Annotated in this window: 51 protein-coding genes, 3 tRNA genes, 1 rRNA gene and 3 riboswitches (1 of these 58 running past the window's edge); of the genes, 23 read left to right on the top strand and 32 right to left on the bottom strand. The window is 54.6% G+C overall.

Annotated elements, in window-relative coordinates:
• From IEX04_RS04810 to IEX04_RS04795, 4 genes are all read right to left on the bottom strand, one after another.
• Positions 1 to 6 carry the 5' end (the start) of an aldehyde dehydrogenase family protein gene (locus tag IEX04_RS04810; protein ID WP_188684166.1) on the bottom strand. The gene continues 1,449 nt to the left of window position 1, outside the view, so only the first 6 of its 1,455 coding nucleotides appear in the window; its start codon is at positions 4 to 6; its stop codon lies off the left edge, out of view.
• Between the two features lie 30 nt (positions 7 to 36).
• Positions 37 to 1,221, bottom strand: a complete 1,185-nt coding sequence (locus IEX04_RS04805) for an acyl-CoA dehydrogenase family protein (RefSeq protein WP_188684164.1) — start codon at positions 1,219 to 1,221, stop codon at positions 37 to 39.
• 13 nt (positions 1,222 to 1,234) lie between these two features.
• Entirely contained in the window at positions 1,235 to 2,380 is a 1,146-nt protein-coding gene (locus tag IEX04_RS04800) for a CaiB/BaiF CoA transferase family protein (RefSeq protein ID WP_096253723.1), read from the bottom strand.
• A 99-nt stretch (positions 2,381 to 2,479) separates the two neighbouring features.
• Complete coding sequence (locus IEX04_RS04795) at positions 2,480 to 3,199, bottom strand: GntR family transcriptional regulator (RefSeq protein WP_096253724.1); 720 nt, start codon at positions 3,197 to 3,199, stop codon at positions 2,480 to 2,482.
• A 75-nt stretch (positions 3,200 to 3,274) separates the two neighbouring features.
• Here IEX04_RS04795 and IEX04_RS04790 point away from each other — a divergent pair, with 75 nt between their 5' ends.
• Positions 3,275 to 4,150, top strand: a complete 876-nt coding sequence (locus IEX04_RS04790; protein ID WP_188684155.1) for an inositol monophosphatase family protein — start codon at positions 3,275 to 3,277, stop codon at positions 4,148 to 4,150.
• A 61-nt stretch (positions 4,151 to 4,211) separates the two neighbouring features.
• Entirely contained in the window at positions 4,212 to 4,424 is a 213-nt protein-coding gene (locus tag IEX04_RS04785; RefSeq protein WP_194446433.1) for a hypothetical protein, read from the top strand.
• 46 nt (positions 4,425 to 4,470) lie between these two features.
• Here IEX04_RS04785 and IEX04_RS04780 read toward each other — a convergent pair whose 3' ends face one another.
• The 5 genes from IEX04_RS04780 to IEX04_RS04760 all read right to left on the bottom strand — a co-directional run bounded on the left by IEX04_RS04780 (position 4,471) and on the right by IEX04_RS04760 (position 9,594).
• Positions 4,471 to 6,144: a thiamine pyrophosphate-binding protein gene (locus tag IEX04_RS04780; protein WP_188684151.1), complete on the bottom strand. Its 1,674-nt coding sequence runs from the start codon at positions 6,142 to 6,144 to the stop codon at positions 4,471 to 4,473.
• Positions 6,144 to 7,130: an agmatinase gene (gene speB / locus IEX04_RS04775; RefSeq protein ID WP_096253728.1), complete on the bottom strand. Its 987-nt coding sequence runs from the start codon at positions 7,128 to 7,130 to the stop codon at positions 6,144 to 6,146. The genes IEX04_RS04780 and speB overlap by 1 nt, the downstream gene beginning before the upstream one ends.
• Before the next feature lie 359 nt (positions 7,131 to 7,489).
• Positions 7,490 to 8,446, bottom strand: a complete 957-nt coding sequence (locus IEX04_RS04770; protein ID WP_188684149.1) for an ROK family protein — start codon at positions 8,444 to 8,446, stop codon at positions 7,490 to 7,492.
• Positions 8,447 to 8,480: 34 nt separating this feature from the next.
• Positions 8,481 to 8,894 carry a hypothetical protein gene (locus IEX04_RS04765; protein WP_096253730.1) on the bottom strand — a complete coding sequence of 138 codons (414 nt, stop codon included), beginning with the start codon at positions 8,892 to 8,894 and terminating at the stop codon, positions 8,481 to 8,483.
• A gap of 136 nt (positions 8,895 to 9,030) precedes the next feature.
• Positions 9,031 to 9,594 carry a helix-turn-helix domain-containing protein gene (locus IEX04_RS04760; RefSeq protein ID WP_096253731.1) on the bottom strand — a complete coding sequence of 188 codons (564 nt, stop codon included), beginning with the start codon at positions 9,592 to 9,594 and terminating at the stop codon, positions 9,031 to 9,033.
• Positions 9,595 to 9,805: 211 nt separating this feature from the next.
• On the opposite strand from IEX04_RS04760, the gene IEX04_RS04755 reads away from it, so the two are divergent.
• From IEX04_RS04755 to IEX04_RS04745, 3 genes are all read left to right on the top strand, one after another.
• The gene (locus IEX04_RS04755) at positions 9,806 to 10,405 is read left to right on the top strand and encodes a DinB family protein (protein WP_096253732.1); all 600 of its coding nucleotides are present in this window, start codon (positions 9,806 to 9,808) and stop codon (positions 10,403 to 10,405) included.
• 101 nt (positions 10,406 to 10,506) lie between these two features.
• A riboswitch (SAM riboswitch) is annotated at positions 10,507 to 10,619 on the top strand.
• Between the two features lie 17 nt (positions 10,620 to 10,636).
• Positions 10,637 to 10,903, top strand: coding sequence for a hypothetical protein (locus IEX04_RS04750; RefSeq protein ID WP_096253733.1), 267 nt, complete (start codon positions 10,637 to 10,639; stop codon positions 10,901 to 10,903).
• 63 nt (positions 10,904 to 10,966) lie between these two features.
• On the top strand, positions 10,967 to 12,070 hold the full coding sequence (locus IEX04_RS04745) for a VIT1/CCC1 transporter family protein (protein WP_096253734.1): 1,104 nt from the start codon (positions 10,967 to 10,969) through the stop codon (positions 12,068 to 12,070).
• 52 nt (positions 12,071 to 12,122) lie between these two features.
• On the opposite strand, the gene IEX04_RS04740 is transcribed toward IEX04_RS04745, so the two are convergent.
• Positions 12,123 to 13,301, bottom strand: a complete 1,179-nt coding sequence (locus IEX04_RS04740; RefSeq protein WP_096253735.1) for an LOG family protein — start codon at positions 13,299 to 13,301, stop codon at positions 12,123 to 12,125.
• Positions 13,302 to 13,388: 87 nt separating this feature from the next.
• On the opposite strand from IEX04_RS04740, the gene IEX04_RS04735 reads away from it, so the two are divergent.
• The 3 genes from IEX04_RS04735 (at position 13,389) to IEX04_RS04725 (ending at position 19,456) form a co-directional block, all read left to right on the top strand.
• Positions 13,389 to 16,739 (top strand): DEAD/DEAH box helicase, encoded by a 3,351-nt coding sequence (locus tag IEX04_RS04735; protein ID WP_188684147.1) that lies wholly within the window; start codon positions 13,389 to 13,391, stop codon positions 16,737 to 16,739.
• A 162-nt stretch (positions 16,740 to 16,901) separates the two neighbouring features.
• The gene (locus IEX04_RS04730; protein ID WP_105678085.1) at positions 16,902 to 17,186 is read left to right on the top strand and encodes a hypothetical protein; all 285 of its coding nucleotides are present in this window, start codon (positions 16,902 to 16,904) and stop codon (positions 17,184 to 17,186) included.
• A gap of 782 nt (positions 17,187 to 17,968) precedes the next feature.
• Complete coding sequence (locus tag IEX04_RS04725; RefSeq protein ID WP_188684145.1) at positions 17,969 to 19,456, top strand: MFS transporter; 1,488 nt, start codon at positions 17,969 to 17,971, stop codon at positions 19,454 to 19,456.
• A gap of 189 nt (positions 19,457 to 19,645) precedes the next feature.
• Here the strand turns inward: IEX04_RS04725 and sucD are convergent, their stop codons facing one another.
• The 3 genes from sucD to pcrA form a co-directional block, all read right to left on the bottom strand.
• Positions 19,646 to 20,548, bottom strand: a complete 903-nt coding sequence (sucD, locus tag IEX04_RS04720) for a succinate--CoA ligase subunit alpha (RefSeq protein ID WP_096256099.1) — start codon at positions 20,546 to 20,548, stop codon at positions 19,646 to 19,648.
• Between the two features lie 16 nt (positions 20,549 to 20,564).
• The gene (gene sucC, locus IEX04_RS04715; protein WP_096256098.1) at positions 20,565 to 21,737 is read right to left on the bottom strand and encodes an ADP-forming succinate--CoA ligase subunit beta; all 1,173 of its coding nucleotides are present in this window, start codon (positions 21,735 to 21,737) and stop codon (positions 20,565 to 20,567) included.
• Positions 21,738 to 21,975: 238 nt separating this feature from the next.
• Positions 21,976 to 24,351 carry a DNA helicase PcrA gene (gene pcrA, locus IEX04_RS04710; RefSeq protein WP_096256097.1) on the bottom strand — a complete coding sequence of 792 codons (2,376 nt, stop codon included), beginning with the start codon at positions 24,349 to 24,351 and terminating at the stop codon, positions 21,976 to 21,978.
• 63 nt (positions 24,352 to 24,414) lie between these two features.
• On the opposite strand from pcrA, the gene IEX04_RS04705 reads away from it, so the two are divergent.
• Together IEX04_RS04705 and IEX04_RS04700 are read left to right on the top strand one after the other, a co-directional pair.
• The gene (locus IEX04_RS04705) at positions 24,415 to 25,056 is read left to right on the top strand and encodes a hypothetical protein (protein WP_188684142.1); all 642 of its coding nucleotides are present in this window, start codon (positions 24,415 to 24,417) and stop codon (positions 25,054 to 25,056) included.
• 56 nt (positions 25,057 to 25,112) lie between these two features.
• A tRNA-Arg gene (locus IEX04_RS04700) sits at positions 25,113 to 25,189 on the top strand.
• A 240-nt stretch (positions 25,190 to 25,429) separates the two neighbouring features.
• Here IEX04_RS04700 and IEX04_RS04695 read toward each other — a convergent pair.
• Positions 25,430 to 26,659: an ROK family transcriptional regulator gene (locus IEX04_RS04695; protein ID WP_096256095.1), complete on the bottom strand. Its 1,230-nt coding sequence runs from the start codon at positions 26,657 to 26,659 to the stop codon at positions 25,430 to 25,432.
• 185 nt (positions 26,660 to 26,844) lie between these two features.
• On the opposite strand from IEX04_RS04695, the gene IEX04_RS04690 reads away from it, so the two are divergent.
• On the top strand, positions 26,845 to 27,264 hold the full coding sequence (locus IEX04_RS04690; protein WP_096256094.1) for an NUDIX hydrolase: 420 nt from the start codon (positions 26,845 to 26,847) through the stop codon (positions 27,262 to 27,264).
• Between the two features lie 77 nt (positions 27,265 to 27,341).
• On the opposite strand, the gene IEX04_RS04685 is transcribed toward IEX04_RS04690, so the two are convergent.
• The 5 genes from IEX04_RS04685 to IEX04_RS04665 all read right to left on the bottom strand — a co-directional run bounded on the left by IEX04_RS04685 (position 27,342) and on the right by IEX04_RS04665 (position 33,152).
• On the bottom strand, positions 27,342 to 29,219 hold the full coding sequence (locus IEX04_RS04685; RefSeq protein WP_188684140.1) for an ABC transporter ATP-binding protein: 1,878 nt from the start codon (positions 29,217 to 29,219) through the stop codon (positions 27,342 to 27,344).
• A 66-nt stretch (positions 29,220 to 29,285) separates the two neighbouring features.
• Entirely contained in the window at positions 29,286 to 29,780 is a 495-nt protein-coding gene (locus IEX04_RS04680; RefSeq protein WP_096256092.1) for an HNH endonuclease, read from the bottom strand.
• 225 nt (positions 29,781 to 30,005) lie between these two features.
• Complete coding sequence (locus tag IEX04_RS04675) at positions 30,006 to 30,863, bottom strand: C40 family peptidase (protein WP_188684138.1); 858 nt, start codon at positions 30,861 to 30,863, stop codon at positions 30,006 to 30,008.
• Between the two features lie 3 nt (positions 30,864 to 30,866).
• A riboswitch (cyclic di-AMP (ydaO/yuaA leader) is annotated at positions 30,867 to 31,036 on the bottom strand.
• A gap of 124 nt (positions 31,037 to 31,160) precedes the next feature.
• Positions 31,161 to 32,192 (bottom strand): M23 family metallopeptidase, encoded by a 1,032-nt coding sequence (locus IEX04_RS04670; protein WP_188684137.1) that lies wholly within the window; start codon positions 32,190 to 32,192, stop codon positions 31,161 to 31,163.
• A gap of 4 nt (positions 32,193 to 32,196) precedes the next feature.
• A riboswitch (cyclic di-AMP (ydaO/yuaA leader) is annotated at positions 32,197 to 32,345 on the bottom strand.
• A gap of 108 nt (positions 32,346 to 32,453) precedes the next feature.
• A complete protein-coding gene (locus IEX04_RS04665) occupies positions 32,454 to 33,152 on the bottom strand; it encodes an iron-dependent transcriptional repressor DtxR (RefSeq protein WP_188684135.1) in 699 nt (232 codons plus the stop codon).
• Between the two features lie 261 nt (positions 33,153 to 33,413).
• Between IEX04_RS04665 and serC the strand changes: the two genes are divergently transcribed.
• Entirely contained in the window at positions 33,414 to 34,535 is a 1,122-nt protein-coding gene (gene serC / locus IEX04_RS04660) for a phosphoserine transaminase (RefSeq protein ID WP_096256087.1), read from the top strand.
• Between the two features lie 80 nt (positions 34,536 to 34,615).
• On the opposite strand, the gene IEX04_RS04655 is transcribed toward serC, so the two are convergent.
• Together IEX04_RS04655 and IEX04_RS04650 are read right to left on the bottom strand one after the other, a co-directional pair.
• Positions 34,616 to 35,236 (bottom strand): DUF3027 domain-containing protein, encoded by a 621-nt coding sequence (locus IEX04_RS04655; protein ID WP_188684133.1) that lies wholly within the window; start codon positions 35,234 to 35,236, stop codon positions 34,616 to 34,618.
• A 3-nt stretch (positions 35,237 to 35,239) separates the two neighbouring features.
• A complete protein-coding gene (locus tag IEX04_RS04650; RefSeq protein ID WP_188684130.1) occupies positions 35,240 to 35,623 on the bottom strand; it encodes a cold-shock protein in 384 nt (127 codons plus the stop codon).
• Positions 35,624 to 35,863: 240 nt separating this feature from the next.
• Between IEX04_RS04650 and IEX04_RS04645 the strand changes: the two genes are divergently transcribed.
• The 5 genes from IEX04_RS04645 (at position 35,864) to IEX04_RS04625 (ending at position 39,746) form a co-directional block, all read left to right on the top strand.
• On the top strand, positions 35,864 to 36,082 hold the full coding sequence (locus IEX04_RS04645) for a hypothetical protein (protein ID WP_096256080.1): 219 nt from the start codon (positions 35,864 to 35,866) through the stop codon (positions 36,080 to 36,082).
• Positions 36,083 to 36,140: 58 nt separating this feature from the next.
• Complete coding sequence (locus tag IEX04_RS04640; RefSeq protein WP_096256078.1) at positions 36,141 to 36,848, top strand: response regulator transcription factor; 708 nt, start codon at positions 36,141 to 36,143, stop codon at positions 36,846 to 36,848.
• A 43-nt stretch (positions 36,849 to 36,891) separates the two neighbouring features.
• Entirely contained in the window at positions 36,892 to 38,421 is a 1,530-nt protein-coding gene (locus IEX04_RS04635; RefSeq protein WP_188684128.1) for a sensor histidine kinase, read from the top strand.
• A gap of 110 nt (positions 38,422 to 38,531) precedes the next feature.
• On the top strand, positions 38,532 to 38,822 hold the full coding sequence (locus IEX04_RS04630) for a WXG100 family type VII secretion target (protein WP_188684126.1): 291 nt from the start codon (positions 38,532 to 38,534) through the stop codon (positions 38,820 to 38,822).
• Between the two features lie 33 nt (positions 38,823 to 38,855).
• Positions 38,856 to 39,746 carry a DUF4031 domain-containing protein gene (locus tag IEX04_RS04625; protein ID WP_188684124.1) on the top strand — a complete coding sequence of 297 codons (891 nt, stop codon included), beginning with the start codon at positions 38,856 to 38,858 and terminating at the stop codon, positions 39,744 to 39,746.
• 114 nt (positions 39,747 to 39,860) lie between these two features.
• Here IEX04_RS04625 and groL read toward each other — a convergent pair whose 3' ends face one another.
• The 3 genes from groL to IEX04_RS04610 form a co-directional block, all read right to left on the bottom strand.
• Positions 39,861 to 41,498 carry a chaperonin GroEL gene (groL, locus tag IEX04_RS04620; RefSeq protein ID WP_188684122.1) on the bottom strand — a complete coding sequence of 546 codons (1,638 nt, stop codon included), beginning with the start codon at positions 41,496 to 41,498 and terminating at the stop codon, positions 39,861 to 39,863.
• 289 nt (positions 41,499 to 41,787) lie between these two features.
• Positions 41,788 to 42,390: a LytR C-terminal domain-containing protein gene (locus tag IEX04_RS04615; protein ID WP_096256068.1), complete on the bottom strand. Its 603-nt coding sequence runs from the start codon at positions 42,388 to 42,390 to the stop codon at positions 41,788 to 41,790.
• Between the two features lie 45 nt (positions 42,391 to 42,435).
• Entirely contained in the window at positions 42,436 to 42,726 is a 291-nt protein-coding gene (locus IEX04_RS04610) for a DUF3263 domain-containing protein (protein ID WP_096256066.1), read from the bottom strand.
• Positions 42,727 to 42,880: 154 nt separating this feature from the next.
• Here IEX04_RS04610 and IEX04_RS04605 point away from each other — a divergent pair, with 154 nt between their 5' ends.
• Entirely contained in the window at positions 42,881 to 43,654 is a 774-nt protein-coding gene (locus tag IEX04_RS04605; RefSeq protein ID WP_188684120.1) for a uracil-DNA glycosylase, read from the top strand.
• On the opposite strand, the gene IEX04_RS04600 is transcribed toward IEX04_RS04605, so the two are convergent.
• The gene (locus IEX04_RS04600; protein ID WP_229677002.1) at positions 43,651 to 45,321 is read right to left on the bottom strand and encodes a threonine/serine exporter family protein; all 1,671 of its coding nucleotides are present in this window, start codon (positions 45,319 to 45,321) and stop codon (positions 43,651 to 43,653) included. The genes IEX04_RS04605 and IEX04_RS04600 overlap by 4 nt on opposite strands.
• A gap of 200 nt (positions 45,322 to 45,521) precedes the next feature.
• Between IEX04_RS04600 and IEX04_RS04595 the strand changes: the two genes are divergently transcribed.
• Positions 45,522 to 46,577: an LLM class flavin-dependent oxidoreductase gene (locus IEX04_RS04595; RefSeq protein WP_188684118.1), complete on the top strand. Its 1,056-nt coding sequence runs from the start codon at positions 45,522 to 45,524 to the stop codon at positions 46,575 to 46,577.
• 73 nt (positions 46,578 to 46,650) lie between these two features.
• Here IEX04_RS04595 and IEX04_RS04590 read toward each other — a convergent pair.
• Positions 46,651 to 46,727: transfer RNA gene (locus IEX04_RS04590), tRNA-Val, on the bottom strand.
• Between the two features lie 405 nt (positions 46,728 to 47,132).
• Between IEX04_RS04590 and IEX04_RS04585 the strand changes: the two genes are divergently transcribed.
• On the top strand, positions 47,133 to 47,705 hold the full coding sequence (locus tag IEX04_RS04585; RefSeq protein WP_096256060.1) for a GNAT family N-acetyltransferase: 573 nt from the start codon (positions 47,133 to 47,135) through the stop codon (positions 47,703 to 47,705).
• Here IEX04_RS04585 and IEX04_RS04580 read toward each other — a convergent pair.
• The 5 genes from IEX04_RS04580 to IEX04_RS04560 form a co-directional block, all read right to left on the bottom strand.
• The gene (locus IEX04_RS04580; RefSeq protein ID WP_096256058.1) at positions 47,702 to 48,628 is read right to left on the bottom strand and encodes a hypothetical protein; all 927 of its coding nucleotides are present in this window, start codon (positions 48,626 to 48,628) and stop codon (positions 47,702 to 47,704) included. The two genes, IEX04_RS04585 and IEX04_RS04580, sit on opposite strands and share 4 nt — an antisense overlap.
• 2 nt (positions 48,629 to 48,630) lie before the next feature.
• Positions 48,631 to 50,283 (bottom strand): HsdM family class I SAM-dependent methyltransferase, encoded by a 1,653-nt coding sequence (locus IEX04_RS04575; RefSeq protein ID WP_096256057.1) that lies wholly within the window; start codon positions 50,281 to 50,283, stop codon positions 48,631 to 48,633.
• Between the two features lie 153 nt (positions 50,284 to 50,436).
• Complete coding sequence (locus IEX04_RS04570) at positions 50,437 to 51,369, bottom strand: DUF808 domain-containing protein (RefSeq protein WP_096256055.1); 933 nt, start codon at positions 51,367 to 51,369, stop codon at positions 50,437 to 50,439.
• 219 nt (positions 51,370 to 51,588) lie between these two features.
• Positions 51,589 to 51,662 (bottom strand) — tRNA-Thr (locus IEX04_RS04565).
• 161 nt (positions 51,663 to 51,823) lie between these two features.
• Positions 51,824 to 52,690 carry a DsbA family protein gene (locus tag IEX04_RS04560; RefSeq protein ID WP_188684116.1) on the bottom strand — a complete coding sequence of 289 codons (867 nt, stop codon included), beginning with the start codon at positions 52,688 to 52,690 and terminating at the stop codon, positions 51,824 to 51,826.
• Between the two features lie 399 nt (positions 52,691 to 53,089).
• On the opposite strand from IEX04_RS04560, the gene IEX04_RS04555 reads away from it, so the two are divergent.
• The 3 genes from IEX04_RS04555 (at position 53,090) to IEX04_RS04545 (ending at position 56,501) form a co-directional block, all read left to right on the top strand.
• Positions 53,090 to 54,559: an alpha,alpha-trehalose-phosphate synthase (UDP-forming) gene (locus tag IEX04_RS04555; protein ID WP_229677001.1), complete on the top strand. Its 1,470-nt coding sequence runs from the start codon at positions 53,090 to 53,092 to the stop codon at positions 54,557 to 54,559.
• 29 nt (positions 54,560 to 54,588) lie between these two features.
• Entirely contained in the window at positions 54,589 to 55,371 is a 783-nt protein-coding gene (gene otsB, locus IEX04_RS04550) for a trehalose-phosphatase (RefSeq protein WP_170947831.1), read from the top strand.
• A gap of 65 nt (positions 55,372 to 55,436) precedes the next feature.
• Positions 55,437 to 56,501 (top strand): ABC transporter ATP-binding protein, encoded by a 1,065-nt coding sequence (locus tag IEX04_RS04545; RefSeq protein ID WP_188684112.1) that lies wholly within the window; start codon positions 55,437 to 55,439, stop codon positions 56,499 to 56,501.
• A 131-nt stretch (positions 56,502 to 56,632) separates the two neighbouring features.
• Here the strand turns inward: IEX04_RS04545 and rrf are convergent.
• Positions 56,633 to 56,749: ribosomal RNA gene (gene rrf, locus IEX04_RS04540) — 5S ribosomal RNA — on the bottom strand.
• Between the last annotated feature and the right edge of the window lie 922 nt (positions 56,750 to 57,671).

Here is a 57,671-nt window from a genome sequence, read left to right as displayed (position 1 = left end):
TGTCATATTTTTTGGCTTTTCTTGTACAGAAGATCTTTAGCGGAAGGCCGGAATGCCGGTAAGCTTATTACCCAGTATCAGCGTGTGCACTTCATCGGTTCCTTCGTAGGTACGCACGGATTCTAGGTTGTTGGCATGACGCAATGGCGAGTAGTCCAAGGTAATGCCGTTACCGCCCAAAATCGTTCGAGCTTCTCGACAGATTGCGATGGCCTCACGGCAGTTATTGAGTTTGCCCACGGAAATCTGATGCAGATCTAGAGCTCCGGCATCCTTCTGACGTCCAATATGAAGAGCCAGCAGGAAGCCCTTGTTAATCTCCAAAGCCATATCAACCAGCTTCTGCTGTGTCATTTGGTAGCCAGCCAGCGGCTTATCAAACTGCAATCGTTCTTGCGAATATTTCAACGCTACTTCAAAGGAGTCACGTGCAGCGCCCATAGCACCCCAGATAATTCCGTAGCGAGCTTCATTTAAACAAGAGAATGGGCCTTTAAGTCCGACCACGTTGGGAAGCACTGCGGTTGCTGGCAGACGAACGTCGGTCATTTCAATTTCACACTGGACAGAGGCACGCATTGAAAGTTTAGGTTCAATGGGCGTGGCCTTGAAACCAGCAGTCTTGGTAGGCACCACAAATCCGCGGATACCTTCGTCGGTCTGTGCCCAAATTACCGCCACCTGGGCAACATTGGCTAGGCCGATCCAACGCTTCAGGCCATTTAGTACCCAATCATCCCCATCCCGGCGGGCGAACGTTGTCATGCTAGAAGGGTCCGAACCCGCGGTCGGCTCGGTCAAACCAAAACAGCCAATCGCTTGGCCCGCTGCCATCTGTGGCAACCATTCTTGTTTTTGCTCCTCCGAACCGTGCTTGTAAATGGCGCTCATGGCCAGTGATCCTTGGACCGAGACGAAGGTGCGCAGTCCGGAATCTCCGGCTTCCAATTCGGCACCAGCTAGACCATATTCAACGGCTGAACGTCCTGCACAGCCGTAGCCGTCAAGATGCATTCCAAGCAGGCCTAGCTTCGCCATCTCCGGTACGATTTCCAAGGGGAAAATGGCATTTTCATACCAGTTGGCAATATTCGGCTTGATGCTTTCATTAACAAATGAGCGCACGTTGTTTCGTAAGGCGAGTTCTTCACCGCTGAGTAACGCATCAAAGTTGATCAGATCGGCTGGGTCTAGGGCAGCGGTCGATAGTGAATCATTCATGGAATTATCTCCTTTAGAGTTTGGCGGTGCCAAGAAAAGTCTGCTGGTGTTCGCCTAAGGCAGGGGGCACAAGACGGTATTCTGCTTTACTTCGCGAGAGGTTAATCGGGCTTGCCACCTGCGTTGAACGCCGTCCGGTAGCTGAGTCCTCGATACTCACCAAAGGTTCCAGCCCGAGCGTTACCGCGAGCTCTAAGGCTTCTGCGACAGAGTTGACCTTGCCTGCTGGAACTCCAGCCTGCATTAGGCGACTTGTCCAGCGGATGGCGCTGTCTTGAACCGTGATTTCTTCAATGAGCTCCTTGAGCTCTCGTCGATGTTTTACACGCTCCAGGTTTTCAACAAAACGTTTGTCACTGGCAAGCTCAGGCACCCCTAGTTCTGAAACCAGAGCCGAGAATTGGCGGTTATTTCCGACAGCGATCACCATCACTCCGTCCGCTGTTGCGAAGGTTTCATACGGCGCGATACTCGGATGTGCATTGCCCAAGCGTGGCGGCGACTCACCAGTCGCTACGGTACTGCTGGCTTGATTCGTGAGTCCTGCCAGCATGGATGTCATCAGCGAAATATCTACCTTTTGCCCTAGGCCGCTTTGCTCGCGTTCGCGCAGGGCAAGCAGGATTCCGGTTGTCGCATTCTGGGCGGCAAGCACATCAACCAAAGCCACACCTACTTTGCTCGGTGTCCCCTCGGGTTCCCCGGTGATGCTCATCAGTCCTCCGACAGCCTGAACCAGAAGATCAAACCCAGGAAGGCTGGCACCTGCCCGGTCACCGAATCCGGAAATCGAGCAATACACTAGGCGGGGGTTCGTTTCCTTGACAGATTCGTAGTCAAGTCCGAATTGGGTGAGCACACCGGGACGAAAGTTTTGTACGAGCACATCTGCGTCGTCAATAATCTTGCGTAGTTCGTGCAGTTCGTCGGAGTTCTTGAAGTCGACGATAATTGCCTGCTTATTACGATTCACCGCCGAGTAGTACGTGCTCACACCATCGCTGGTGACAGGCGGCAACCACCCGCGTGTTTCATCTCCCGCGCGACTTTCAATTTTCAGCACCTCGGCCCCGAAGTCGCCCAGCGTCATGGTAGATAACGGACCGGCAAGGATCCGTGACAGGTCTACGACCTTAACTCCTTGCATTGGTTGAGCCATGAGCCACCTACGATCTAATCCCAAAATGAACAGTTACATGTTGCATGCAACTGTATGGCAATTAGTTCCAGTGTTCAATAGCACGGGGAATAATCGAGGCTAAAAGATGAGCTCTTCCAACCGAGACAGGTACTGCTCATCATTCAGCCCTGGCGTGCGCGCGCACACCGCTCGCACGAGCATCTGCGCGGTGCGCAAAACGTGATTTTGCATGGCGATCTGCGCACCGGATGGATCGCGTTTCAGGATTGCGTTCATGAGCTCATCGCGGTCACCGGCTAGATCTTGGCTCGTTCGGGCCTGTGGAATCGTGACCTGCCCATGGGCCAACACCAAATTGCGCAGTTCCCCGACAATGCCGTCAAGTTTCGCGTTACGCGCCAGCCCGAGTAAGTAAAGATGGAACTTTTTATCCGCCTCTAAGGTGGCACGCCCGTCCCCGGTCTGCCCCACCAAGATCATTTCGTGGTGCAGTTCGCGTAAAATCTCAAGATCAGCCTCGCTGGCGTTGAGTACCGCACGGGCCGCGGCCGGGGGCTCCACAACCAAACGAAGTTGGAATACCTCGACAATGTCGTCCAAGGAAATCTGATTCACGCGCACACCACGATTTTTCGCGACGGTCACAATGCCTTCCTTTTCGAGCAACTGCAACGCTTCGCGTACCGGAGTACGCGAAACTCCGAGCTTCTCAGAAATAGCAATCGCCGAGTAATGATTGCCCGGCGTCATTTCACCGGACACAATCGCCGCGCGAATCTTCGTAGTGACTTGATCCGTCAATGACTCTTTGGGCAAAATCGGTTGCATGCTACTCATACTGGAAGTCTAACTGTTCGGTCTTCAATAACCCCACAAACAAACCGGTGACCGCGCACCGAGTAGGGTTAAACCGTGACTTCACACAAAATAGCTTCAATGCCGGAACTGGCTGAGACTCTTCGACTCACGGCGCTGAACGCCGCACTGCAGGCGGCGCCCGCAATACAAGGTGCATTTCGCAACAAAATCACCTTCGAAGAGAAAACTAACAGTCATGATCTAGTCACCGCCGTGGACAAGCAAAGCCAGGAGATCATCACCAACTCGCTGCGTACCGCTTTTCCGGGCTCTTGGGTTCTTGGTGAAGAAAATATCGACATGGATTCGGGAACACCGGCGGCCGCTCAAGTGCAGTGGATCGTTGATCCGATCGATGGGACCAGCAACTTCGTACACGGCATCGCGTTTTTCTGCGTCTCTATCGCTGCGGCCATCGACAATCAGTTGGTTGCCGCGGTGATTGTCGACCCGATCTCTGGCGATCAATTTAGCGCTAACTCCGAGGCTGCGTATCTCAACAACCAGCGCCTTACCCCGAGCCAACGTCCCGAGCAGGCACGCGCAAATCTGATGACTGACTACCCCGGCGCAGAATCCCTGATTAAGGATGGACCGCTGGCTTTGGAAGTATTCGGAGCATGGATTCAAGACTTTGCCACGGTACGTCGCAAAGTGTCGGCCGCGCTGGGGCTCGCGCATGTGGCGGCTGGATGGTGTGACGCTAGTATCGGTTTTGATACCAAACCGTGGGACATCGCAGCCGGAGCACACCTAATTCGGATGGCTGGAGGGACTTATCAAGGTTTGGCTTTCGGTAAACAGGTAGCTGCCGATCACTTCTGCGATGGGTTCATCGCCCAAGGCCCCGGAGCTAATTACGAATCATTAAACAATGCGGCGTTGCGAGTACATCAGCTGCGCACTCAGACGCGTTCCAATCAAATCTGACAATATCGAATTATTTGCCAAAGCAGGGTAATTCCGCTGGCTTCGGTCGTACCATGAGGGCATGACACCACATATCCAAAGGACTGCACATTCCGCCGTGCAGCATCATGGTGGCGGAGGGGTGATCTTCGGAGGTATTGGGGCAATATTGCTCTTCACGGCCTTCGCAGTGATGTTGGCGATTCAGTCTCTGGACTGGGTGCCACTGCTCATCGGTATAAGCATGGGCGTCTCTACATTGCTATTCGGAGTCGTTTACCACTTCACGCATTAGCTCAGACACCTTCGGCGCCCCCTTTCGAGGGCGCCGAAACTATGTGCTATTCCCCTAGGTGGGTCGGCGCGAACATGCGCAGAAGCGTCTGTACAACGATCACGTTGGGCCCTTCGCCCGCAAATGATTCACGTAGCGCCTCACCAATCTGATCCGCTTCCACCAGCCGCGCTGGAACTCCGAAGGATTGAGCCAGCGCGACAAAATCGGGCCGGGTTAGCTCGGTAGCTGTTGCCTTGCCAAAGGCACCTTCCATATATTCGCGTAGAATTCCGTACCCGCCATCGTCAACGATTAGCCATGTCACAGGCACGTTGTGTTGCTTCGCGGTGGCAAGTTCAGCAATTGAATACATAGATGAGCCATCACCCGATACCGCAAGAACTCGCGCTTGCTCGGCCGAGGCGCCCTTGATTTGCAGGCCAATGGAACCGCCAATGGCCGAAGGGAAGCCAAACCCTAATCCACCGGCACCCTGCGCTGAGTGGAATTCACCATCGCGAGAATCCCAGCAGCTCCAGCCCCAATAGGCCGCAATCGTCATATCCCAGAAGGTCTGCATATCCGCTGGCACCGCTTCGCGGATATCGGCCATGAACTTCTGCTCGAGATCCAGCCCTTGGCCTCGCAGTCGGTTCTGCACCTTGCCCAGGGTTTGAGTGACCAGCTGCGCTGGACTTTGTCCGTGCCAGTCAGGGCTACTAGACAGTTGAGTCGTGTTGAGTTTCGAGACCAAGAATTCCAAAGCAGTCTTGGCATCAGCGCGGATTCCCAGGGCCGGGGTGTTTGACTCAAGCACCCGCGGCTCGGCATCGATTTGAATCATGTGTCCACGAGGAGCCAGGGTGAAGTAGTTACTGGACACTTCGCCCAGCGATGAGCCGACAACTACCAAGACGTCTGCGTCTTCCAAGACCTCGGTGACGTATCGGTCTTCTACCCAAGACTGCAAAGAAAGCTCGTGTTCCCATGGGAACGCACCGTTACCTCCAGGAGTACACAGCACTGGGGCATTAAGCTTCTCGGCGACCTGGAGCAGTTCGCTTTCCGCTCCGGCCCGTCGCACTCCACCACCGGCGACGATGACTGGTCGTTTAGCATCTGAGAGCCAGCGAACTGCCTCGTCAATCAGTTCGACCCGGGGTGGGTGCTCATAAGCCTCGGCCAAGGCATCATGCACGGGTGGAACAAAGACCGGTGCCAGTAAGACGTCCTGCGGCACTTCAACCCACACCGGCCCCATTGGCACGGTTACCGCCTGCGCCCAAGCGTCTTGGATCGCCGAAGGTATGCCGGAGGCGTGATGCACCGTTTGCTGGAACTTGGTGACGTTCGCAGCCGAGGCCTTCTGGTCATCAAGTTGGTGCAACATGCCTTTACGTCGTGCACCTAAGCCATCCAGTGGGATCTGGCTTGCAATAACCACCATTGGCACACCGGTGGCATAGGCTTCCTGCAACCCTGCCAGAGAGGTCAGTGCTCCGGGGCCTGTGGAAAGGAAAAGTACTCCTACCTCACCGGTGGCGCGGCTATAACCATCCGCGGCGAATGCAGAGTTGTTTTCCACCCGCGAAGAAATGAACTGCAGATTGGAACGAGACAACGCGTCAAAAAGACCCAACGCATGTTGCCCGGGAATCCCGAAGACCGTTTTAGCTCCGAGAGCACTGAGCGTTTCAACAACGAGGTCACCACCGTTACGCTGCACTTCGTTGCTCATTAGTTGTTCTGTCCATTCAGCTGACGGTATTCACTGATCAGGCTGATCAGGTCATAGGTGACGTGCGAGGCAGCAACGCCTGTGAGCTCTGCATGATCATAGGCAGGTGCCACCTCAACAATATCGGCGCCCACAATTTTCAGTCCACGCAAGCCGCGCAAGATTTCCAACAGTTCGCGGCTAGTAATACCGCCGGCTTCTGGAGTGCCGGTGCCAGGCGCATGTGCTGGGTCAAGAACGTCGATATCTACTGAGATATAGAGCGGACGATTGCCGATACGATCACGCAGTTTAGCAACAATTTCTTTAACGCCCTGATAGTAGACATCTGAGCTTGTAACGATGCCAAAACCGAAACGCTTGTCATCTTCGAGGTCTTTCTTACCGTAGAGAGGACCGCGGGTTCCCACATGGCAGATCGCCTCAGTATCGAGGATGCCCTCCTCGACAGCGCGACGGAATGGTGTGCCGTGGGTATATTCGGCGCCGAAGTAGGTATCCCAGGTGTCCAAGTGCGCATCGAAGTGCAACATTGCTACCGGTGCCCCAGCGCGCTGCGAAGCGGCACGCAGTAAAGGCAGCGCAATGGTGTGGTCACCACCTATAGTCACCAACGTCGCACCATCCTCGGTCAGTTCTAGTGCGTTGTGTTCGATTGTTTCAATGGCTTCATTGATATTGAACGGGTTGACTGCCATATCTCCAGCGTCGGAGACCTGGCTCAAGGCGAAAGGCGAAACGTCGACGGCTGGGTTATAGGGACGGATCAATCGCGACGATTCACGCACGTGGTTTGCGCCGAAGCGGGCCCCAGGGCGGTAAGAAACACCGGTGTCAAAGGGAACGCCAACAATTTTAATATCGGACTTTGATACCTGATCTAGGCGTGGCAACCGTGCGTAGGTTCCACCGCCTGCGTAACGGGGAATGACGGCGGCATTGATGGGGCCGATGTTCCCATTTTCTTCGATCCGTACTTCTTTCATGAACGCTTCCTCCCGGCACACCCAATCAAGAGTTGCCTAATATGAAACATGAGTTTCCTCCCATGCTATTTATTGGCACGCCTACCGTCAAGGTGTATTCGTCCATAATGAGGCACGTTTGTGAAGAATGAGAGCCCCACCCTCCCGTTCTAACGGAAAGTGAGACTCTCAAACACTCAACTAGGTAAATTTTTAGCCACGTTCATAATTTCCTGCTTTGGAAAATTCAGCTCGTCACGCAGTCGACGCCACGACCACACCTTTCGGGAAAACGAGGTGGATCACCCTGCGAAAAGACTGAGATTCTATCTTGGATAACACATCTGAACTACTGGCCGTTTTGCCCAGCTGTAAGCTATTTAGCGGTCATGTCGTGCTAAATCCGCGGCACCGATCAACCCTGCATCCGCGCCGAGTTGCGCACGGACAATGCGGGCGTAGGGGCGGTATCCACGTCCCGGAAGGAGTTTGCGGTACGTCGCCTCGGCCGTTGCAATCAGGGAAGTAGAAGCGGATCCCAGTCCCCCTCCAATCACCACGACACCAGGATCCAGAACTGCTGCAAGGTTTGAGATTCCCAATCCCAACCAATGTCCCATCTCTTCAATGAGTTCCATACAGGCGAGGTCGCCATTAGCGGCCAAAGATGTCACCATCGCGCCCGTGACCAGCGCTGGGTCCGCGGAGCAGGCCTCACGAAGATTATGCGCTCGGGGAGAATTGAGCCGGACAAGCTCTGCGGCTTCGCGTCCCAGCGCGTTACCTGAGACATATTGCTCCCAACACCCACGGTTGCCACAGGGGCAACGATGCCCCTCGACTACTAAGGTTTGATGACCGAACTCGCCGGCAACACCAAAGCTGCCCCGTAAAATTCGATTATCAAAAATAATTGCGCCGCCAATGCCGGTGCCGAGCGTTAGGCAAACGCTGAGCTCTTCGCCGCGCGCGGCACCAAAACGGTGTTCCGCCCATCCAGCGGCATCCGCGTCATTGTTTAAGGTGATCTTGCGGTTCATTTTTGCTTCGAGACGTTCTAGCACCGGCTCATCGCGCCAGGCAAGATGAGGCGAGAAAAGAACGTGAGAGCCACTGCGATTGATCCACCCGGCGGCTCCGATACCTACTGGTAGCTGCTGGTTACCATCGCTCAGCTCGTTAACTACGGCGGCGATAGCATCTTCGGTCAAGGCTGCATTCTGCCCCGGAGTGGGACGGAAACTTCGGCGCAGGATCTGGCCATTACCATCTACTATGCCCCCGGCAATTTTAGTTCCCCCGATGTCGATTCCGATCGCGAGGTTCTCGGCGGACATCGCATCCTCCCTATGAGTGAGCACTGCCTAGCGTTTAAGCTTTGAAGGACTTCTTACTGCTATCAACTATGGCCCGGTCCACTTCATGGAACCCCAGGGTGAAACCCACCGAGAGAACTAACGACTTGATGGCAATTTCGTCGAGTTCGTCCGCCACGTATATGAGCTGTACCGGGCCAGCAAGCACCAGCAACAACACGGCCCAAAGCCCATAAACCCATGAAGTTTTAGCCTGAGCCATCTGTGGGTAGCGTGAGCGCCGATAAATAGTGCGAAGTCCCAACACTAAGATTACGCCGGCAAGAATCGCGGCACCTAGAATGAAAAAATTACGTTGGGTGCGAATCAACGTCATGGTCACACCAATGAGGACACCGAGAATTGCAGACATCCACCAATTGGCAGAGCGTAGTTCCGACTGTTCAGCCCGTGGCTCACTTTCCGTCACGGAGCTCCCTTCGGTTATTTAGCGGCGTCGATTAACGTTGTTGACACTATTTCAAGGATACGCTTTGAAATTTATCTAGCTAAAACGGTCAGCCGCTCGTGGCTAAAATTTTCCCGAACGAACCGCTCACTGTCATTCAGAGTAAGAGAGTCCACGTGACTACGGCTGTCTGATCAGTCGTATTTTCCCAGCTGTGTGGCTCGCGGCCCGGAAAAGTCACGGTATCTCCTGCGTGCAATTCGATACGGTCCTCGGGCAACACCAAAGTGAATCCGCCAGAAATCACATGAAGCACTTCCACCTTGCAGTCCACCGAATATAGTTCGGCTTCACCCGAACCCTGTGGCGCAACCTCGGCCCTAATCATTTGCACACGTGTTTCGGTGCGTGGGGTGACAAGTTGTTCGGTGATTCCCTCACCACCTAGGGCAATGCGTGGTGCTTCTTGAAGCCTGACTAGTTTTGTTTCGGGCACAGAAAAAAGTTGGCCAATTTCTATTCCCAACACATCGCAGAGCTTGAGCAATGTCGACACGGATGGGCTTGTCAGGTCCCGTTCGACCCGAGACAAGAAACCTTTAGTCAGCCCAGACATTTCGGCGACTTGGTCGATTGTTAGCCGGCGCGTTTGTCGTACGCCTCGCAAACGGGCGCCAATATTGATCGCTGCGCCGGTGGGTTCTACGGGCAGTGTTTTCATGAGCTCCCACCATTTTTGTTGCCAAGACGCCACGGGTTGGTGGTCCTCGGTCACAGATGTGGCCAAACCATTCTGATCCGACCCTTACATTAGGCAAGTTTACCAATATGCAACCGGGCCCCGACTTAAGCAGTCGCTGTTCAGATAACCTCACGATCTTAATGTCGTTTCAGCCCTGTCCATTGGACGCGACTGAAATTAGACTCGGCGCATGGACACCATCAATGATCCGTCCGCCCAAAGGCTTCGCGCCTATTTAAATGAGGCACGTAGCACCGTGCTTTGGAAGTGCGAGGCGCTGAGCGAAGAATTGGCCCGCCGTCCGATGACGCCTACCGGCACCCATATGCTTGGCATCGTGCACCACCTAGCTGTGACCGAATATGGCTACTTTGGTGAATGCTTGGGGCTACTCCCTAACGATGATCATGTACTCGAATTGCTGCAAAGTGAGGATTCACAAATCGATTTTTTGCCTCCGGCAGATTATTCGGTTCAAGACGTGCTAGAGCTGTACCGAAAATCCGTCGCCTTCGCAGAAGCGGCGTTGGATAATTTAGAGTTAGCTTCTCCGGCCGTCATCCCTTGGTGGTCCATTCATCGCCACAGCACCGTAGAACATCTCATCGTGCATATGATCGCGGAGACCTCCAGGCACGCCGGACAGCTTGATATAGTTCGTGAGCTACTCGACGGTCAGGTCGGCCTTCGTGAACAGGCTCTAAATCTCCCAAGTTACAGTTCCGCTCAATGGCAAGAGCAATATTCGCATTTGCAACAGCTTTCGCAAGAGGTAGTCCAGCGTAAGTAGAGCGCTGAGCGGTTCGTCCTCGGCGAGCGCAGGGCCGGTAAACCTAGTATTACGTAGCACTACGTGGGCGCAGCTGGCGTCGGTGTAGCATCGTAATGTTGCTTCACGAGATGCGGCGCCAAGCTCCGACTGGCCGCGCACCAACCCCAGGTTCATGGGTGGTTCGGATGAAGAAGCGGTCCGTGCGCCGACCGGCTGCGGGCAAGAGCTCTCTTGAGGGTACGTGTTGCCATGAGTATCAATGTTCTTCCGATTATCGATCTGCAAACCGGTCAAGTGCAGTTTCCACTGCATGGTCTCTGGGTTAGTTATTTTGTCACCAATCCTCGACGGCTGGCCGAATCCCTGACTCGTACCGTACGAACCCCCAGTTTTGATGTGTCCCGAGAAGAACTCTCTGTTTTTATCGCCGTCACCGGGCATAATCACGGTATCCCCCACGTATTTAGCCTTGCCAAATTCCCAGCTTTCACTTCGCTCACTAAACTCAACAGTTGAACCTACCTCGGATCATTAGCCTGCCCGCTAGATCCACTCTGTCTCAGGAGACTCATCCCCGTGATGACCCAAAGCTCAACACCCCAGCCCACCAAGGTACAAATACGTCGTTGGCGTAAATATATGGCCGACGAAGTCGCCGAAGGTGCGATTTACCGTGAACTAGCGGTAAAACGCACCGGGCAAGAACACCAGATTCTGCGCGGACTGGCGGAAGCCGAAGAACGCCATGAAAACTACTGGCGTGCAAAACTAGGCGAACACGCCCGCCCGGTCCGCCCCTCGTTGCGACGGACTATGTTGCGTTTCATGGCCCGCCATTTTGGTTCCGTCTTTGTCCTGGCGCTAGCCCAGCGCGCCGAAGGAAATTCTCCTTACGCCACCGATCAAGATGCGGCCCCGCAAATGGCTGCAGATGAACAGGTCCATGAGGAGGTTGTTCGGGCCTTGGCAACCGCGGGTCGCACCCGACTATCTGGCAACTTCCGCGCAGCAGTTTTCGGAGCCAACGATGGTCTCGTTTCAAATTTGGCGTTGGTTATGGGTATTGGCGCTACCGGGGTGGCGTCTTCGTTTGTGCTCTTCTCCGGTATTGCCGGTTTGCTGGCAGGTGCGCTGTCCATGGCAGCCGGCGAGTTCGTCTCGGTGCGTTCCCAGCGCGAGCTGCTCTCCGCATCACGTCCCACTCAGGTCACACTCTCTGCGGCTCAGAATCTAGATTTGGACGCGAACGAATTGGTCCTGATTTATAAGGCCCGAGGAATGAATGATGAGGATGCAGAGCACCGTGCCGCCGAACGCATGGGTCTGTTCACCTGTGACTGCAACCCCTCGTTCTCGCTCCACCCGGAAGTGCGCTCGGCTGAACTTGAACGCGAACATGAGGAACTTGGTTCGGCTCCGGGAGCGGCCATGTCTTCCTTTATGTTCTTTGCCTCTGGCGCAGTCATCCCAATTCTTCCCTATATCTTTGGGCTCTCCGGCCTTCCTGCGGTGATTGTTGCCGTGGTCTTGGTCGGCATTGCGTTGCTTCTCACCGGAGGTATCGTTGGTTTGCTCTCCGGGGCTTCCCCAGTAAAACGTGGCATGCGCCAGCTCGCCATTGGTTTGGGTGCTGCTGCGGTTACGTACTGTCTGGGTCTGCTCTTTGGAACCTCGGTAGCGTAGCGCTCACTGCCTATCTGGCCGCCGCCCAAGGTGGCTGCGGCCAGAAGCTTTTTTAGAACCGTGTGCGGCGACGCAACGGGGTCATGGTTTCAATGAATGCGACCGCTTCGTCCACGGTGTCTACCAACGCAATTCGGTCTTCCATGGCCCGGCCAACTGCCAGCGCTTGGAGCAGTGGCCAGACCGGTAGTTCTTCGCGCCAATGTTTTTCTCCGACCAAAACGATAGGGGTGACGCGCGCACCGGTCGCATAATAGTTCTCGCAGGCATCTTGGAATATTTCTTGGACGGTCCCGGCAGCGCCTGGCAACACTATGATTCCGCCGTTTGATTGTTCGAGCAAGATCGCTTCGCGAATGGAATTCGTGAAGAACTTGGCAATATGTGTGGCAAAGAGGTTTGGTGGCTCATGTCCATAGAACCAGGTGGGCACGCCCAACGAATGATTCTTGCTAGGAAATTGCTCACGCACTCGTACCGCCGCGCGCGCCCACATAGTGCGATGGCGGATAGCGTCGGGTGCCTGCGCCAAAATATCCAAGGCGGCAACGATGTCTTGGGGCTCATAATCGGCAAGCCAAGCACCTGCATTAGCTGCTTCCATCGCACCGGGGCCCCCACCGGTCACAATCGAGTAACCCTTACGCGTGAGAGTGGTCCCAAGCTGAACGGCATCGGCAAATTCTTGGGTTCCTCGTTGTACCGCATGCCCACCCATGACACCAATCATCGGGGTGTTGGCGAAAACTCCGTCGTACACCGCATTTATCATTGCCTGCCCAATATGGTGGTCATGCAATGTGGTAGCCATAGCGGTGTCGTCGGTAGCAAATTTCAGCGGTGGTTTAGATTGTGAATAGGTGTATATCTGCGCGTCAGGTACCTGCGCATAGGGCACTTCTTTGATCCCTGAATACAGTTCATACGGGGTATATAAATCGCGTTCGGAAATATCAAAAGGCAGTTGCACTCCACTACTCATGCAAAGCCCACCGGTAGCTTCAACCAGAGCACGCCCCTGTGAGGAGAACACACAATCGATAAAAAGACAGTCGGCTAGATCGAGGGTACCCAGGAGCGAATCTCTTGTCTGCAAATCAACCCGGTGTACACGCCAGTTCCTGGCACGTGCCATCTGGGTCTCGAGAGCTTCGGCGGCTAGCCTGTCGAATTCCACCAGAGTGGTGATATTTACTGTACGGGCGGGGATATAAGGCCACACTTGAGACATGTAACTAAGCTACCGCGAATACGGGTGATTGTTCACAGTTAGGGTTCTCAACTTCCACCAGCGCGCTGAACGTGAAACGATGAGAGGATGACTGATTCTGTGCCACCACTCATCGACGCAAGGCACCTACTGGCGTACTTGGGCGACGTTCCATTCTTCTTCGGGCAACAGCTCGCTAAAAAAGACGAATCGGTAGTTGACGTCGCTTTTGATGAAAGTAGCAGCGTCATCTCCGGCACTATCTTGGAAGATGACCAGCAGTTTGTCTCCACTATCACCGTAGTTCGAAGCGCAACTGGCTGGACCGTGGAAAGTACCGACTGCAGTTGTAACAAAGGATCGGTCTGCCCTCATGTCGCGGCTCTTGCGCTGACTGCGAATAAGATTGCGAACCAACCACGTCCTTCAATGGCCGAGACGAAAAGAACCGCTTCCGCTTGGTCGACTCAGGTCAATACTTGGTTTGAGGAACCGGAGCCAGGACCTTCCGAGGGACTTTTAGGTTCCCCCAATGATCCTGTAGTGGCTATGGCCCTGCAGTTCATGGTTTTTGACTCTAAAAATACTTCTCAGCAGCAACAGTGGATGCCCTCCGGTTCGGTGCCACACCCCACTCGGAACAAGCGATTCCGCTTAGGCGTTCGCCCCATGGTGCGTAATTCCGAGGGTCGCTGGGTTCGTGGCCAGCTACGGTGGACCACCATCGCCTTTAAGACTTACGGCTGGAACTTGCTTCGCGGCCAGCACCATTGGTTTACTCGCTTTGCAGCCCTGGCCCGGGGCAATACACAGCTGCAGTTCAAGGTCGATGAAGATTGGCTGTTTTTAGACGAGTACGCTTCCAACTTGTTATGGCCAATGCTCGACGAGGCGCAAGAGCTTGGAATCGAGCTCATTACCACCCGCCACGAGACCACTGTAAATGTTGATCGTCAGTCTCGGTTTGAACTGCTGGCAAGCCTGACAGAAGACCGGTCTCTCAACGTTGCTGGCCAGCTACACATTGCTGGACAAAGCTTAAGCCTTAACGCAGAATCCCCTGCGGGAACCATCGCTGATCATGGTTTTTACGTCGAACTTGAAGCTCCAGACCAAATATGGTTGGCACCTAGCGACGAAATAATCCCTGCCCAGCACCGCCGTTGGTTCCAGAATCGTGAACCTCTGCAGATCCCCTCGGACCAAATGCAGGACTTCTTTAACGAGTCGTACGCTCGACTCGCGCGCCGCTTTAGCCTGCGCAGCATTAGTGAAGGGCTGGTGCTTCCCGCGCTGGCGCCACCTGAGGTTCATGCCACCGTGAATTTCAGTCGCGAAGAACAAGCCGACGGCACAGTCAAAGATTCGGCCGCCATTTACTTCCAGGTCCGATACCCGGGGGTCCCATACGACCACGAAGTATATGATGCGCAGGCCGAGCAAGCGTTATACCGGACCGTTAACGACGTTTTTGAGAAGCACACGGACACTAGCAACCACGATCTGTCGTCAAGGTTCTTCGCCGGAGAACATATGATCACGTTCGTTTCGGATCTGCTTCCTGCGCTGCGGGGCCTGTCCATTATGAAAATTACTGAGGAAGGAATCCGCCCGGTATACCGTCAGCTGCGTGAACTTCCACAGCTGAAAATCAATGCCGTGAGCCACGAACGTAATGACTGGCTGGACTTGGGCTTGCTCATCACCGTTGGTGACCACGAGGTTCCTTTCTCTACCATCATGGAGGCGCTGACCAGCGGTTCCATGAAGGTTAAGCTTCCCGACAACACCTGGTTCTCATTGGACCATCCCCTGTTTGCCAAGCTGAAGTCGCTTGTCGACGAAGCACAATCGCTCAATGACAAACCAAAAGACGCGGATTTGAAGCTCTCAGTCTTCCAAGTTTCACTCTTTGATGAGTTTGATGAGCTGGCTGAAGGTATCGACGGGGCTGATCTCTTTATAGGGCGTATGCGCTCGCTGCTACGTGTGGCAGAAGGCGAAGAAGCCCAAGTACCAGACACCCTAAACGCTACGCTCCGCCCTTACCAGGTTGAGGGATTCCAGTGGCTCGCGCGTCTGTATCAAGGCGGATTTGGCGGGATCCTCGCCGATGATATGGGTCTAGGTAAAACCTTGCAGACCATTGCGCTGATGCTTCATGCCCGCAAACTGTGGGACGACCCAGAGCATATGGCCACGCTTCCCGCAGCACAGCGCATGAGCGCACCATTCCTTGTCGTCGCTCCAAGCTCGGTCGTATCGAACTGGGAGATGGAGATTAAGCGATTCGCCCCAAGTTTGAGGGTGATCACGGTGGAAGGAACTTTCGGTTCAGAAGATGAGCTAAAAGAACTGGTGGCTAACTACGATGTCATCCTTACGACCTACACCTTGCTTCGTCTGAACGATGAAGTCTATGAGGGGCAACGCTTTGCTGGCCTGATTCTCGATGAGGCACAGTTCGTGAAGAACCGCTCAACGAAGGCTCACCGCAGTGCGGTCAATATCCAGACAAACTTCAAGCTAGCTGTGACGGGTACTCCTATGGAGAATAACCTCTCTGAACTAGGCGCACTATTGTCCCTGACCTCACCGTCACTGTTCATGAACTCCAGTCGTTTCAACCGTCAGTTTGCTCGACCTATCGAGGTGCTCGGCGATCGCGAAACGTTGCAGCTTTTACAGCGTCGTGTGAAGCCATTCATGCTGCGCCGCACCAAGGAATCTGTAGTGCTGGACCTTCCTGCTAAACAGGAACAGCAGGTCCTGGTTCGTTTGAGCGATGAACACCAGCATGTCTATGACACTCATCTGAACCGAGAACGCCAGAAAATTCTGCACTTGGTTGAAGACCTGGATCGCAACCGCTTTACGATTTTCCAGTCGCTCACTCACCTGCGAATGCTTGCGTTGGAACCGTCACTTGTGGATCCTGAGCTTGCAGAGATTCCAGGGTCGAAATTGGAGGCCCTCTTTGAGCAACTTGAGGATGTGCTTAGCGAAAATCACCGCGCCTTGGTCTTCTCGCAGTTCACCTCTTATTTGAAGATCTTTGCCGCGAAACTAGAAGCGCAGGGTATTCCCTATGTGTATCTTGACGGCAATACTCGAAACCGCGCCAAGGTAATCGAGCAGTTCAAGGACGGCGAAGCTCCATTGTTCTTGATCTCGCTGAAAGCCGGTGGTTTCGGTTTGAACCTGACCGAGGCTGATTACTGCTTCCTTCTTGATCCATGGTGGAACCCTGCCGTAGAGGCTCAAGCCATTGACCGCACACACCGCATCGGACAGACCCGTCAGGTGATGGTCTATCGCATGATTGCTCAGGGAACCATTGAGGAAAAGGTTGTGGCCTTGCAGGACACCAAACGGAAGCTGATCTCTACCGTGATGGATGAGGCCGATGGTTTTTCCAAGGCTTTGACGGCTCAGGATATTCGCGGGCTGCTTGAGTAACAGCTTGGTTACATCTGAGCCGTTTGACGGGCTTTTACCAGCGAATCGCGCTATATTCAATATGTCTCGTTGTGTGTTCTCTGCCACACTGAGTGCAAGCAAAGAGAGTAGCCTCGGAGGTCTTCTCCGGTGGCGTAACGCAAGATGAAGGCGGTTATAACCGTGTCCCTGATTAAATCGGAGACTCTGAGTGCACCGAGTGACGACTGGATGAGCGCGTCGGTGAGCACCGAACAAGACCGTGTGGTGATTGAAACCGAACAGGAACGACTATCCCTAGACAACGAACGGCTCCTAGAAAAAATCCGGCGAGTGATCGCTTCGCCGCTCGAGGAGATTTTCTATAACCCGAAGCACCGAATGTTGTTAATTCCGGGAGCCTTCGCTGTTATTGGCTCCTCCTTTTTGAGGGTCGACACCGACGCGGCGGCTGGCCTACGCGGCTAGTATTCTTCCCAGCGCATGCCCCAAGATACCTACAGGCAGTCTTGGGGCATCTTTTTGCCCTGAACCTTCCTGTACAACGGTGATACCCGGAGCTTACGGTAGGGAGATTTTGGCACTGCCCAATTTAGAACACTGCTAATCTTCTTTTTTCAACGTTTTCGCCAGGTATCCAACCTGTTATCCCAAGTATTGACTATCGTTGAACTTTGATTCGCCGTGGCAGAAATCGACCACGAGACCGTGAAGCTGCGCAGACCTCAGTTTGATATGTGTTATATATCGCAAATCCTCCACAGGTGGACTGCACTGCACCTGTTGTTTCTCGGCTAACATCCACTCCGGAACGCTACTAATTCAACGTGGTTGATCCTAAAATTCCGAAGTGAAACTGGCACCGAAAATCGATTGCATTATGCAACTAATAGCCTAGTCAGGCTATATTCCCCGAGGTTCTTCCTAACTGCAGCTGGACGCATTGAGCATGGCTCTACACTGGAGCTTCTCGGGCTCGGACGCATTAACCTCCGAATCCACCGCAAATACTTGACTCCACGCACAAGTGCCATTTCACGTTTTGCTAGTCTTGTTGCTTGTCCGATTATGCACTTCATCGTTCGTTGAGCAATCGTCGCCAGTGATCTGGGGAGAAGTCATTGAAGCCTGCAGAAAGTCTCTGAGGCTAGACCACCAAGTGGCACGATTCCCCGAAGCCCTTCAGCACAGGAAAGCTGAGCGACCTAGAGCATACGAGAAGATTAAGAAAGATATGAGGAGTGAAGCTTATGGAAGCAGCGAATACTCGTGGGCCGAAATTTTTAAGGAAACGCCGGTTGAAGGTAGGGGACGTCAACGTTGTTGACGATTCGATGCTCAAAAAAGCAATCGGCGGTACCGTTGTCGGTAACTTGATGGAATGGTACGACGTCGGGGTCTACGGATACCTAGCGGTAATTATCGGCGAGCTATTCATGCCGGCCACCCTCGATCCAGCCCTCAAAACGCTATTTAGCCTTGGAATCTTCGCCGTAACCTTCGTGGCACGCCCACTAGGCGGCGTCATCCTTGGACAGTTAGGCGACCGAGTCGGCCGCCAAAAGATTCTTGTCTTCACACTCCTCATGATGGCCTTGGCAACGTTTGGCATCGGTATCTTGCCAGACTACTCGGCTTGGGGCATCGCAGCGCCAATACTTCTCGTCGTTCTGAAGCTCATTCAGGGCTTTTCCACCGGTGGTGAATACGCCGGCGCCACAACCTTTATCACCGAGTACGCACCGGATAAGCGCCGCGGTTACTATGCATCACTTCTGGATCTCGGCTCGTATATGGGCTTTGCCGTGGGTGCCGCCTTCGTCTCGATCCTCCAGCTAACTCTCACTGAAGACGTGATGGAAGGCTTCGCTTGGCGTATCCCGTTCTTAGTTGCCTTGCCTCTTGGCGTCATCGCCCTGTGGTTCCGCACCAAGATCGAGGACACTCCGGCGTTTAAGGAAGCTCAGGAAGCCGCAAATCGTGCCAGCGAGGATGCCAAGAGCTCTGCAGATGCTCCGAAGGGTGTCATCGACCTGGTCAAAGCCTACTGGCGTGAACTGCTCACCGGCTTCGTTTTGGTTTCAGCCGCAAACACCGCAGGCTACGCACTAACCAGTTATATGCCGACGTACCTGACCCAAACGCTGAAGTATGATCCGGTGCACGGTAACTTGCTGACCTTGCCCATTCTGGTGGGCATGTCCTTGTGCATCCCGTTAGCAGGCCACTTATCGGACAAGATCGGGCGCCGTCGCGTACTCTTCATCGGTTCGGTCTCCGCCGTGCTACTAGCCACTCCGGCGTTCTTGTTCATGATGCACGGAGCTATCTGGTCCACCTTGCTTGGTCTTGCCCTGCTGGCGATCCCAGTAACGTTCTACGTCTCTAACCTTGCCTCCTCACTACCGGCACTGTTCCCTACCTCTTCGCGCTATGGCGGAATGGGAATCTCTTATAACTTTGCAGTCGCTATTTTTGGTGGCTTCGCTCCGTTCATCATGCAAGCCCTTGTAACAATGTCCGGGTCTTCGCTGGCTCCTGCCTTCTGGGTGATGGGCATGTCCGTAGCCGGCTTCATCGCCGTGTGTTTCCTCAAGGAATCAGCACGCAAACCACTTCCGGGTTCTATGCCGTCGGTGGCTACCGACGCTGAAGCCGTCGAACTGGTGAAAACTCAGGATGAAAATCCCGATCTTGACGTTGATTCGCTTTTTGATGAGGCACCAGCGAACCACTAACCCACTGGTTTTTGATTGACCAACGGCCACCGTCCCAGAGATCTGGGACGGTGGCCGTTGCTTTGTACTCTGTCTATTACGGTCGGCTCCCGTAGCACTACGAACCCGATAGAATCTTCACAGAATACGGAAAGGGCCTGACTGCGGATCGTTACCGATCTGCAGTCAGGCCCTCAACTTAGCTTCAGCTTAGAGAGCAGCGAAAACTTCGCGCAGCAAGCGAGCGGTCTCCGAAGGAGTCTTGCCCACCTTCACGCCTGCAGCTTCCAAAGCTTCCTTCTTAGCCTGAGCGGTACCGGCCGAGCCGGAGACGATGGCGCCTGCGTGGCCCATGGTCTTACCTTCTGGAGCGGTGAAGCCAGCGACGTAGCCAACAACTGGCTTCGTGACGTTAGCCTTGATGTAATCAGCTGCGCGCTCTTCAGCGTCACCACCGATTTCACCGATCATGACGATGGCCTTGGTCTCTGGATCGGCTTCGAAAGCTGCCAGTGCATCGATATGGGTGGTGCCGATCACTGGGTCACCGCCGATACCAATTGCGGTCGAGAAGCCCAGATCGCGCAGTTCGTACATCATCTGGTAAGTCAGGGTACCAGACTTGGAAACCAAGCCGATTGGGCCCTTCTGGGTGATGTTGTTCGGGGTAATGCCGACCAACGCTTCACCTGGGGTGATGATACCTGGGCAGTTAGGACCGATGATGCGGGTGATCTGGTTACCGTCGGCGTCAACCTTCGACTGTGCCAGTGCCCAGAACTCAGCGGAGTCCTGTACTGGAACACCTTCGGTGATGACAACAACGAGGCCAACTTCAGCCTCGATAGCCTCAACTACAGCGTCCTTGGTGAACTTAGGTGGCACGAAGACGATCGATACGTCTGCGCCGGTTTCAGCCTTGGCCTCAGCCACGGTGCCGTACACCTTGATGTCCTGGTCACCGTGGGTGACGGTGGTGCCAGCCTTGCGGGCGTTCACGCCGCCGACAATGTTGGTGCCAGCCTTGAGCATCAGGGCGGTGTGCTTGGTGCCTTCGCCGCCGGTGATGCCCTGGACGATGACCTTAGAGTCCTTGTTCAGGTAAATGCTCATTGTTCGCTTATCCCTCTTACTTCGCTGCGTTGGCGAGCTCGGCAGCCTTATCGGCGCCCTCATCCATGGTTGCTGCCAGGGTCACCAATGGGTGGTTGGCTTCGGCCAAGATGGCGCGACCCTCTTCAACGTTGTTGCCGTCCAGACGGACAACCAGTGGCTTGTTCGCTGCGTCACCCAAGGTGTTCAGCGCGCCGACGATGCCGTTTGCGACAGCGTCACAAGCGGTAATGCCACCGAAGACGTTAACGAAGACCGACTTGACCTGTGGGTCGTTCAGGATGACGTCAAGGCCGTTAGCCATGACCTCAGCTGATGCTCCACCACCGATGTCCAAGAAGTTAGCAGGCTTGACCGAACCGTGGTTCTCGCCAGCGTAGGCAACAACGTCAAGGGTCGACATAACTAGGCCAGCACCGTTACCGATGATGCCTACTTCACCGTCCAACTTGACGTAGTTTAGGCCTGCTGCTGCAGCCTTGGCTTCCAGTGGATCAGCCGCTTCTTTGTCTTCCAGAGCTTCGTGATCTGGGTGACGAACCTCGGAGGCGTTCTCATCCAGGGACACCTTGCCATCAAGGGCAACAATGTCACCGGCACCGGTCTTCACCAGTGGGTTGACCTCAACGAGAGTGGCGTCTTCTTCCTTGAATACAACCCAGAGCTTCTGGATGGTATCTGCGACCTTAGCGCGCAGTTCTTCAGGGAAGTTAGCTTCAGCGACAATCTCCGCAGCCTTAGCTGCATCGATGCCGACCAACGGGTCAACGGCGACCTTAGCCAAAGCGTCGGGGCGCTCGACAGCGAGCACCTCGATCTCCATGCCACCTTCTACCGAGCACATGGCCAGGTAGTTTCGGTTTGCACGGTCCAGCAGTACCGAGAAGTAGAACTCCTCAGCAATGTCGGCGCCCTGAGCGATCATGACCTTATTAACGGTGTGGCCCTTGATGTCCATACCGAGAATGTTGGTAGCGTGCTCGAAAGCTTCGTCTGCGGTCTTGGCAACTTTGACGCCGCCAGCCTTACCGCGGCCGCCAACCTTGACCTGTGCCTTAACTACAACTACGCCGCCAATCTTCTCAGCTGCGGCTTTAGCTTCTTCCGGGGTGTAAGCGACGATGCCGGCAAGCACGGGAACGCCGTGTGCCTCGAATAGATCGCGCGCCTGGTACTCATACAGGTCCACGGGTTTGTGTCCTTCGTTCGAAGTTCATGCTGACTCGCGACATGGCCATAGATCGAAACCTATGCCATGCCTTAGAGAGCGCACCGCAACTATCGGCAGTCATACGGCGCCGTAGCCGTGCGCACTTCTCAGACTATCCCTAGTTTTGCAAACTTCCCACTTTTACAGCATGTAGAGAACTTTCCATGAAGTTTCCACGGAAGCGAAAACTGCATTGCTTACCCTAAAGAATTCGCGATTATTCGACGATTTCCAATGGCGCATAGCGCAGTAAGAGCCGTTTTTCAGAATCCACAAATTGCACTTTTGCAACCGTCTTATCTCCGGCTCCTTCTATAGCAATGACAACTCCCAAGCCAAAGCCTGAATGTTTTACGTTTTGTCCAACCTTTGGAACCACAATCTCTTTGTTTTGCTGTACACGCTGTTTCGCAACGGGTGCGGCGTTATGCCCCCGTGAGATTGCATTGGACGAGGTACCGGCTGCCCAATGTGATCCACGATCATATCGACTGGTGGCGAAATTCACCGTTCCGCTACCCGATCCCCACCCGGAAGACATTGACCCTTCACGTTTCCACTCAAGTAAGTGGGACGGAATTTCGTCGAGGAACTGGCTTGCAGGGTTGTACTGCGATTGTCCCCAGAGGCTACGCTGTTCAGCCCGAGTGAGGTACAACCGTTCTCTGGCACGAGTTAAACCTACATAGGCCAATCGACGCTCTTCAGCCAGTTCTTTGGCATCGGTCATGGACCGCTGATGCGGAAAAACACCGTGTTCCATACCGGTCAAGAAGACCACAGGAAATTCTAGACCCTTAGCAGTATGCAAGGTCATCAAGGTGACCACACCTTCGCGAGCAGCCATTGCGGCACCCTCGTCATCTGCGGGAGCTTCAGGGATCTGGTCAGCGTCGGCTACCAATGCCACACGTTCCAAAAACCCTTCTAGTCCACCTTCTGGTTCATCTTTGACATAGTCTCGAACTACCGCGACCAGCTCCGCGAGGTTCTCCACCCGTGATTCATCCTGAGGGTCATTGGACGTGCGAAGTATCTCTAGATAACCGGTCTGTTCCAAGACAGCTTCGAGCGCCTCGGCAGGACTGGAACCTTCAGCTACGACCTTGAGGTCATCCATCAATGACACGAAGGCCGCTGTCATTTTTATGCCGCGAGTACCTAGCCCCGGGGCTTCATCCGAGCGTCGCAAGGCATCCATGAACGAAATTCGATCCCGTTCAGCAAGTGCTGCCACGGCACCTTCAGCTCGGTCACCAATACCGCGCTTGGGCTCATTGAGAATTCGGCGGACGTTTATGTCATCTTCCGGATTAACTAGCGCACGGAGATAGGACAGTGCGTCTTTAATTTCCTTACGGTCGTAGAATCGGGTTCCTCCCACGACCCGGTATTTTAGGTCCACGCGCATTAATTGTTCTTCCAATGCACGCGATTGAGCGTTGGTCCGGTAGAAGATAGCGACATCGCCGGGGCGCACGCTTTCCTCATCGTTGAGTCGCAGAATTTCTTCAGCAATCCAACGGGCTTCATCACCTTCGGATTCGCCGACGTACCCAATGATGGGCTCGCCATCTCCACTGGCGGTCCATAGACGTTTGTCGTTGCGTTCAGGGTTGCGCTTGATAACCTCATTGGCTGCAGAGAGGATGTTCTGCGTCGAACGGTAGTTCTGTTCGAGTTTGATCGTTGCGGCGTCCGCATAGTCTTTTTCGAATTCCACAATATTGCGGATGTCCGCCCCGCGGAAAGCATAAATTGACTGGTCGGAGTCGCCAACCACGGTGAGCTCCCCGGGGGTGGTTAATCCATCTGGGCCGGTGAGCTCACGCACCAGCGAGTACTGCGCGTGGTTTGTATCCTGATACTCATCGATTAAGACATGGCGAAAACGGCGACGGTAGTTATCCGCCACGGCGGGGAACGCCCGGAACATGTACACAACCTGGCCGATCAGGTCGTCGAAGTCCATGGCATTCGCGGCACGCAACCGGCGAGTATAGCCTCGGTAAACCTCGGCCACGGCCAGGGCGAACGGGTCATGGGTATTAATCGTGGAGGAATAATCTTCTTCATCAATCAGTTCATTTTTGAGTGAAGAAATCTTATGCGCGATAGCCTTTGGGGCAAATCGTTTGGGGTCGATATCTAGACCCTTGGCTATTAATGTGATAAGCCTCAGTGAGTCCGCAGAATCGTAGATCGAGAAGTTCGACTTCAGACCAATAGTCGCCGCTTCCCGGCGCAAGATGCGTACACAGGAGGAGTGAAAGGTCGAAATCCACATTTTCTTTGCTTGCGTCTCACCAATCAATTCAGCGGCTCGATCACGCATTTCTGCGGCTGCTTTATTCGTGAAGGTGATGGCTAGAATTTCGTGCGGCCGAGCCCGGCCGGTAGCAAGCAAGTAGGCAATGCGATGAGTGAGTACGCGAGTCTTTCCAGAACCCGCACCGGCAATGATTAGAAGCGGTCCACCGTGATAACGAACCGCTTGATCTTGCTGTTCGTTCATCCCCACCAACAGTTCTTCTGGAGTTGGTATGGTGCGCTGTGCCGGCTCCGCGGCGAAGTCATCGTTAAGGAAATCCATGGTGTAGTCAGTCTACGTGGGCTCAACGACGGTTTCATTGAACTACCCGGCATAATGGAAGGTATGGCAAAGAACGTTAAGAAGAGTAAAGAGTATCGTAAGCCTTCACAGTTCCAGGACCATCAGGTCAAGGGAATGCAAGCGGCTGCGCAGAAACGCGAATCCTCATCAAACCCAATGTTGCTCATCACGGCGGGTCTAGTCACCTGTGCTTTCCTCTTTGTCTACTATCACTTGCTGGTAATGCACCAGATGACCGACCTCAGCAATGGACTCACCATGCCTGACCAACGCGTCTTTGGCTATACAGTCGCTGACGTTGAGGCACTACGTGGGGCCATGGATGCAGATGCCACCGGTCAATTGAACTACCTGCACAAGACTGCTGGGCTGCTATTCCCCCTGTTGACCGCTTTGTTTTCCATGCTAATTTTTATTCGCTGGATCCCGAATCGCCAGATGCGCTGGCTTGCCTGGGCCGCACCACTGCTCTTCGCTGTCACCGATCTTTGGGAGAATTTCGCCATTGACTCGCTCTTTGGAGCGGATCTCAACGAAGGGACGGTTGCCCTGGCTTCGGTACTGACCACCATTCGATGGGTAACACTATTTATTACCGCTGCGCTGATCATTGGCCTCGGAGCTCGCCGGGCTAATAAGGCGCTGATTAATAAAATGGCCGAGGTTCGTAACCAAGAATCATGAAAAATTCATCATCAACTTCCTTGTAGGATAGTGTTGATGTGGCGCTTAGCGCCTTCGCCTCTGTAGCTCAGTTGGATAGAGCGACCCTCTCCTAAAGGGTAGGCCAGCGGTTCAATTCCGCTCAGGGGCACCACATAGAATACCGAGGCTTCCCCAACCGTAGTGGGCAGTCGTCGGTTTTCTTTTTCTCGGCGATGGTGTCTCAAACGAATTCTGAGTGCCGCCTCTTCGCATCGTCTGTCGAACATGACAGTTTTTGGCGATTTTCTGACTGGTTAGCAAGTCATTAGCCAGAAGCTTGCCTTTATCTAAAAAGACCGTGGTTCCCTTCCTCGGAGGAAGGGAACCACGGTCTTTAGTCTTGCGGAAATGCCTAGCGCAATAGTAACGCGGTGGCCTTCGGTGAAAGTGAGGCATCCATGACTACGCATGCGCCACCAATGGCGCCGACTTGCGAGCCAAGAGTTGAGCTTCGAGTACCAAGCTCGTGCACTCCGCGTAGGCCAAAGCGACGCTTTACGGCCGCATCAACGTCGTCGGAGACTAGCTCGCGCACCTTGTCCCACTGTGGGCCGCCAAAAACAACTTCGCTTACGTCTAAGGCGTTTGCTAGTTGACCGGCAACTTCACCAACGCGAACCATTGACTCTACGATAAGTTCCTTGGCAACAGTGTTGCCTTCCAGAGCAAGTTCGGTGAGTCGGTTCAGGCCCTCTGAGCGCTGCTCTGGGCCCATGATCTCGTACGAAGGCAATTCCAGGCCGCGCTCCTTGGCCTGTGCGGCCATGAACTCGTATGAGGTGCCTGCGGCCAAGCAATCATCTGCACCGCATTCTTCGCAGGAAACCGACTTCTGCCCGGTGGAGAAGTGCCCAATTTCGCCAGCGTTATTGCTTGATCCGTGGTGGACTTCGCCATCGATGACAATGCCTGCACCGAATCCATGCCCGCAGTAGACGAAGACGAAGTCATCGGACTTCTCTTCCTTGGACTGCCATAGCTCGCCGACAGCGGAAGCTATGGTGTCTTTCTCAATGATGACCTGTAGGCGCAACAGCTTACGCAACGGAGTTACCAGCTCAACGTCTGCCCAACCGTCCAGTAGTGGTGGGTTTAGTACCACGCCGTCTTCAACGTTGACCGGCCCTGGCACGGCGATACCCACACCAACGATGTGCTTTTTAGGTATGCGAATCTCGGCGATCATTTCCTTGACCGTGTCAGCCATCAGCTGGATGGTCTCGGTAGCTACCTCAAGGTTTGGTAGATCGATACTGCGCTCGCGCAGGACTTCACCGCGCAGGTTCATCGCGACAAAGGTCAGAACGCTAGGGTCAAGGTGAATACCGATAGAAACTAGGCGGTTTCCCTCTAGTTCAAGAACGGTACGTGGCTTACCCGGTCCGGAAACGATGGTGCGATCTTCGCGAACGATGCCGTCGTCAAGCAGACGACGTACTACGTTTGAGATTGTCTGTGGTGAAAGTCCAGTCGAACCTGCAAGCTCCACACGGCTGATGCCGTCTGGGGCTCGTCGGATGGACTCTAGAATTACCGCCTGATTAAAATCGCCTAGGCGGCCTAAGTTTGTACCCCGTCGCATTAATGCTCCATAGATCTATAAAGTTGATGGATCGATCTCTCCATTCCAACGTACTGCCAAGATTCCGACACATGATTCGAAACTGCGAGTTGTCGAATCGTAGTGCCTCTCAACTAAAAACGTTGGAGATCCATTAATGCACGTTACCATTGGTCATACGTTTTCACACGCGATATTGTGTTTTGATGATGAAAACTTTAACTATTTCTGCAGCGTGTTTAATCAACGACCAAGGACAAATACTCCTGGTTCGCAAGCGCGGAACAACAAAATTTATGCAGCCTGGCGGGAAACCTGAACCCGGAGAAACACCTATAGAGGCCGTAATGCGCGAAGTCTCCGAAGAATTAGGCGTGGATTTTGAAGCAAAGGACCTCGAACCATATGGAGAATGGAGTGGTCCTGCGGCGAATGAAGAAGATACGTCAATCCAAGCTTATTTATTCGCCGCAAGATTTAATGGTTCACCCGAACCGTTAGCCGAACTCGAAGAGCTCTTGTGGATTGATCCGCGGGATGCCCTATTACGCAATGACATTGCACCACTGTTAAGAGAACACGTTTTACCTACCTTGTTGGCCAACGCGAATGACATGGGTGCCTAGTTTCATCAACGATTTCCAAGTGATGATATGCCTAACGTAGTTCGCATCGTTTCCGCGGGCACTTTGACCGGGAGATTCTACTGAGGTTCCGCACCGTGATCAGAGCTGAACTGCGTCTGATAAAACTTTGCGTAGGCACCGTTTTCGCCTAGCAAACTTAGATGAGTGCCACGTTCGACAATTCGCCCACCATCAATCACAAGGATTTGGTCAGCCTGGCGGATAGTGGACAAGCGGTGAGCAATCACTAACGCTGTGCGGTTTTCCAAAGCCCTGCTCAATGCCAGTTGCACTGCAAGTTCACTTCGTGAGTCCAAGGCAGCAGTGGCCTCGTCCAGTATCACCAGCCCTGGATTGGCCAGAATCATACGAGCGATAGTCATACGTTGACGCTCCCCGCCCGAAAGGCGGTACCCGCGTTCTCCGACCACGGTTTCCAGCCCATCCGGTAAGGATTCGATCTGCGTTCTTAACTGCGCGTCTTCCAAAGCTGCCCAGAGCTGCGCTTCCTCAGCTTCCGGGTTGGCCAACAGGAGGTTTGAACGTACCGTCTCGTGAAGCAGATGCCCGTCTTGGGTCACCATTCCCAACTCGTGATAAAGAGATGCGAGCTTAAGCTGGCGTAGATCATACCCGTTAAGGGTAATAGCTCCCCCGCGCACATCGTAGAGTCGAGCGAGCAGCTGCGCAATGGTGGATTTACCCGCACCGGATGAACCCACAAGCGCCACCGTTTGCCCTGGTTGAATCTCGAAGGAAATATCATGCAAAATTTCCTCACCGCCACGTCCGTCTAATACCGCGGTCTCCTCCAGCGATGCGAGGGATACTTCCTCGGCACTCGGATACGCGAACGTCACCCGATCAAATTTCACTGCCACCGGTTCGCTGGGTAAAGCGATCGCATCTGGAGCATCCTTGATCAACGGTTCAAGATCCAGTACCTCGAAGACACGGTCGAAGCTGACCAAAGCGCTGGTAATTTCCACTCGCGCGTTCGCAAGCCCTGTGAGCGGTGTGTAGAGCCGAATAATGAGCATTCCGAGCACCACCACGTCGCCGGCGGCCATGTCTCCACGCAGGGCATAAAAACCACCAAGTCCGTAGACCAGAGCCAATGACAGCGCCGCGACGAATCCCAGTACCGTTACGAACGCAAATTGCCGCAAGGTCATCTTGATACCGATATCGCGAACACGTGCGGCGCGCAGACCAAACTGCGTTGATTCCTCGTGCGGACGGCCATAAAGTTTGATCAGCGTCGCCCCGGGCGCCGAAAAGCGCTCGGTCATCTGTGTGCTCATTGAGGCGTTCAGATCCGCCGATTCCTTACGTAAACCCGCCAAGGATTTACCGAAACGTCGGGCCGGGAGCAAGAATATCGGGAAGAGTACCAAAGCCAGCAGCGTAACTTGCCAAGAGGTTGTGAGCATTACGATCGCGGTCAAGACCAGCGCCACCGCGTTGGAGACGATCCCTGACAGTGTTCCTGCGAAGGCGGCCTGCGCACCGATTACATCGGAATTAAGTCGTGATGTCAGCGCACCAGTTCTTGTCCGTGCGAAGAAAGCGATCGGCATCTTTTGTACGTGGTCGAACACCTTCGTACGAAGGTCATAGATGATCTGTTCGCCGAGGGTTGATGATTGCCAGCGGACTAACATTGCAAAAATGGAGTCCAAGACTGCGACTATCACCATAGCAATGGCTAGATTGCGAATTGTCGCCCAGTTCCCCTGACCCACAATTGCGTCCACGACTCGTCCGGCGAGTACTGGAGTGATCACTGCTATCGCAGCAGAAAGTACGGAGAAAATCACGAAGACTATGAGCCTGGCTTTGTAATTAAGCGCGAATCTAAAAACGCGTCCCGGGGTATCGGGCCGATAAGCCCGTCGCTGCTCACTTTTAGACAACTGCCACAGCGTGCTCCACGCCGCGCCTTCCATGCTCACAAGTTACCTCCGTGAATTGTTCAGATAGTACTAACGTCTCAACATCTCACGGAGTGTAGATATTTCCTAGCTGGCATGAAGATATTGATTCCATGAAGCATCAATATGTTCTAACCCGGAGACTAGGTGTCCGCCCACGCGCGGCTGATGTGGTGTGAGTAGCAATTGCCAACCGAGCTGAGCGAGCATTTTGTCTGCCTTGCGACTATTGCACGACAGACACGCTGCTACTAGGTTTTCCCAGGTGTTCTGTCCTCCCCTACTGCGCGGGATCACGTGGTCGATTGTATTGGCAGTTTTCCCACAGTATGCACAACGAAAGTGGTCCCTACGAAGAACGCCCCTACGGGTCACATGGATCATGTTCCTGTAGGGGCGTCGTACATATCGTTTTAACACGATCACGGTGGGTCGGGGTAACTCCCTGTCAGTTCCTCGAACCGGTGAATCATCGTCTTGCAAGATGATCGTTGCTTTTTCTGTAAGCACAAGAATAAGCGCTCTACGAAAAGTCACCACTGCCAGTGGCTCAAATCCTGCGTTCAAAACCAACGTTCTCATGCGCATACTTCCTTCAATGAATTCGTACGCATCACTTGAAGTTGATGACGACGAGCTCGTCTCGGTTAGTCCTCTTGCCGTTAGCCTATGCGATGTGTCGCATATTCGGGGCTAAAAATAGGAAGATATTCGCTGATTTTCATCGCGAAGTAGCATGGAGTTCACTGTGTTAAACGACCATTGGCCACCGAACTTTACGTTCGATGGCCAATGGGAGCAGGCTGTTTAGCGAGCTAGGGTGTAGTACCCGTACAACGGGTTGCGTGTTACCGAGTGGATCATGGTATCGACAGTAGGGTTCTGCGCACCGATCATCTGGCCACCACCGAGGTAGATTCCTACGTGGCCTCCACCGTTCTGGAACACCAAGTCGCCAGGCTTCGGGCTGCTGGTGCGCTTGAACTGACCGGAGCCTAGAATCGCGGAGGTGCCACGGGCAATGTTGATGCCGTGCTGCGCGTAGACATACTTTATGAAGCCGGAGCAATCCCAGCCGCTTGGAGTGTTGCCGCCCCAGACGTATGGAACGCCTGAGTACTTGGCTGCAGTTCCTGCAATACCAGTCAGGTTCGAGCTAGGAGCCGAAGTTTCCTTCTTGGTTTCCTGCTTCTGGGTCTGAGTTGGTGCGCTCTGCTGGCCGTTGCCGCCACGGTTCTGGCGGGTCATTGGTGCCATGGAGTCAGCACTTCCCGAAGAATCGGAGCTACCCGAGTTCTGACGGGTGGTTGGCTCAATGCTGTCAGCAACAGCGATAACGACTGGCTCTGGCTCAGGCTTTGGTTCAGCGGTGAAGCTGGCGCGCTCGATGTCGACCTTGTCGGCCTTCTTGGTGTCGACCTTGACGGTCTTTACCGACACACGCTCAGGGTTGATGGTATCAACTGGCGCCGCGGATACATCGCGGGGCGCGGTAGCCTGGCCTGGAACGCCTAAGGTGACAATCAAACCGGACGCAGCAGCAACAACGGCTGCCTGTCGGCCAACTGAGCCCGCGTTAGACGCTACGGCCTGAGAAATCGCCTCTAGCGAGTTAGTGCGTGGCACGTCGGCGCGGCGACGTCCATGGGTTTGACGCTTGGTCACAATAATGCCTCTCCTTGATTCCTACGAGGTAAGCTGTCGGGTTCGAAGTGGAGTTACCTCGGTGGATTCGAAGTTTCCTTCTTGTCCACTTAACCCCTAGGGTTGTTAGTCAAAACTAACGACCCGATGTTGGTTCCCCCGTCACTGCCGTACGAGTTGTGTATAACTGCTCATTGCATGCTGGCAGTGCTCGGATCACACGCAATGTTGCTCAGGGCTTCCCCCTGGCACGCAGATAAGCCTATAGGACTATCTTTCAAATGTCACGTTTTGATCACGGTAAGGTGACGTTCAACGTTATAACCAGCCTGCTGGGTCTTTGAACTGCCCATCAACGATGACCTCAAAGTGCACATGTGGGCCCGTCGAGTTACCGGTACTGCCGGCCAGAGCGATCACATCGCCTCGCTGAACCTTGTCACCGACCTTGACTAGGAGTTTGGAGTTGTGGCTATAGCCAGTTTCCAGCCCATTTCCGTGACCTAAGGTAACTCGTTGACCGGAGTGACCGGCCCATCCAGAGACCTCCACGGTGCCCGAGGCAGCCGCGTAAACCTTTGTGCCGCTCGGCACACCGTAATCTGTGCCACTGTGGATCATGAAGCCGGCGCCGGTTGGATTCTTGCGATGCCCGAAGGGCGAAGTAATGCGGTTGCTATCCACGGGACGCTCAAGCAGACCGCCCGTCGAACCGATCTTCTGGATATTTCCACCGGAAGCGGTAAGAATTTCCGAAAGCTTGTTTTCGTCGGCGACACTTGGATTGATATCCGACTTCAGTGCGGCACGCTGAACCTCTAGCCCGGCATTTTCCGGTGCCTTAACATCAACAACAGCGGAAGTCGCGGTGCGCTGAGCACTAGCTACGGAAGCTGGCTCGTCCGGCTCGGCTCCATTGAGTTGCGGGGAAACCGCTGCGAGGGCCAAACCTGATACCGCAGCAACGGCCGCGATCTTATGTGTGAACCCTAGTCGGGAAACTTTTTTAGGCGATGCGTGGAGACTCTGAACGAGCTCCCCATTACTGGCTACGGCACCTTCGGAAGCCATAACTGGCTTGGCCGTGGGTAGGGCAATGACGTTTCCGTCAACATCCTGAGCCGCAAGAATTTTCGACGTTGGTGCGATACCGTAACGCTGTCCCGATGTGAATCGGCGTCCAACATAGTCGGCACACACTGGTGCGATAATTTCTAATGCTTCGACAGTAGGTTCGCGCGATGCGCGGCGACCAACGGGTCGTTCGGTAGCAGCTGTTGCGATTTCAGCGATCGCGTCGATTTCGACATCTGCTGCGCGACGTCGACCCGTCGTCCTGGTTTCTGCCAAAACATTCCTCTCACATCTACACCTGCGAAGTTAGCTGTCGGGTTCGGCCCTGTGATTGGTCCGGTCTTGCTTATTGGCATGACTTCACCCCAAGACGAATGACTCGTCAGATGAGTGGGTTCCCCGCTATTGCCCTAAAAGTTCTTGTCACATCCGGAAGGCAGGGCAATACTCGGTGTTTGCGCTTTCGGAATCGGCATTAGATAAACCTCTAACGCCCTCGCATAACCCTACCGGTCGATCGGAAAAGTTACAATTTCGTTATCTTTGATTTGTACGAACAAAGACGTGTGCACTGACCTCGACTGGCAACTCTAGGGCGCCTTCGATGCCTTGCACACGGACCACAACGTAATCATCGGCGCGCTCTAGATTGACTATCGCTCCGGGACGGATTCCGCCCTCATTCAGTTGTCCGAGCAGGATTGGGTCCGTTTGGATCGGCTCAGCCAAGCGGTCGATCGCCAGCGGCCCGACGTTTCCGGAGAGCAATGCGTTATCCAGGTTCTCAACCTCAGATGAGATTTCCGTTACTTTCGGTCCACCTAAGATTTCAAGGCCCGGGATCGGATTACCGTAAGGAGAAACTGTTGGCTTGCCCAGCAAGTCATAAAGCCGACGCTCAACACGCTCACTCATGACATGCTCCCAGCGACAAGCCTCGTCATGTACGTACTCCCACTCAAGGCCAATCATGTCCGAAAGTAGGCGCTCAGCTAGACGATGCTTGCGCATCACGCCCGTAGCCAGTTCGTGACCTTTTTCAGTCAAAGCCAAATGACGGTCGGTGGAGACTACAACGAGTCCGTCGCGTTCCATCCGAGCGACAGTTTGCGACACAGTAGGCCCCGAATGCCCAAGACGTTCCGCGATTCGCGCACGCAAGGCCACGATCTCTTCTTCTTGAAGTTCAAGAATGGTGCGCAGGTACATCTCAGTTGTATCGATAAGGTCAGACACGTTAGCCACTCCTGGAAGTCACAACAGTTAGGTTCGTTTGAAAAAACGGAACGTCAGTATGCAACTCTACTTGGTTGTGGAGGCGTTCCCTGCGACCACAGCATAAATTGCATGTCGTAACCGACGGTCCGGTTTTTCTCTCATCCCCTCGCAATTTGCGAAGATGTTAACTGAAACGTCGAAACTATCCTGAACTATTCCATATTTACGGAACACCGTCGGGATACCAGCACTTTCAACCAAACGCTAAAGAGGAGCGCGATGAGCACCGGCATCAACATTCCAAAGAACCTTCTGCCTGCCGACGGAAGATTCGGCGCAGGCCCTTCAAAGGTTCGCCCGGAACAAATTCAGGCAATCGTGGACGCGAGCGCCAACCTATTGGGCACCTCCCACCGTCAGGCGCCAGTCAAAAACCTGGTTGCGTCCGTGCAAGACGGTCTTAAAGAAATGTTCAGCGCCCCTGAGGGCTACGAAGTGCTTCTGGGCGTCGGGGGATCCACAGCCTTCTGGGATGCCGCCGCATTCTCTCTGGTCCGCAATAAGGCACAGCACCTGTCCTTTGGCGAGTTCGGCTCGAAGTTCGCCAAGGCCACCGATAAAGCGCCATTCCTTGCCGCTTCATCGATTATCACCGCCGAGCCGGGCTCAGTGCCGACTCCTGTTGCCGAAGCTGACGTAGATCTCTACGCATGGCCTCAAAACGAAACCTCCACCGGAGCCGCTGCCCCGATTCTGCGAGTAGCAGACGCCAATGAGGATGCACTTGTGGTTATCGATGCCACCAGCGCTGCGGGCGGATTAGATGTAGATCTGTCACAGACCGATGTCTACTACTTTGCGCCACAAAAGAACTTTGCCTCCGATGGCGGACTGTGGCTAGCTTTCTTCTCCCCCGCCGCAATGGCTCGCATTGAGGAAATCGCAGCGACCGACCGCTGGATCCCGGACTTCTTGAACCTGAAGACCGCTCTAGATAACTCGCTGAAAAACCAGACCTACAACACCCCATCGCTGACCACGTTGGTCACCTTGGACGCTCAGATCAAGTGGATAAATTCAAATGGCGGTCTCAAGTGGGCTGTGAAACGTACCGCGGAGTCTGCAGGGAAGATTTATGCCTGGGCAGAAGCTTCTGAGTTTGCAACGCCCTACGTCACCAACCCGGAACACCGCTCCAATGTCATCTCGACCATTGACTTTGATGACTCGATTGATGCCACGGCCATCTCCAAGGTCTTGCGCGCTCACGGCGTGGTCGATGTTGAGCCTTATCGCAAGCTAGGCCGCAATCAGCTGCGCATTGCTACATTTGTGGCGATCGACCCAAGCGATGTTGCCGCCTTGCTGCAGAGCATCGACTACGTCGTCGAACAGCTCTAACCACGCAGTTAGCACAACGGTCCGCGGATGAATCCTTCAAGGATTCATCCGCGGACCGTTGTGTAATGCCTCGGTTTTGTTCAGTCCAAGTTGTCTTTACGTGGACGACTGCGCTGCGCTGCGCGGCGACGAGCAGCAGTGCGCTGTGCTGTACGACGTCGACGGACCTGACGTCGCGCAGGTGTCTTGATGCTCTCCACAACATTTGCTTCAGCAGGCGCAGTCGACTCTTGCTGCGTAGCACCGTCAGCTGATTCCTCGAAACCGCTCTCGACTGGTTCGTTGGTAGCTGCCGAATTCTTTTCAGTAGACGCGCTCGGTTGCCCATCGAGGCTTCCCTGACCGGATTCATCCGTCGCGCTGTCAGCCTCGGCTGCTTCGATTTCTTCCTTTGCCAATCGATCTGCCCAAGGCAACCATGCTGGAGCGAGAAGAGCGTCTTCGCCGGCAACAATGCCTGCTTCACAAACGGTGAGATCTTTGGCTTTCGCCCGTGGCACCCGTGCGAGTGTCGCGAACCACGTCCAGCCTCGGTAACCCTTTTTTTGGGAGACAAATCTATGGGTGACTAATCGCTCACCTTCGGACGTAGCTCCGAGATACTCACCGATTTCCGTGTCTACCGCGATCTCCGTGAGCGCATTTCGCGCTACATCAACCGCGTCAGCAAGGATGGTGTCTAATTTGGGTTTACGGGCCATTGTTTAAACGTCCAGATCATCGGCTACCGCGCGAAGCACGGTAGCAACCTTTTTGCCATGCGCTTGTTCAGGGTATCGCCCCTTGCGCAGGGTATTAGATACTTGATCAAGGACCTTGATCAGATCCTCAATCATTGCGGCTTGCTGCTCCGGGTTTTTGCGCTTTGCTCGCGCTACCGAAGGAGCTTCATCCAAGATACGCAGGCTCAGCGCCTGCGGTCCTCGACGACCTTCTGCCACTCCGAACTCCAAACGCATTCCTGGGCGCAGGTCATGAACACCTTCCGGCAGTGCCGTGGCGTTCACATATATTTCTTTGCCGTCCTCGGTAGTAATGAAACCGAAGCCCTTGGACTTTTCGTACCACTTAACCTTGCCGCTAGGCATGATCCTCTACCTCGTTCGTTTCTCGTGCTGTAGCGCGTACTGTGCAATTTACCTCACGTCACGCTTTTTTATGTCTCCGAATCCATGGAGCATTCAGCCGGGTTAACAATTGTTCGTTCACCGGGTGCTCGACGTACGGATTCGAATAAAGTCCAATACCTAAGATTATGACACTTTGACGCCCGTAACTTCACCTTGAGTCACGGGAGCGGCTTCAGATCCGCTGTATCGTTAAGAGGCGTGAGCTCTTCTTCGATTACCTTGTCCGTCATTTCGCGCACAGCTATCGTTCTTGCGATACTTTCGGCGCTATCGCTGGTGGCGGTATTAGTTTTGTACTTCCAGGAAAATTCCATCCCGCCGCTAGTCATGGCGTTCGGCATTTTTGGTCTACCCATCGCTTTCATCTTGGCCGGTGTCGTAGTGGTGGCAAACATCCTTAAGCGGCGCAGCAGCTAATCACGGCACTCAGTTTGCTCTCAGGCGACTCCCAGATTTCCGGTGCACACTGGGATTTATGAGTGCAAAAACCCCAGAGGCCAAACTTCTTGTTGTGGATGATGAGCCAAACATCCGCGAACTCCTTTCCACTTCCCTGCGTTTTGCGGGCTTCGAAGTGGTCGCCGCAGCCAATGGTCGCGAAGCTCTGGCAGCCGTCGAAGCAGAAGAGCCAGACCTTGCCGTATTAGACGTCATGCTTCCGGACATGGATGGTTTTACCATCACCCGCAAGCTACGCGCCGCGGGGCGTCACTTCCCAGTACTATTTCTGACCGCACGTGATGACACCACTGACAAGGTCACCGGCCTGACCGTCGGCGGCGATGACTACGTCACCAAGCCATTTAGCCTCGATGAGGTAGTGGCCCGCATTCGTGCCGTATTACGTCGCACCGCGTCGGGCGAAGACGAGAATGCCACCATCGTGGTTTCAGATCTAGAGCTTGATGATGATGCCCATGAAGTACGTCGCGCGGGAGAGGTCATTGACCTTTCGCCGACCGAATTCAAATTATTGCGCTACCTCATGATGAACCCGAACCGGGTGCTGTCCAAGTCGCAGATCCTAGATCACGTCTGGGAGTACGACTTCAACGGTGACGCGTCGATTGTGGAATCTTACATCTCCTATTTGCGTCGTAAAGTTGACCGCCCAGAGTGGCCCGCCCTGATTCAGACTAAGCGCGGCGTTGGTTACCTCATGCGCACTCCCGACCGACGCTAGGCACAATGCCCACTTGCGGCCCAACGGATTGTAAAGTCATTACATGCAGGCTTTAAGAACACTGTGGCGTCGTACATCCTTGCGCACCAAATTGGTGATGCTGATGTGCGCCTTGATGATTTGTGGCATCGGCGCCACAGCGTTCGGTTCAGCACACACACTTCGTATTTCGATGACTAATCAAATCGATGATCAGCTCAATGTCTCGGGACCCACGATGGGATTCGGCCTGAATAAGGCCTACCAGTATTCCTTGGATAATGATCAGTCCGGCGAAAACGACGGCATTGATCCGACTTTGCTCGGGCTCAACCGCTCGTACGCTGATATTCGTGATGAAAACGGCAAAATCGTTTACATCATGCCACGTAGTCGCGTTACCCCCGGAAACAACGCTGACACTCCCTTGTTGGCACCGGAGCAAATGGCTGAATTAGCCAAAACCCCCTGGTCCCCCGTCACCGTCCCGGGTATGCATTCGGGTTCCGCAGGGTGGCGCGCGATGGTAGTTCCGCTGCCCACCAGCGGATTAAATGTTTTTATCTCCTTACCCCTTGAAAACGTCAATGATACGGTCCAAAAAACCGCAATTCTCGTTTTATCCACCGGCCTGCTTGCCACATTACTCATGTCAATGATCGCCTATGGTCTGACTTCGCGATCACTGCTTCCACTCATTCGCGTTGAGCGTACCGCCGCAATGATTGCCGACGGTGATCTGTCCCAACGTGTACGAAATTACCCTCCAGAAACAGAAGTCGGCAGGCTCTCGCGTTCATTGAATGCCATGCTTGCGCAAATTGAGCGAGCCTTCCGCGACCGCGAGGCCTCGGAAACCAAAATGCGCCGGTTCATCCAAGATGCTTCTCATGAGTTGCGGACTCCCTTGGTTACCATTCAGGGCTATTCGGAGTTCTATCGTCATGGAGGACTGGCAGATCCAGAAGCCTTGGGCTCGGCTATGGGCCGCATTGAAGCTGAATCCAAACGCATGGCGCACCTGGTCGAAGATCTGTTGATGCTCGCTCGTCTCGATGAACAGCGCCCACTGGAAAAACAATCTGTAGACCTCTTAGTTCTCGGCCAGGACGCTGTGGAAGACACCAAGGTCCGTGCACCGCTGCGCAAGGTGACCCTGGTCGGTCTAGACACGAAATATCCAGCGCCTGCCAGCACCGTCGGTGACGACGCACGAATCCGCCAGGTAATCGCAAACCTGATCACCAATGCGCTGCGCTACACCCCGGAAGAATCAGCGATTGAGATCGCGGTGGGTGTTCGTTCGCTCGTGGCCGGTGCATTAGACGCGGTACTTGAAATTCGTGACCATGGGCCGGGTATTCCGGAAGAGGACGCACACCGGATCTTCGAACGCTTCTACCGAGCAGACAGCTCACGACAACGCGAGACCGGCGGCTCGGGTCTTGGCCTAGCTATAGTCGTGGCGATCGTGCAGCAACACGGTGGCTCGGTAGCGCTCAGCGAAACTGCTGGAGGCGGAGCCACTATGGCGATCTGCTTGCCATACGTGCCACTCCAAGAACCTCGCGAAATTGACGAGGACGACCAGTAGGAATCAACGGCTCCTAGTTGTCCACAAAGGGCTCATGAAAGCTACGCTGCTGCTCCTGCCGGATTTATGGTGATCTCACCAATCCGATCTCCCCAAAGGCAGGATCTCCCATGAGCACCTTCTCAACCAACACCGGCGAAATGCAGGTCAAGTCCCAGGCCGTCATGAACACCATCGACCGGTTGCGGTCCGAAGTCTCCACGATGCAGATGAACCTAGACCAATTGCAGAGCACCTGGCAGGGTTCCGCCGCCACCTCGTTCCAATCCATCGTTGCCGAGTGGCGCAGCACCCATTTACGCATCGAGGAAGCGCTAAGTAGCATCGCCACGGCGCTGAACCACGCCTCCATGCAGTACGAAGAAGTCGAACAGGTTAACACCTCACTGTTCCGTTACTGATCGGTGCAGGCGGGCGCTCGGTACGCTTAGTCCATGAGCTTATTGATCGACCCGCCGCGCTGGCCCGCTCACGGCACCGTCTTTTCCCATTTGGTCTCTGACTCGTCCTTAGACGAGCTACATCAATTCGCCCTCGCACTGGGCATTAGTCGCAGGGCCTTCGATAGGGATCATTACGATGTGCCCCGCGAACGCTATGCCGAAATTGTCGCCGCGGGTGCTCACGAGGTCAGCGGTGGAGAACTTGCTCGGGCGCTCGCGCGCTCGGGACTGCGGATAGCCGCACGCTTGCGTCCGGAACGGCTGGACCCGGCCTTGCGTAAACGCTGGGAACGCACTTTCCCCGGGCAATCTGAACTTGCGACGGCTCTTTTATCCAAATGGAGTCAGGAACATCGTTATTATCACGATCGTGTGCATCTGCTCGCCGTACTTGAAGCACTAGATTCGCTGTGTGGTACGCAGGTCTCGGAGCAGGACCGGCAAATACTCGAATTAGCCGCATGGTTTCACGACGCGGTTTATGAAGGTCAGAGCACCGACGAGCAGGACTCGGCGCAGCTCGCAGGTCAATGCTTGCAAGGTCTCTTGCCCGACCACACGGTGGCTTCAATTCAACGGCTGATTATGCTGACCAGCACCCACCAGCCGCAGGCTGGGGACCTGCTCGGCGCGCTACTGTGCGACGCAGATTTAGAAGTTCTGGCTCGCCCTGCAACCGCCTATCAGCGTTATACGCAGGCCGTTCGGGCCGAGTACGCTCACGTGTCGGAGCCAGACTTCGCCCGTGGTCGGTCCAAGATACTTCGTGAGTTACTCGACAAGGACCAGTTGTTCGGCACTGCACAGGCCCGGCAGCGTTGGGAAAGTGTTGCACGCAGTAATTTGTCCGCTGAACTGGAACAGTTGTCCACACAGTTCTAACTACGCGCCGACCGAGATGTCGGGGTTAACGGCCCGAGGGCCTGCTTCATAATGAAGCAGGCCCTCGGGTTTGCTAGTACCGCCTGAGCGGTCGCTCAGCGAGGTGCGGGGAGCTTAGAAGCCGCCCATACCGCCCATGCCACCCATGTCGTCGCCACCTGGCATGGCAACGCCAGCAGGAGCTGGCTTATCTGCAACGACTGCCTCGGTGGTCAAGAACAAGCCAGCGATCGACGCAGCGTTCTGCAGAGCCGAACGGGTCACCTTCACTGGGTCGTTCACGCCTGCTTCAAGCAGGTCGACGTACTGGCCGGTTGCGGCGTTCAGGCCATGGCCTGCTGGCAAGCCCTTGACCTTGTCGGCGACAACGCCTGGCTCCATGCCAGCGTTCAGTGCGATCTGCTTCAGTGGGGCTTCGATGCCAACGCGAACAATGTTCGCACCGGTGGCTTCGTCGCCTTCCAGCTCAAGCTTTGCAAACGCTAGGGCGCCAGCCTGGATCAGAGCCACGCCGCCGCCGGCGACGATGCCCTCTTCAACTGCTGCCTTGGCGTTACGCACTGCATCTTCGATGCGGTGCTTGCGCTCCTTGAGCTCCACCTCGGTTGCGGCGCCGGCCTTGAGCACAGCGACACCACCGGAAAGCTTTGCGTGACGTTCCTGCAGCTTCTCGCGGTCGTAGTCCGAGTCGGTGTTCTTGATCTCGGCTGCGATCTGAGCCTTGCGGCCTTCGATGGCGTCGGCGTCGCCGCCGCCTTCAACGATGGTGGTCTCGTCCTTGGTGATAACGACCTTGCGGGCGGTACCCAGAACTTCGAGGCCAACGGTGTCTAGCGACAGACCGATTTCCTCGGAAACAACCTGACCACCGGTGAGCAGTGCGATGTCGGTCAGCATAGCCTTGCGACGGTCGCCGAAGCCCGGAGCCTTGACGGCAACGGATTTGAACAGACCACGGATCTTGTTCAAGATCAGGGTAGCCAGTGCTTCGCCTTCAACGTCTTCGGCGATGATCAGCAGCGACTTGTTCGACTGCATGACCTTCTCCAGCAAGGAAACCATGTCCTTGACCGAGGAGATCTTCGAATTGACGATCAGGATGTAAGGATCTTCCAGCACGGTCTCCTGACGCTCAGCGTCGGTGACGAAGTATGCGGAGATGTAACCCTTGTCGAAGCGCATGCCCTCGGCCAGCTCCAGCTCAAGGCCGAAGGTGTTGGACTCTTCAACGGTGATAACGCCCTGCTCGCCGACCTTGTCCAGTGCTTCGGCGATCAATGCGCCGATTTCTGGATCGCCAGCGGAGATCGAAGCGGTAGCAGCGATCTGCTCCTTGGATTCGATCTTCTTTGCAGCGGCAAGCAGCTCTGCGGTGACGGCTTCTACTGCCTTGTCGATACCGCGGCGCAATGCGATTGGGTCGGCGCCGGCAGCAACGTTGCGCAGGCCTTCCTTGACCAGAGCCTGAGCGAGCACGGTTGCGGTGGTGGTGCCGTCACCGGCGACGTCGTCAGTCTTCTTGGCTACTTCTTTGACGAGCTCGGCGCCGATCTTCTCGTATGGATCTTCGAGCTCGATTTCCTTGGCGATGGACACACCGTCGTTGGTGATAGTAGGTGCGCCCCACTTCTTCTCCAGAACAACGTTGCGACCGCGTGGGCCTAGGGTTACCTTTACGGCGTCCGCCAGAATGTTCAGGCCGCGCTCAAGTCCGCGGCGTGCTTCCTCGTCAAATGCAATCATCTTGGCCATAGTGGCTTTCGGTCCTTTCGGGACGATCTTGCGAAAATGCAACCGACAGACAGCGCCCGCGACGGACGAGCGCACCGGTATCGGCATCGGGCCGACAACCAAGATGAGCTCTCGCTATCTGAGGTATTCTTCACGCTCCGTGCGTTAACAAACCGCGAGGGTCGAAAGGGTTCGATTTTAAAACGAACAGCCGATCGGCATTAGCAGTCGTAACGCATGAGTGCTAATACAAATATTGGCACTCTCGCATGGCGAGTGCAAGCTGATCGGCTGTGAGCGAAGCGAAATATTACTTGGAGTTCAACGTATCGTCGGCACCAAGGACCACCGTGACGCGGTTAGGAATGTTCTGAGTCTGCAAAACCTCGTCGATACCTAAGACCTCGGCGGCTTTTTCTGCGGTGGTCCGGTAGGCCTCGGACATGTAATAGACGGTCGAGGTTTCCGCATCTCGGGTCCAATTATCCGTCACGATGTTCGTAAATTCGGCCTCAGTCAATAATTCTTCACCTGCACCGGCTGTGCCTGCAATACTCGCACCGTTGTACACGCCAATGAGCTGACCGTACAACACGTCCGCATCATCAATGGTGCTTGAGGGGGTAGCGCTTTCGGAAGGTTCGGCGCTAAGACTTTGCGAAGTTTCGGTTGCTGTCGCTTCGGTATTCTGCGTCGATTCGGAACCGCTGAGACGATCGGCGATACTCGGACCGTAGAAGAAGCCCACACCACCGATGAGCAACACCGCAATTGCGGTCAGGACTACCCAACGAAGCTTGCTGTCCTTGCCCTTGGCGGCGGCAGACTGCGCCCATCCATGGGCATGATGCGACCCCACACGGGTACTAAACTCCGGAACGCGATCGAATTCGTCACGTGGGTAGTTGGTCATTCTTGTCCTTGCTCGAGGTCTGGCTGGCCGAGGCCGGCTAAGAACTTAACGTTCTCCGCCGACGGTACCGCTCACACGACGCTTGGTAGATCGAAGTCTACGCAACCGCTTTACCAGCATTGGGTCGTAGGCCATCGCCGCGTCCGTGTCGATCAGCTGGTTGAGCAACTGATAGTAGTTCGTCGGCGAAATTGAGAACTGCTTAGTGATGGCCTGTTCCTTGGCTCCGGCATATTTCCACCACAGTTTTTCCATGTTCAAGATTTGCTGTGAACGCTCATCGAGCTCTGAGTCGGGATTCATTACAAAATCCACCAAAACCTCATTGCCTGCCATGCGTCTCACCTCTTCCTTGAACACCGATTAGTCGGGCCTCTTTATGCTTTCATATCCACACATGGTGGACACACCACCGATATTCTAACCAATCAATGAACTCGATGCCGTGTAACGCGGCACAACCGCGCCGAAAACGGGCAGAATAGTTGTTATGAACAACCAACAGCCAGCGCTCTTTGAGGCTCCCGCCGCTCAGCCTCTGCCGGAGTATTCAGCCGCTGACTTCCCGTTCTATTTTGGTGCAAAATCACTAGCCAGCAACGGGTTTATCGCAGAGGACTGGGTATCGACATTGGAGCCGCTTGATGGCGTGTTGCAGGATATAGCCCAACAATTAGCGCTGCGTTCGCAGGCGGGCGAGCAGATCCTGCCGGCCCCAGAGGTGATGTTGCGCGCACTGTTGCTTCCCCTAGCCAAAACCAAAGTTCTGATTATCGGCCAAGACCCTTATCCGACCCCAGGACATGCAAATGGTTTGGCCTTCGCCGCTGAGAAAAATGTTCGGCCGCTGCCTCGCAGTTTACGAAATATCTATAAGGAGCTCAGCTCCGACCTCGCGGTGCCCGAAGCCCCACATCCGGACCTCAGCCCCTGGCACGAGCAAGGGGTCTTGTTACTCAATCAGGTTTTCTCGGTGACCGCCGGGCAGGCAGGAAGCCATCAAAAGCTTGGTTGGACACCGGTTGTCGAAGCGATTATTGGCGCCCTCAATTCACGCAAAAATCCGGTAGTCGCCGTTCTCTGGGGAGCCCACGCGCAAAAACTGAGTCCACTGATGGGCAATATGCCGCACGTGCACAGCGTCCACCCTTCTCCGTTATCGGCCAGCCGGGGCTTCTTTGGTTCAAAACCCTTCTCTCAAATCAATAGGCACCTGACCGATTCTGGTCAGGCGCCTATCAATTGGAAGTTACCGACCGCCTAACGGCGGCGGATCCAGCGACGTTCACGTCGAGCATTTGATGTCAAAGGCCGACAGAGCGTATCGCCGAAAACCACGCCGCCGGCGATAGACAGCATGATGGCAAATGCGTTGAACATCTCCACCAAACTAGAGAACATATCTTCCACATCGAAAACGATGCCGTACATTGCACGGAATATCATCAGGCCTGGAAGCATGAACATGACAGCAGGCGCTGCAATCACTAGCTGCGGTGAGCGTAACTTGTCCGCCAAGAAACGCGCCGCAAAACCGATGACTGTCGCCACGACGGCCGGCGTAGCTCGAGAGCCCAATCCGATTTGTTCGGCCAACAACAAGACGAGGTAGCCGCCCACAGCTAACAACGCAGTAGGGATCAGCAGCCGCTTCGCGGTCTGCTCGGTCACCGCACCGGCAAGGATAGCCACTGCTACTAAACCAACAAGCATCCATGTTGGATAGTTGATTGCAACGATCCGGTGAACGTCCACCTTGTCGCCTCCGAAGACCGAAGAGACAACCAAGGCTGATGAAATTCCCGACAAGATGGCCGTATAGGTCAACCCGGCGGAAAATAGGCGCCCGACGGCCGTCACAGGGAACCCATTGATCGCATCTTGTAGCGCCGAGACAAATCTGCCCGAAGGCAAGAGCAACAAGATACCACCGGAAACGACCAACGCAGGGTCCAGCGGGGCGTGCACTCGGTGGCTTAGCAGCGCAATGACGGTCACGGTAAAGGTTGCAGTGGCGACGGAGAAGAACTCCGGAACGCGCCAGCGTGAGCCATAGCGCCCGATCTGCGAGATCAACCACGATGAGGCCATCGCGACCAGGGCACCAAGCCACGAACCACCAATGAAGAGCACAAAGGCTGCCGCGAATATCGACTGTCCCGAGGCCACAACCCAGCGTGGGAACGGTTTCGGTTTCCGCGTAATTGCTTTCAGCTGTTTAGCCGAAGAAGTCCGTGACACACCGCCGGCAATAATATCCGAGACCAACTCGTGAACCATCACAAGACCCGCATAGTTGGTGGTGTAGGAACGCACCACGCGCAAAATCGAATAGCTTTCAGCGTCCGGTGGGCTGTAGTTCAGGTGTAACGACTGGTTAGTGATATCAACATCTAGATGACTAAGCCCCAGGGCGGCGGTTACCGCGATGATGCTGGTTTCGACTTCCAGTGCACCAGCACCATAACGAATCAGCGTTTCGCCGAGATCTAGGGCGAATTCCATGGTCCGTCGGGCCGATGCATCTTGATCGACGTTCACCTTTGGATTGGCGTACGGGGTTCCGCGTAACCGGTCAACCACTTTCAGAGCTTCGGTTGGTGGTGTATCTGAAATCCACATTTTTGCCAACAGACGACGTGCTACCGGGTTGGCGCGCGTTGGCATTAACGTGATGCCGTCATCCGAGGTAAGAACCTGACCGGTGCGTGACTCGATATCGGTAGCGTCAGCTGCCGCGACGCTTGCACTTACTGCGGTATTTAACGGAAGCTCTGAAGCCATCGTCGTCTCAACGGACACCGTTTCTGGTAGGTGTCCCATGTTGATTTCGCTCGTCAAAATACGAGGCAGCGACCCGGCCAATGGCGATGGATCTTCTCCCGCATCTTTCGACTCCACGGACTTCTCGCCATGGTCTTGCTGCGCCACGAATCACTCCCCCTGAGGCTCTTGTTTTACTCGTATTCCTCACGATACAACCATGGCCTGTCAACCGGCAGAGAGGAACCCCCATCGACTGAGTATCCCTGAACACATCTGTCATTTTTTGTTCTCGGAAATAAAATTTGACTCCAGCGAGTTACCTAATTAGATGCAATTGCATGAATTTTTTGGAGAAGAGGAAAGTCATGACTTCTGTCGCACCGACGCCAGAGACGCCCGAGATTGGCGTGGAAACCTTCGGCGATATCACCGAAGACTTACAGGGCAGATCGCTGTCCCACGCACAGGTAATCCGCAACGTCATAGTCGAAGGTCAGCGGGCCGAGCAGGTTGGACTGGATTTCTTTGGCATAGGCGAACACCACCGCGATGACTATTCAGTGTCGGCTCCGGAAATTGTTCTCGCCGCTCTGGCTCAAGCCACCGAAAAAATCCGTTTGGGAACCGCGGTGACCGTCCTGTCGAGTGACGACCCAGTACGCGTCTACGAACGATTTGCAACCTTGGACGCCATTTCCCATGGCCGTACCGAAATCATCGCAGGTCGAGGATCCTTCATCGAGTCGTTCCCGCTTTTCGGGCTCAACCTTGATGACTACGAATCGCTCTTCGAAGAAAAACTTGAACTCTTAGCAAAGGTCCGCACCGGCCTACCGGTGACCTGGGCCGGTGAGCATCGCACAGCACTTGAAGATCAACAGCTCTACCCACTGCTAGAACAAGATCCAATCACCACCTGGGTTGGTGTTGGCGGTAGCCCACAGTCGGTAATTCGAGCCGCCCGGCACGGGTTGCCCTTATTCATGGCGATCATTGGCGGACAGCCGGCCGCCTTTGAACAACTTGTACAGCTCTATCACCGCGCATTGAAGCAGTTCGGACAGCCAACACAGCGGGTAGGCGCACACTTCCACGGGCTTGTCGCCCCGACCGACAAGGAAGCCTTGGAATTGTTGTGGCCGCACTACCAGCGCACCATGAACCGTTTGGGCGCAGAACGAGGATGGCCTCCTGCAAGCAAGATGCGCTTGGAGGCTTCCATGGGACTAGATGGATCCATGATGGCAGGTAGCCCACAGACCGTGGCCACCAAAATGGCCAAGGTCGCCAAGACCTTAGGCCTCAGCCGGGTGGACATCAAGTATTCGGCAGGTTCGTTGCCACACGAGACGATGCTGGACAGCATCGAACTTCTTGGTCGGGAAGTCAAACCGCTCGTACACGAGATGCTCGCCAAGTAAACCCGAACAAAAGAACCCCGCACAAAGTAGAACGAGGAAGCCATCGCATTGATGCGGTGGCTTCCTCGTTCTTTGGTGGATCTTACTGGACTCGAACCAGCGACCTTTCGCGTGTGAGGCGAACGCTCTAACCAACTGAGCTAAAGATCCCTCTGCGCGCTGACCTGCCGGTCAAGCACCTAAACGATCTTAGCGGTCTTTGCCCAACGCACAAAATCGATTTCACCACCATAACCGTCCGGACTGCATTGTCGCTCCCAAATTATCGAGCACTGCCACACTAGTCAACTGAAAAAGAGCGGATGACAAGCACAAAAATATGGAGTCATTTCGTTTATCTAGATTTAACATTTTGGTCGCTTTTTTGGCTTGCTAAACAGCCCCGCTAAACCGCATAATTTTTCTAGCTCATCGAGCTCAAGCTGGGCCCTACAAGGAAGCTACCGGAACCCACCGGTACCGGTCCCCTGAAGGCCAACGAAATCCGCCGACCGGCATACCGCCACAAAGCAAAAGCCATATCTTTCGTTCGTCTTAGCCTTAGGACCGATCCCAGTGCACTCTTTCCTGCGCTATTCCCTCTCCACTTCCACACCACTTGGTGCTGCTCGTTCCGAACTGGAAAGCCTGTACCCAGTGATTGATGACCGCTGGAATCAGAAAATCGACCGTGCCCGTTATATTGTCTCGGTCTACGATTCACACCTGCTCATAGCTGCAGGAATCGTGCACGACTCGGTGATTGCACCGACTAGCGTCATGGGTGCGCTCGAGCTCGGTTGCATGAGTGTGCGTCCGGAGTACCGACGTCGAGGAATCCGTCAGCAGATCACCAAGCTACGTCTGGATTTTGTACTCAGAACCGGAAGCACCCCCATCACCGTCATTGACTCAGCTAATCCGGGATCTTGGGCTGCCTACGAACGGTCAGAGGTGTGGGAGCGCGAACGTAGCTTTGAATATCAGGGACAGGTCAAATATATTTACCGTGGTGTTCCAGCTCTAACGGAACTGACAGCTACTACATCCAATCTCGAATTGCCGATGCTGGCTGCACAAAGAAATTCCACTCCACTTCCCGCAGTGTGGGGCTTTGATGAGCCCAGTGAAGTCAAACAGATGAGCTAAAAGAGCGCTTCTTGTAGCTCGTCTACTGGGTCATGCCCTGGAAGCGGGGCAACTTCGCCGGCCCGGCGAGCGCGTGCTGCTTCATGCAGGTCGATGGGCGTGACCTTCAGGACTGTATCGACCATTGCATTCATGAACTGAGCGGTTCCAATATCATCCGGCACCGGGCTGTGCACAACTTTTACCTCGGGCTTCTCAGCATGGTCATCCCAGTCCACCAGTAAGAGTCCTGTGGCGCTGTATCCAAAGCCGTCACCGAAGTCGCGTAGTTTCCGGATCATATCAACGGTACGTCGGAATGCTGCCGGCTCGGAATCAAGGATCGTCGCGCGTTGCACGAAATAGAATCCGACGGCCGCCAGAGGGTAGCGGGCACGGAGGTTTGCCGCGTCTCCATAGGCTTCTTCGTATCGATTGGAGAGGTTCTTTCCAAATGAGGAAGTCATGGCCTTAGTGCTCAACAGCAGTTCTGGCCCGGTGGACCAATGGGTCATCACCACGTCGGTTTGTTTCATATAGGCGCGGCCTAGGATTCTTGCGTCGGTACTTCCTGCTTTACCTGCCAAGATCGCGTCATGTAGCTCCTCAGAGAGCCGTTCGGGTAATTTCCGCAGCAGTTCAAGAATGTCTGAGGAAAGCACCCGTGGTGCTTCGGCGCGTGGCCAGACTACATCTGCATCAAACCCAGCTCTGCGCAGTTCATGCGCTAACCAGGCGTCCACGCCTTGCGCGAAGCGTCCTGAGCGCGTCGCTGCTTTGGAACGCACCGGAATGCTCAATAACCGCTCTAAGGTCTCAAAGGACGGGTTAAACTCCTGGGTGACGGCCCCGTTGCGGATCCAGGGAGAATCTTTCGGTGCAGATAATAAAGTCGCATCATATTCTGCAAAGGCTAAGGTTTTTTCGACTGCGCCAGTTCCCACGCTTAGTTCTCCACTGCCTTCGCTCGTGACTTCCGTCGTTTTAACATGTCTTGGCGGGCTCCGTGTAGTGCATTGAGTGCCGCTTCATCTAAGCCCAGCATTTGACCCAGCACAATCTCGTCAACTAACGCAGTGGCTTCCTGCTTTTTACCTTGCTCCAGATAAGCACGAACGTCCTCTTTGATACTTAGCAACTGTTGCTCGTAGTGGGCCACAAGATGTGCCGCGGGCACCGGGAGCTTATCGGCTTCGCTCGGTTCCAGCTTCAAAATTCCTCCACCGTAGGAGCGTCCCACCATTTCGGCACCGAGCATCGTTAAGGTATTGAGCGAGGCTAAGGGCAGTAAGCCACGTCCCAACTCGCGCACTTCTGCGCCCAGGTACACGCCATGGATCGAGTTAATGTGGTGCACCCCCGCATGGTTAGTTGTCAGGCGAGGTGTGTCGGCATTCATATAGGTCATGAACAAGTCTGGAACTGACAGCAACGGGACCCTCCACCATGGGGTGCGCATCCGGCATTTGTAGGCTTGATCCACCAGATCTAGTTCGCCACTGTTAATCAGTTCTTCCCCGGCGGCGGAGGCCTCAGCCAAGGGACGGAACATCAAGGTCGACAGGCCGTGCTCACCCAAGCGTTGCCATTGGTCCTCGTTCAGCTCCAAACCACGAAGGTGCCGTGATCCAGGTGGCGAAATCTTCACTAGTTCAGCCTCGGTCAGGCCTAGCTCTTCGGCCCGTGCGGGGCTGAGCGTAAACCACTTGTTATTGCCGGTAACAGCGCCCAAGGATGTTTCGCCCCAGCTTTGGAGGTTGCTAAACGCTGCACTGGACAAGGCATGATTTAAGATCCCTTGCGCTTCAAGGGTCACCAGTGAGCCGGTCCACCGGTCGCTGGGTGAAGTTGGTGTGTGCTTGCTACCCTCGGTCAGTTGGGTCAGGTCATCGGCGTTACGGAATTGGTGCAAGCTAAAGGAAGCGCTAGAGCCACTGCGATATCCCTCGGCTAGTAGTAGCACCACTTCTTCTTGTGCATCAGCAAAGAGCCGCTGTTCAAAGACGGCTAGGTGCACATTTGCGAATCGTTCGAGCAACATAGCTCGAACCGGTCCCGCGTAGTTGACGAACATCAGTTCAGCTGGAAGAACTAAGGCGAGCCGTCCACCAGTTTTCAGAAAACTCGTAGCATGAACTACAAAGGCCGCCCAGACGGAGGCTAGCTCATTAAGCTCCACTCCGCTCCTTCGGGCGGCTTCACGTGAAAGCTGTCGCTGGGCACCGCGGTGCAATTGGTAACGCACGTAGGGTGGGTTGCCAATGACGGCATCCATATCTGCGGTGCCAGGGACATCAAAAAAGTTTGCGTGCCGAATTTTAGCCTGAGCGCCTTGCGCGTCCAGGAGTGCCCGTGCGGCGAGTACGGAAGCTTCGTGAAGTTCTACTCCCCAAAGTTCAACGTCGCCACGGCCGTCGTTGGTTACTTGATGTGCCGTGGTCAAAAATTGTGCTTCTCCGCAAGAGGGTTCAAGCACACGGCGGCCCTGCTCACCGAGCGCCCACTGGGCCATAAAACGGGCCACAGGTTCTGGGGTGAAATACGCGCCGCGCTCATGCCGGGCGGTATCTTTCACGCTACTATTTTTGCTCTTCAACACACATCGATCTTTCCATGGCCGGCAGACGTTTTAGCCAGTCAGCAACGGGGGTCATCCACCGGGCTCAGTCCCAGCGTGTTTCGCTGGCTCGCAGATGCACGGCGGGAAGGTTTCTCTCACCTTCTATTCTACGGGCAGGGATACAAAGACCGCTTAGTGCTTGGCGCGCAGCTTGTTGATGCCCACAACCACCAATGCAATCACGCAACCAATCAAGAATCCGGCGACACAGGAGAACGCGGTATTTGTCAGCCACCCCAAGACGGCACCTGCCGAACCTGTCGCGTCGTGAACCAAAAGTTCCATGTGGTGCACAAAACCATAGGGGGCATGCCACCCAAGTTCATCCATACCCACAAGGATCAGGTGACCACCAACCCACAACATGGCCACAACGCCGACCTTGCTCAAGATCGACATCACGATCGGCATACCCTTGACTAGGCCACGGCCTACCTTCTGCGAAAGCGTAGAAGTTTTTTGAGCCAGTTGTAGCCCAATATCGTCCATCTTAACTATTAGTCCCACCGCGCCATAGACGACTACCGTCATGAGAACGGCAATGACAATTAAGATCAATGCTCGATTCAGGAATGGTTCATGAGACACCTCGTTGAGCGAGATGACCATGATCTCCGCGGAGAGCACTAGGTCGGTGCGGACTGCGGAGCCAATAATTGCTTTCTCGTCCCGGCCACCGTCCTTGCCACCAGGGCTGTGATGCTTGATCACCCCCATGGCTTCGAGTAGCTTCTCGGCACCCTCAAAAACGAGATACGCTCCGCCGAGCATCAAAATAGGGGTCAGTGCCCACGGCGCAAACTGAGAAAGAATCAAGGCGACCGGCAAGATGATCAGGAGTTTATTCCGGATGGAACCTACCGCGATCTTCCAGATTATTGGAAGCTCGCGTTTAGGCGATAGACCCTTCACATACTGAGGTGTGACTGCGGCGTCGTCAATGACCACGCCTAGGGACTTAGTGCTCGCCTTCGCAGCTCCCAAGGCGATGTCATCTAATGATGCCGCGGTGACCTTTACTAGGGCTGCGACATCATCGAGAAGGGCTACGAGTCCACCGGCCATGCCAAACTCCTTGAATTGTTATGTTGTCTTTTGTCTTGCCATGTTCCAGCTATGGAAACAACAGCAGAACTCATCTGAAGTTTAGCGCCCTGAACGACAAAAAACCTGACTAAACCAAGCCTTTGCGGAATGCCCAGCGCACTGGCACCACGTGTCGAACGGGTAATGTGAAAAAGACCCTCGTCATCGTTCATTTCAAACGTTGACGAGGGTCATTCGAGCCCCCTATCGGATTCGAACCGATGACCTACGCTTTACAAGAGCGTTGCTCTGGCCAGCTGAGCTAAGGAGGCGTACTAAGTAAGAATATCCGAAGACTAGGCTCTACTGCGAATCGAGCGGCCGAGGGTGTTAACGCAAGCAAGGCAGCGCCTCACGAATGAGACACTACCTTGCGTTAGCGCAGGAAGTCGTTTAGCGAACTAGCTACTTACTGCCTGCTCTTTGCGTCTGTTTAGGCATTAGCTTTGATAGCCGATTCGACTGCTTCAACGAAGTCCTTCGAGGCAAGATCAACGCTCTTACCCTGGACGAAGATGCTCGGGGTGCCACCCACGCCTTCATTCTGCGCGGTCACTGTGGTCTTTTCAACGAAGGGACGGAAAGTCCCCTTATCGATGCAGCTCTTCACCGAGTCAGAGGCGCCGGCAGCAACCGCCATGTCAGAAAGCTCAGCATTCTTCAACTCACCCTGGTCATAATGCCCCCACAGTGCGGTAGCAAAGTCCAAGTAAGCCGCTGGGCTCTGGTCAGCAACACATGCCAAGGCGTTGGCACCGCGTGAAGAGAAGTTCGATGGTGAGCCACCGTCGAGGAATCCGACGTTGCGGTATTCCAAGGTGATCTTGCCATCGGCTAGCCACTGCTTGAGCTGTGGCCCATAAGTGCTTTCAAACTCTGCACAGTGAACGCAATTCGCATCTATGTACGAGGTGACGTTGACTGGTTCGCCCTTGCCCCCCACGGTCAGCTCGCTAGGTTCCGGGGTCGTAGGCCGATCATCTTTAAGAACAAGATTGGTGTTGTCGATCTTGATCCCGGAGGTATCTGCCACCGTGGTAGGTGAGGTCAGCAGGATGCCGCCGGCAGCGTTACCACCCTGAGGAGCCGAACCAGTCGCGGAGATCTTCGCGTTGTTATTTTGCACGATGAGCACAACGACGAGCGCCACGACCACCACGACCGCTGCCAGCACACCGAGCTTAACCATCAATGATTTTCGCTTCTGAGCGGCAGCTTGAGTTGCCTGCATCTGCGCAGCCTTTTCGCGAGCGCTAGCGCTGCGCTCCGCTTTGGACGGACGCGAGTTGTTTGTCGACATAAGTTTGATTGTTCCTTGGCTCAACGGAAATACTGTAATCTGCCTTCAAGCTTAGCCAATGCAATGGCTCAAATACCCCGTAACCCGCACTTTTTCCAACCTTCACAGGATGCGCATAACATTCACCAACACAGTGCAAAGCCCCTTTCCTTTGTTATTTGAGACTTCAACCAAGTCATCGCACGATAGTTCATTATTCGTCGTGAGCATGGGTTAAAAGAGCAATAGGGAGCCTTGTCACGTACATTGAGTGGTAGAACACGGTTTCACCCGGATTCCAGACTTGATCCGAAAAACAAGGACAAAAGCGATGTTGGTTCACTAAGACCACCATTTGCTGATAACCGAAAAATCTGCGGTGTTTCCATTCGCAGTAGTTACGTGGCCAGGAGGTTTACGGTGGGCAATGAACTAACAGTCGCTAGCGAGAACAATCCCTACGATTTTGTGGTGGTAGCTAACCGGCTGCCGGTCGACAGGATTACGCTGCCCGATGGGACTCAAGGTTTTCAGCGTGCACCAGGCGGCTTAGTAACAGCGTTGGAACCCGTGATGGCCGCGTCCGAAGGTGCTTGGGTGGGCTGGCATGGCGGTATCGATGAAGAACTCGCCGAATTCGACAAAGACGATATTCATCTCGTCCCCGTTCCGCTCAGCGAACAAGACCTCAATCTCTACTACGAGGGGTTTTCAAACTCCACCCTCTGGCCGCTCTATCACGATGTTATTGTGCCACCGGAATACCACCGCACCTGGTGGGACCGGTATAAGAAGATCAACCAACGTTTTGCCGACGCAGTGGCTCGGACGGCCGCACAACACGCCACCGTGTGGGTCCACGATTATCAGCTGCAGCTAGTGCCACAGATGCTCCGCTTGGCCCGGCCAGATTTGAAGATTGGATTCTTCCTACATATTCCGTTCCCGGCCGCCAGCTTGTTCTCTCAGCTGCCATGGCGCACCCAGATCCTCGAAGGACTCGCAGGAGCCGATTTGGTTGGCTTCCAGCGTGAGACCGATGCCTCGAATTTCCTGCGCTGTCTACGCCGCTTCACCGACTACTCCACAAGGGGCCACGAAGCCACACCATCGGCCACACATGGAATTCAAAACTTGTGCAGGGCCGAAGCCCATCCAATTTCGATCGATACGAAAGAAATTGCGAAGCTTTCACGCGATCCACAGATTATTGCCCGGGCAGCGCAGATCCGCTTGGAATTGGGCAACCCAAAAACCATCATGCTCGGCGTAGACCGACTCGATTACACCAAAGGTATTCGGCACCGGCTCAAGGCCTATGGAGAGCTGCTCAACGATCAGTCGCTTCGCGCCGGAGATGTCTGCCTGATTCAGGTCGCCAGTCCGAGCCGTGAAAATGTCGGCTCGTATATGGAACTGCGTGACCAGGTAGAACTAATGGTCGGGCAGATCACCGGGCAGCACGACACCTTGAGCCACACGACCCTTCGCTATCTACACCACTCCTACCCGCTGCGCGAAATGATCGCCTTGTACCTTGCCGCTGACGTACTGCTGGTCACGGCATTACGCGACGGCATGAACCTTGTCGCTAAGGAATTTGTGGCTGCGCATCAAGACGGACGAGGGGTCTTGGTGCTCTCGGAATATACCGGGGCAGCGGATCAGCTGACCCAGGCAGTACTAGTGAACCCCCATGACATCGATGGGATGAAAGCGAAGATCATCGAAGCGGTCAAGATGGACCAAAATGAACAAGCCCGACGAATGCGACGAATGAACCGTCATCTGTTAGATAACGACGTCACGGGTTGGTCCGCACACTTCCTCGCAGAGCTGGCGGAAATCAATTCACGGGCAAACCAGATTAGCCCCAGCCCTACCCACTAAATACCACGCCTAGTTTGAACGGAACGATCGTGCCAAAACTTGCCCCGGAGCTCTATGCTGCGCTGTCCACCTTCGCAGGACATCGCAGAATTTTAGTCGCCCTAGATTTTGACGGAACACTTTCGCCACTAGTGGACCGACCAGAAGATGCCAGGCCAACCCCGCAGGCAGCTCAGGTTTTTGAGGAACTCTCACAACAATATGGTGTGCGAACTGCAGTGGTCTCAGGCCGAAACCTCGATTCACTCACCGAAGTTTATCCAGCTCCCCGCCCCGAGAACCTCATTGGTTCCCATGGCGCGGAGCGGCGAGTACCCTCCGTGTCCAGCGACTCCCCCGAACAGCCAGAACTGTCCGCATCACAACGCGCTAATCTCAAAGAATTGACCGCAAAACTCAGCGAAGTAGCGCAGCGGCATGAAGGGGTCAGCTTAGAATATAAGCCCTCGGCCACCGTACTTCACGTGCGTCAGGCACCCAGTATCGAGGTGGCCGACGCAGCTATCATCGAGGGGCAGCAAGCCCTTGCACATCTAGACGAACTACGTCTCATGGCAGGCAAATCGGTGTTAGAGGCTTCGGTTCATTCTGGTAACAAGGGACAGGCTTTGCAGTGGCTCCGTGAGGTCCTTGACGTAGATGCATTGCTTTTCATTGGCGACGATGTCACCGACGAAGATGGCTTTCGAATATTGAACCGCGAGGACCTCGGAATTAAGGTTGGCGAGGGTCCAACTCTGGCCGCACATCGTATCGAAACTCCAGAAATGTTGCCAGAACTTTTGGAATTTCTGCTTTCCATGCGAAACTAGAGTGTCCCATATCACTTTCACTATGGATCGTCGGGCACGTACCTGCCCGTGAAAGGATTGTCATCATGGCAACTGTGACCTTTGAAAAGGCCACCCGAATTTACCCGGGCGCACTTGTGCCCTCCGTCGATGCAATTGATTTGCAGATCGAAGACGGTGAATTCCTGGTATTAGTTGGCCCCTCGGGCTGTGGAAAATCAACCACCTTGCGAATGCTTGCTGGACTTGAGGAAGTTAACTCAGGGCGCATTCTCATTGGCGATAAGGACGTAACCAACGTTCCGCCTAAGGATCGCGATATTGCGATGGTCTTCCAAAACTATGCGCTTTACCCGCATATGACCGTCGCCGAAAATATGGGCTTTGCGCTCAAAATTGCAGGCATAGACAAGGAAGAGCGCAATAAGCGTGTCCTTGAAGCTGCAAAGCTACTGGATCTTGAACAGTATTTGAGTCGTAAGCCCAAAGCTCTCTCCGGTGGCCAACGTCAGCGCGTGGCCATGGGCCGTGCAATCGTTCGCTCCCCTCAGGTATTCCTCATGGATGAGCCACTGTCTAACCTCGACGCCAAGCTCCGCGTGCAGACCCGCACGCAGATCGCCTCGCTGACCCGTCGATTAGGCGTCACCACCGTGTACGTCACCCACGATCAGGTTGAAGCCCTCACCATGGGCGATCGGGTTGCGGTTCTGAAAGACGGCGAAATTCAGCAGGTGGGAACACCACGCGAGCTTTACGATCGCCCGCAAAATGTTTTTGTTGCCGGATTTATCGGTTCGCCGGCAATGAACCTGGTAGAGCTGGAAGCTGCTAACGGACAGGTTCTCTTTGGCGACTCGTCCTTGCCAGTATTGGGCGCTCAGGGCGCAACAACCTTGGGCATTCGTCCCGAAGACCTGACGCTCGGTTCTTCCACGGAAGGCGTAGAGCTAATAGTGGATGTGGTTGAAGAGCTCGGTGCCGACGCATACGTTTACGGTACGGCGCACTTGGCTGGCAAAGACCAGACCATCGTGGTTCGAGTCAACGGCCGCACCCCACCGGCCCGTGGACAGAAACTGAACATCGTGCCCAAAGTTGAACACATGCATCTCTTTGATACCGAGTCGGGACTGCGTCTAGCAGACTGACCAACGGCAAAACAGCAAGCCCCGATCCAAAATACCTAAGGGGAATGGATCGGGGCTTGCTGTCACCGTCCGCAGGATCTAAGTTAAACATCGAGGGCCCCGAGATAATCTCGGGGCCCTCGGCAAAATATGCCCGGCGATGACCTACTCTCCCACACCCTCCCGAGTGCAGTACCATCGGCGCAGTGGGTCTTAGCTTCCGGGTTCGGTATGGGACCGGGCGTTTCCCCCACGCTATGATCGCCGTAACTCTAACCCTCACGGTTGAACCGTGGGAAAATTACAGTGTCATCCGCAGTTGCGATAACTCAATAACTATAACAGGAACCATGACGCTCGCGCCAATCGATTGGCGCCAATGACTAGTGTCCTTCGCCATACTTATTTGGTCACCGCTGCTGGTAATAATTGCCAGCTGACTTCAGTTGATATTCACTAAAAAGGCAAGCGCTGATGGGACGTGTAGACAAACCGCAACTCACCGAAGGTCGCCAGAACCGCGGAGGGGCCGAGCCAACCGCACCTACTGAAAGGCGCATGGCGCAACAGACGGTTCCACCCGATCATGGGCTTCTGGCAGCTCTCGTGAGTACGCAAAACACACAACGCTGCGTGCCCCTACGTTTCCATGCCGGCAGAACGCGCTGGCAGGGCCTGCTGTCGTGTCATCTACAACCAGTGCCGACAACCGATCAGGCCGTTTGCCACATCTAGATAATTGAACTGAGTACGTCTCAGCGCGGTGATACTGGCAGCTGAAAGTCGTCGGGCATCTCGACACGATAATTCATCGAGATATAGCCGCCGAGCCGTAAGACCACAGGCTCGTTGGCCTCATGGACCAGCTACTATCTGTTTCTAAAAAATACGGCCGATTGTGTTCGCCGATTCACTTTCCGAAGCTATCCAACCCTTCATTCACCTTGAGATGTGGCATGGAAGTTTCTGAATATGCTGCCGAATTCTTTTTGCCCTCACCCACTCTAACCGGTCAGCGGACGCTACCACATACCAAGTGAGGAACCAGGTCCTTTTAAACAGCACAAGGGCCCCACCCTTCCAGGCAGAACCCCACACACCACCCACACCAACCCAGCCAGCAGCAACCAACCAGCCGGCAACCAGCAACCAGTTACTGGTTAAACAGGTGAGGCCCCGAACACCACAGTG

Source organism: Glutamicibacter ardleyensis (genome assembly GCF_014644555.1).
Taxonomy (GTDB): domain Bacteria; phylum Actinomycetota; class Actinomycetes; order Actinomycetales; family Micrococcaceae; genus Glutamicibacter; species Glutamicibacter bergerei.
The sequence above is the reverse complement of the archived record's forward strand: the minus strand, read 5'-3'. Positions and strand labels throughout refer to the sequence as shown.

Excerpts from the sequence above, each read along its gene's own strand:
- IEX04_RS04805 (WP_188684164.1), bottom strand. The coding sequence starts at position 1,221 with ATGAATGATTCACTATCGACCGCTGCCCTAGACCCAGCCGATCTGATC.
- IEX04_RS04800 (WP_096253723.1), bottom strand. The coding sequence starts at position 2,380 with ATGGCTCAACCAATGCAAGGAGTTAAGGTCGTAGACCTGTCACGGATC.
- IEX04_RS04795 (WP_096253724.1), bottom strand. The coding sequence starts at position 3,199 with ATGAGTAGCATGCAACCGATTTTGCCCAAAGAGTCATTGACGGATCAA.
- IEX04_RS04785 (WP_194446433.1), top strand. The coding sequence starts at position 4,212 with ATGACACCACATATCCAAAGGACTGCACATTCCGCCGTGCAGCATCAT.
- IEX04_RS04780 (WP_188684151.1), bottom strand. The coding sequence starts at position 6,144 with ATGAGCAACGAAGTGCAGCGTAACGGTGGTGACCTCGTTGTTGAAACG.
- speB (WP_096253728.1), bottom strand. The coding sequence starts at position 7,130 with ATGAAAGAAGTACGGATCGAAGAAAATGGGAACATCGGCCCCATCAAT.
- IEX04_RS04770 (WP_188684149.1), bottom strand. The coding sequence starts at position 8,446 with ATGTCCGCCGAGAACCTCGCGATCGGAATCGACATCGGGGGAACTAAA.
- IEX04_RS04760 (WP_096253731.1), bottom strand. The coding sequence starts at position 9,594 with ATGAAAACACTGCCCGTAGAACCCACCGGCGCAGCGATCAATATTGGC.
- IEX04_RS04755 (WP_096253732.1), top strand. The coding sequence starts at position 9,806 with ATGGACACCATCAATGATCCGTCCGCCCAAAGGCTTCGCGCCTATTTA.
- IEX04_RS04750 (WP_096253733.1), top strand. The coding sequence starts at position 10,637 with ATGAGTATCAATGTTCTTCCGATTATCGATCTGCAAACCGGTCAAGTG.
- IEX04_RS04745 (WP_096253734.1), top strand. The coding sequence starts at position 10,967 with ATGACCCAAAGCTCAACACCCCAGCCCACCAAGGTACAAATACGTCGT.
- IEX04_RS04740 (WP_096253735.1), bottom strand. The coding sequence starts at position 13,301 with ATGTCTCAAGTGTGGCCTTATATCCCCGCCCGTACAGTAAATATCACC.
- IEX04_RS04735 (WP_188684147.1), top strand. The coding sequence starts at position 13,389 with ATGACTGATTCTGTGCCACCACTCATCGACGCAAGGCACCTACTGGCG.
- IEX04_RS04725 (WP_188684145.1), top strand. The coding sequence starts at position 17,969 with ATGGAAGCAGCGAATACTCGTGGGCCGAAATTTTTAAGGAAACGCCGG.
- sucD (WP_096256099.1), bottom strand. The coding sequence starts at position 20,548 with ATGAGCATTTACCTGAACAAGGACTCTAAGGTCATCGTCCAGGGCATC.
- pcrA (WP_096256097.1), bottom strand. The coding sequence starts at position 24,351 with ATGGATTTCCTTAACGATGACTTCGCCGCGGAGCCGGCACAGCGCACC.
- IEX04_RS04705 (WP_188684142.1), top strand. The coding sequence starts at position 24,415 with ATGGCAAAGAACGTTAAGAAGAGTAAAGAGTATCGTAAGCCTTCACAG.
- IEX04_RS04695 (WP_096256095.1), bottom strand. The coding sequence starts at position 26,659 with ATGCGACGGGGTACAAACTTAGGCCGCCTAGGCGATTTTAATCAGGCG.
- IEX04_RS04690 (WP_096256094.1), top strand. The coding sequence starts at position 26,845 with ATGATGAAAACTTTAACTATTTCTGCAGCGTGTTTAATCAACGACCAA.
- IEX04_RS04680 (WP_096256092.1), bottom strand. The coding sequence starts at position 29,780 with ATGAGAACGTTGGTTTTGAACGCAGGATTTGAGCCACTGGCAGTGGTG.
- serC (WP_096256087.1), top strand. The coding sequence starts at position 33,414 with ATGAGCACCGGCATCAACATTCCAAAGAACCTTCTGCCTGCCGACGGA.
- IEX04_RS04655 (WP_188684133.1), bottom strand. The coding sequence starts at position 35,236 with ATGGCCCGTAAACCCAAATTAGACACCATCCTTGCTGACGCGGTTGAT.
- IEX04_RS04650 (WP_188684130.1), bottom strand. The coding sequence starts at position 35,623 with ATGCCTAGCGGCAAGGTTAAGTGGTACGAAAAGTCCAAGGGCTTCGGT.
- IEX04_RS04640 (WP_096256078.1), top strand. The coding sequence starts at position 36,141 with ATGAGTGCAAAAACCCCAGAGGCCAAACTTCTTGTTGTGGATGATGAG.
- IEX04_RS04635 (WP_188684128.1), top strand. The coding sequence starts at position 36,892 with ATGCAGGCTTTAAGAACACTGTGGCGTCGTACATCCTTGCGCACCAAA.
- IEX04_RS04630 (WP_188684126.1), top strand. The coding sequence starts at position 38,532 with ATGAGCACCTTCTCAACCAACACCGGCGAAATGCAGGTCAAGTCCCAG.
- IEX04_RS04625 (WP_188684124.1), top strand. The coding sequence starts at position 38,856 with ATGAGCTTATTGATCGACCCGCCGCGCTGGCCCGCTCACGGCACCGTC.
- groL (WP_188684122.1), bottom strand. The coding sequence starts at position 41,498 with ATGGCCAAGATGATTGCATTTGACGAGGAAGCACGCCGCGGACTTGAG.
- IEX04_RS04615 (WP_096256068.1), bottom strand. The coding sequence starts at position 42,390 with ATGACCAACTACCCACGTGACGAATTCGATCGCGTTCCGGAGTTTAGT.
- IEX04_RS04610 (WP_096256066.1), bottom strand. The coding sequence starts at position 42,726 with ATGGCAGGCAATGAGGTTTTGGTGGATTTTGTAATGAATCCCGACTCA.
- IEX04_RS04605 (WP_188684120.1), top strand. The coding sequence starts at position 42,881 with ATGAACAACCAACAGCCAGCGCTCTTTGAGGCTCCCGCCGCTCAGCCT.
- IEX04_RS04595 (WP_188684118.1), top strand. The coding sequence starts at position 45,522 with ATGACTTCTGTCGCACCGACGCCAGAGACGCCCGAGATTGGCGTGGAA.
- IEX04_RS04570 (WP_096256055.1), bottom strand. The coding sequence starts at position 51,369 with ATGGCCGGTGGACTCGTAGCCCTTCTCGATGATGTCGCAGCCCTAGTA.
- IEX04_RS04560 (WP_188684116.1), bottom strand. The coding sequence starts at position 52,690 with ATGTCGACAAACAACTCGCGTCCGTCCAAAGCGGAGCGCAGCGCTAGC.
- IEX04_RS04545 (WP_188684112.1), top strand. The coding sequence starts at position 55,437 with ATGGCAACTGTGACCTTTGAAAAGGCCACCCGAATTTACCCGGGCGCA.